Raw genomic sequence first — 57,671 nt, 5'->3', positions numbered from 1 at the left:
TGTTCAGTGATATTTATCATGAATTAGAAAAAATCCAACATGAGTTATTTGACTGTGGAGGTGATTTAGCAGTTGTTAAGGAAAAATACCCATATAAAACAACAGCTGAGATGGTTACCTTTCTGGAGGAGAGAATTGATCACTATGTAAAGGAAGCACCCGAATTAGAAAGGTTCATCTTACCTGGAGGCAGTCCGGCTGCCGCTGTCATTCATCTTGCAAGAACAGTGACACGCAGGGCGGAAAGACGTACAGTGTCTTTACAAAAGGAAATGGAGATAAATCCATTTGTTTTGCAATACTTAAACCGTTTATCAGATTATTTTTTTGCTCTAGCAAGGGTTATTAATTTTCGCTTAGGTGTAAAGGACGTTGAATACGAGAGAAGTGCACTTGTATTTAAAAGCAAACCTTTGAAAAAAGATCGTGAGTAAAGGTTAGGCTTTATTTTGATGTAATTACTGGCAATCGTTTGATCGTTTTGCAATGAACATTGTAAAAAGGATCAAACGATATTTTTTTGTGAAATTTTTATGAGAGACTTCGAGAATGATAGTAAGTATGCTAAAGTTAACATAGTTGAAGTCAAATATTACATAAATATTTCAAAATTATTTCCTTTTCAAACATATGCGCAACTTTTCCAAGTTGTTATCGACTAAATAAACGAATGGAGGGGCATTCATGGAGGATACCTTTCAGAGATTATATGAAAAATATCATCATGATTTATTTCAATTCCTATTCTATATGGTGAAAAATCGTGAGCAAGCTGAAGATTTGGTGCAGGAGGTATATATTCGTGTTTTAAAGGCCTATGATAATTTCGAAGGTCGAAGCACGGAAAAGACATGGTTGTTTTCCATTGCAAGACATGTGGCCATTGATTGGTTCCGCAAACAAAAAACGATTCGCAGGCGGATTTTAGAAAAGTTTGATTGGCAAAAACATCAGATAGAAGATCTTAAACCATTACCAGATGAGATTGCCTTAAAAAACGAAAAAATTCAGTGGATGTACCGCTCACTTGATGCCTGCTCTTTTGACCAGCGCGCTGTACTGATTTTACGATACCTTCAGGAACTATCCATTACAGAAACAGCGGAAGCACTGGGGTGGACGTCTAGTAAGGTAAAGACAACTCAGCATCGTGCGTTAAAGCAGCTGCAAAAACAAATGATGATGATTTCAAAGGAGGGGCTTTCGATTGAAAAGACAGGAGTGGAATGAAGAACAGCTCGAGAAGCTTTTGAAGCAGCTACCCTCTGTTAAGGATAAACAAACATCGGAAGATATCTATCAAACTATTCTTTCTAAGCAGCATCAGGGGAAAACAAATAGAACTTGGGTCGCACCGGCAATTGCTGTTATAGCGGCATTGTTTATATTCGCTTTGATCTCTCCACTATTCTTTCAGAGCTTACAGTTAAATGAAGAAAGTGCGATGGATATGTCTTCTAAATCTACAACAGAGAGTTCAGAAAAAACACAGCGTTCTTCCGAGAACAATAAGGAAATGGCAGAACCACAACAAGAACTAGAGAATAAGGAGCTTGCTAAAGCTTCATTACTAAATGATAAACAACAAACTTTTGTAACGGCAGCAAGTGAGGCAGAAGACGTTATTACAGTTGGTTTTACTGATTCTGAAGCTAAAAACATTCTTCCTGTAAGTCTTGAAGCAAATAAAAAGCAAGAAAAGCTTGAACAAATTGAGAAGGTAAATCCAGATGTATATAAGGAGGAGATTGGACCGATTACTTATGAATTAAGTGAAACTGAATTTTCTGAGTCAGAAAAATCTGAGGAAATTACCATCGATTATAAGGGTGTACCGAATTTGTCTTCTTCTACAAATGATGTATTATATCAAAATGCAATTATTGAAACTTTTAAATGGCTTAATTATAAAAAAGCAAATCTTTATACAAATCAAAAAGAAGGCATTGAATTCGGCCAATCAGGCCCTAAAAATGATTTAGATGTGAGCAAAGAAACGAAAAAAGCCTATTTTCTCTATCAATTTGATGAAAATACATTAAAGCTCCTCGTGCCATCACCTATTTCATATGATTCAATTGATGGAGCTCTAAAAGCGATGAAGCAAGGGATCGAGGAGAATGACTTAAAACCAACAATATTAAATACAGTTACCAACATTACTACAACACCAAAAGGTGACCAGATTGAAATTGAAATTAATCAAGATGCAGGTGTAGAGAATAGTGAAGCGTCCATAATTATGTTAGAAGCTATGTTAATGACTGCAAAGGAATTTGGATATGATACTGTTCAATTTAAAGGAATCACAACCGATAGGATTGGTGAAATGGATGTGACAAAACCGATTGAAGTACCTTTTTCGCCGAACCCGGTTAAAGCGAATTAGAGAGGCTCTATTTTAGAGTCTCTTTTTTTGATGTTAGCTCTGAAGCACAGGACGCCGCAATATAGACTGCCAGCGCCTGCCACTGAAAGTCAAGCTATTTCAGAATTAAAGGTAAAGAACGCCTTTTATTATTCTGGAACGACTTTTCCCCGAGGGATGGAAATCGCTTCCCTATTTTTAATGTATAGAAAGGAAAAAAATGTTATATACTAACTGTTGTTCTTTTCCAAGACAAGCTTACATGTAATATCCCTGTAGCTTTACACGAATTCGGAGTTCATTTAGGAGTAATATTTGTAGATGTATGGAAATTGCTTTAAAAAATGTAGGGGGAGAAAAATGCTAGTAAATGTAAAAAAAGTAAGGTTGATCAACATGTTTGGACTATTTATTGGAATTACCTTATGTATACATAATCAGGTGGAGGCACAATCTTACATAGATGAATTAGAAGAAAACTGGGTTCAGCCAGTTGACGGCGTTATTACAGATACATTTGGAACAAGGAATGGAAACCATAAAGGAATCGACATTGCCGCACCTGAAGGAGAAAAAATCGTCTCCGTATCTGCTGGAAACGTAACGAAATCGTATCATTCCGATACATATGGACATGTTGTTTTTGTTGAACATCCAGAAGGCTATGAAACGGTATATGCTCATTTAAGTAAAAGACTGGTTAGCGAAGGAGACATACTTCAAAAAGGACAAACACTTGGCATTATTGGGAATACAGGGGTTTCAACAGGAACACATTTACATTTCGAATTGCATAAAGGCGAATGGACATATGAAAAAGAACATGCATTAGACCCAATCTTTGTTTTTGACTTGCCAAATGAAACGGTTCATTCAGAAGATAAACAAAGTTCTAAGACTTCTAAGCAAAATACTGAATCAAATGTGTTTAAAGAAAAATCTGCTGAAACAGAGCTGCAGTCAACTACAATTGTAAAGCCACAAGGAAAACATGGAAAAGAGCAGGAACTGCCTAAAAAGGTGATCACAATCATGAAGGGAGACACTTTATGGAAAGTGTCTCAAATCTATAAGGTCACGATTCCTTCACTCCAGAAATGGAATAAGCTTGAAACTGATCTCATCTACCCGGGGCAAAAGCTAATAGTATATGTGAATAACGAAACCAATTATGCAACTCAATCGGGTAACGCATCAGGTCAACGCTAAATTAGTTTAGTGTTTAAGCATTTTTAGAAGGTGAAAAAAGTAAAGTGGATAACTAAAAGTAAAAATAAAAAACCCTCTGCAATATATGCGGAGGGTTTTTTAAACTATTCAAATTTTAACGCATCACCGTCAAATTTTTCATCTGCAATTTTAATTGAATCTGTTGGGCATCCTTCAAAAGCATCCATCATATCTTCTTCTAGCTCTTCTGGAACTTCGACAATGCCTTGGTTATCATCTAAGGTAACGTATGCGATACCTTCATCATCATAATCATAAATGTCTGGTGCTGCAGCGCCACATGCTCCGCAAGCGATACATGTGTCTTTGTCAACGATCGTATATTTTGCCATTAAAACGAAACCTCCTGAAAAAATTAATACCATATTATCACTATATGGTAGAACTTAAATGCTTGAGTCAATTCTTTTTTAATAAATATCAACTTCTTGCTGTTCCTATTTAGTATTGTAAATCTGTTTTTTAGACATTTCAATAAAAAACTCTGCTGATAATACTTATCACAGCGAAAACATTGGGTAAAATAAACCTATTTTGTGAACGAAGGACAAAAAATTTGTTAAAATAAAGAAGATGATCGAATATTGTCAAACGATGTTAGGTGATAAAATGAAACATGGATATTTCCATCTTGTCTTACTTTATTGTATTAAGCAATTTAATGGAGAAAGATCTCTCTCCGCTATTTATCATTTGCTTAATGGGAAAAAATCTTCACAAACAATTCAAGATGGCAAACTTTTTAATTTATCTCATATGTTTAGTCTTTTCCCAAGGCTGTCACGACAATACTTAAATGAAGCATGTGAAGAATTGCTACAGGAAGATTTGCTGGAATTATTACCTAATCAACATTATTTCGTAACAGATAAAGGTAAATTCATGTTAAATGAAAGACTTGCCAAAAGACCGTTACCTGCTAAATTAAATGGATGGGAATATGGTGATCTTGGAAGAATTTTTTGGAGAAGGCTGTCGCTTCTAGTTCAGGTTTTATCCAATTTTGTTTATGAGAGAAAGCAGTACCTCCCTTTAACTAAAAATCAAGAGGACTTACTTTGGGTAAAATCATTTTTAAATCAGATTCCTATTTCAAAATCGGATCTCGCTGAAGAACTTTATAAAGAAATTAAAGATTTTTTATTACTCCAAACAACGAACAGAGCAGCCATTTTCACCCAGAGACTGACATCAAGTCAAACAATTGGACTAACGTTTGAACAAATTGCCAGAAAACATAACGAGGATCCGACTTTTGTTTATTTATTATTTTGGGATGTTATTCATTCAATGGTAGATTTTCAGAAAACAGAAAAGCAAGACAGCATCTTTTATGCAATCATTAAAGATAAGCGGCAAAATAATTCCCTTACATCTTCATCTGCAAAAACACGCGCCTATTTATTGCAAGGAATTACATTGCAAGATATCGCTGCGATTCGAAAGTTAAAAATAAGTACAATTGAGGACCATATAGTCGAAATCACGTTACATGATCAGTCTTTTATTCCTTCTGCTTTTTTATCAACAGAAGATTTTGAAGAGATTAGCGAGGCGATAAAATCTCTTCATACACACCAATTAAAAAAAATAAAGGAGTACTTAAATCATAAGTACAGCTACTTTCAAATTAGACTTGCTTTTGCGATCAATGGGAGGAACGGATGAACAAACAAATGAAAAACATTTTAAAAACCTACTTCCAGCTTGATCACTTTCGAACAGGGCAAATAGAGATTATTGAAGCAGTTTTACAAAAACATGATGTGTTGGCAATGCTTCCGACTGGTGGGGGAAAGTCGCTTTGTTATCAGCTTCCTGCCTACATACTGGAAGCCCCTATCTTAATTATTTCCCCATTATTATCACTAATGGAGGATCAGGTGGAACAAATCAAACTCAGAGGAGAAAAAAGGGTTATTGCGTTAAACAGTACCATCTCAATAAACGAAAGAAAAAGATATTTAACATCACTAAAACATTATCGATATATTTATGCATCTCCAGAAATCCTGCAATCAGATTATGTGCTTCGAGCTTTAAAAGATGCAAAGATATCATTGTTTGTTGTGGATGAGGCACATTGTATTTCACAATGGGGTCATGATTTCAGACCGGACTATTCCAAACTAGGGTCAATTATTAAAGAATTAGACCACCCTCCGTGTTTAGCATTAACTGCCACTGCAACAAAGGAAGTGGTAGAAGATATTAAAAATACACTGCAATTCCGTTCACACAGCAAAACGTTTATTTATTCTATCAATAGACCTAATATTGCATTAGCTGTAGAAAAACATGCTTCAATTGACGAAAAAATTGGTCGGATTCTTTCTTTAGTTCGGTCATTAAAGGGGCCTGGTGTCATATATTGTTCCAGTAGGTTATGGGCTGAACGTCTCGCACAAATCCTTATTGATACTGGTTTCAATGAAGTTGGCTATTATCATGGAGGAATGGATCAGGAGCAGCGAATTTTAATTCAACAACAGTTTTTATATAATCAGCTTCAGGTTGTTTGTTGTACGAACGCATTTGGAATGGGTATTAATAAACAAAATATCCGTTTTGTCATTCATTTTCATTTCCCCTCCCAGCTAGAATCTTACATGCAGGAAATTGGCAGGGCAGGTCGTGATGGACTTCCTAGTTTAGCGATAACACTGTTAACTGAAAGTGATTATGAAGTGCCAAAGGTATTAGTTGAATCAGAATTTCCTTCATATGAAAAGCTCTACCGTACGATCTATTATATACATGGAAAACAACAATCGGTTTCTTTTAATGAGATCCAAGAGCAAAGCGGCTTAACAGACATTCAATGGCGATATCTTGAATATCATTTAAGCGCATTACGAGGCCGTTATCTAGATCCGGATACTCTAATCACCCGCATATGGACTGAGATTGAAAAAAGGATAATGGTTAAACATAAAAAATTACTTAAAATGACAGATTGGCTTAACACAGACGGATGTAAACGACAAAAGCTCCTAGCTTATTTTAATGAACAACCTCCTGTTCACACAATTGAAAATTGTTGTGATTTCTGTGGAATGGCCTATAAGGACTTTGAAGGGGAAAGTCACTACCAAACACAAACTGCAGATATAGAATGGGAGAGGGAATTATATGCAATATTTCATAAGGCGAGTGATTAGTGTTTGTTTAAAAAGCAAAATGATTTAATTAAACAACTAACAGATAAACAAATTATTCAAAATTTATATTTTACACAATTTTTACTATTGGTGATCTCAGGAATTTTAGGCTTTTTTTTATTCGATTCAGTTGAAGACTTTCTAGCTCTTTGGATGGTTACAAATCATTCATATCTCTTATATGGAATTGGAGCGGCAATGATCGTTATTTTGATTGATTTTATCATCATGAAGCTAGTTCCGAAACATTTCATTGATGATGGAGGAATTAATGAAAAGCTCTTTGCTAAAAGGAGTTTCCCACACATTGTTATTTTAACATTGATAATTGCCATTTCAGAAGAAATGTTGTTCCGCGGTGTGCTGCAAACACATTTTGGTATATGGGTTGCAAGTTTAATTTTTGCCGTTTTACATTTTCGCTATTTATCTAAATCGGTATTATTTACAATGGTCGTGGCAATCAGTTTCTTGTTAGGTATCGTATACGACTGGACAGAAACTTTATATACAACTATTATTGCTCATTTTTTAATTGATTTAGTGTTTGCAATTCAAATTAGGTTGCACTATTTAAAAGAGGTGAAAAAAGGAAATGAGTGAATTTGAAAAACGCTCTGACCAAGCGGGAAACTTACGATCTCGGATGATTGATGACTATAAAGAACGGCATGGTGATTTTCCGCCACGCTCTGAAGTCCATAAGGATAAAGAGAAAAAGAAAAAGCCAAAAATGAAATATCCGATCATTAGCATATTAGCCATATTTTTTGTCATGCTCCCGATCCTATTTTTATCCATCACCACTTATTACAGCAGCCGTCATCACCAGTCTGCCGATGGAGAAAGTCTTTCTGGGAATGAAACTGTTTTTGTGTCAACAGGAGCCCCCGAAGATGAAGAACAAGATACAGCCTCATTGGAAGCAACCGAATCTATTGAAGAAACAGAAGAAGTGGAGCCTGTTCAAACCGATGAAACGAGCAATGCTAATAAAGAGGAAACAATAATAGATGATGGGAACGAACAAAAAACGGAAGATACTGTCGAAGTAGATGCAGAAGCAAAGGAAAGTGCGGAAACGGATAGTACTAATTATCGAGAGGTGATAACCCATAAAGTAGCTGCAAATGAAACGCTCTTTAAAATTGCGATTAAGTATTATAACAGTCGCTCAGGCGAAGACATTATTCGTGAATATAACAAGTTACAGGGTGATACGGTTTATGAGGGTCAAATCTTAAAAATCCCTCTAAAATAGCTTGTTTCATACATCTTAAGGCGAATACTCATATCTATGTGGACGACTTCATACAATGTAGTAACAGTAGAAGTAGAATCGTTGAACGAGGGGAAGTGGCCATTATAGAAACGCGAATTCAACTGCTTAAAGATCATACTGACGAACCAACCAAAAAAATGCTACATCATTTAGTTGAGCGGAAAAGAAAATTGGAGAAGTATAAAAACAAATGCTTTCATGCACAGTTTTTCACCTTTGTGCTGGTAATGGGTTTTATTGTTTACCTATATGCTTTTATTATTAAACCTGCTGGTAATCAGGTAGGGGTTATTTTTCATAAGCTGTTTGATGGAACGTATCATATTCTAGTTGTATTACTAATTGTTGCAGGCTATGCAACTGCACAATTTTATAAAAAGAAAGAAGAAAAAGCTGAATCTGAATATCATAATTTAAGATGTGAAGTAATCAGAAAAAGTGCAGATTTATGGCCGCAGCCAACACAATGGAAAAATCGTCATGAAGTGTTTACAATGATGAAGAATGAATATGACATTAATTTGTTCCATGAAAGTAAATAAATGATAAAATTTCTACATTTCCCCTTCTTTTCAAATCTTTGATTAAGAAGGGATCTTTATTATGAAGTATGGTATAATTCCTTTTTACCAATAATAAACATTTCATATACTGGCTAAGTGTATTTAATTTCCAGAGGTGTTTTCCTTGCTTATCATAACTATTTTTTGTGTACTGTTTTTAATGTTAATTTTGATGATTGTCATGCTTATAAAAGCAAAGGAAAATCATTTAACAAAACATATATTACACTTTAATGAATTTCCAAAAAGCTTTGGCGCATTTACGATCTTTTTCATTTCAGATATTCATAGAAGAAAGATTTCTATTAAATTATTAGAGCAGCTCCCATCCTCAATTGATTTAGTTATTATTGGAGGAGATTTAACGGAAAAAGGTGTTCCTTTTCAAAGAGTTGAGCAAAATTTAAATATTTTAAAAAAGATTGCGCCCATTTATTTTGTTTTCGGCAATAATGACTATGAAGTCGGCAAGGATAGACTTGAACAGCTGCTTATTAAGCATGGCGTGACGATTCTTAATAATTCAACTTCAACGATATCTGCAAAAAACGGCGAAAAAATGGTTTTGCTAGGAGTAGAGGATATGAGTATGGAGAGAGATCGATTGGATTTAGCGTTAAAACACTCTCCCAAAGGCGATTTTCGCTTGTTAATAAGTCATAACCCGGAGATCTATGAACAGGTAAAAAAATCAGACAGAATATCCTTAATCATAAGCGGTCATACCCATGGCGGCCAAATACGCTTGTTTGGTTTAGGTTTGTACAAAAAGGGAAAACTTCATAAACTAACGAATGCAACATTACTAATAAGTAATGGATATGGTACATCTGGTGTACCGCTGAGGCTGGGAGCCCCTGCAGAGGCACATATTCTCCAGCTTAAGCATCCTAGTTGAAAATCATAAATATTAAGTAAAAAGGATGATAAACAGCATCATCCTTTTTTCGGGTGACTTACGGGGGATCGAAATGGCTAATCATGAAGGCAAATATAATATTAAAGCTGCTTCCAAGCTTCTAGGAATTCAGTCGGGAACTTTAAGAGCATGGGAACGAAGGTATAAAGTCATTGCGCCTAAAAGGAATGAATCCGGTCACCGACTTTATACGGAAGAACATATCCAAACATTAAAATGGTTAATTAATAAGGTAGATAACGGGTTTACAATCAGCCAAGCAATTAATCTTTTGGACAGTAACCAATCACCAGTTAACAATAATAAGGATATCGATGACACAGGTAAACCTGACCTGTCTTTTGAGTTAATGGACAAGCTACTTAATGCCCTCCGTCATTTTGATGAAAGTCTTGCAAATGATTGTTTAAATAAAGCGTTTAGTCTTTATACTGTTGATAAAGTTGTTTTTGAGCTGCTTCCTCATTTACTCTTAAAATTACAGGAGGAGGTAAAAGCGGGAAGTGTGACAGCTGCAGAGAAACAATTTATTTTTTCTTATTTTCGATCGCGAATCGGAATGATTTTGCATAGCTTACCAGTAGCTGGAATTCTTCCGAAGGCAGTGACTGTTTGTGGTCCAGAAGAATCCAATGAGCTTGGATTGCTAATCTTTTCGGTATTTTTACGAAGAAAAGGCTTTGAGGTGATTTACATAGGCGGAAGTATAGATGCTGGTAAAATAGATAGCGTTTTGGAAAAAATAAAGCCACAATTTCTTTTTTTTTCATGTGATCTAGATCCTCATAATAAGAAAACATTAGCTATGTTGGATGAACTGTCATCTAAAACAAAAGAAATTCAAATTTGTGTGATTGAAAGTGCAAAAAGTAAGGTGAAATATTCGCATTTAAATTATGAAATACTTGAATTTCAATTACAAAAATGGGAAAAATGGCTAAAGGAAAATCTGCCACAAAAAAAACAAGAGTAAGTACTTGTCTAAAATGTGCACAGAGTGTAAACTGTAAAAAATATTAGAACCATCTTATATAAAAATCATACTATGATGATATATAGAGCGTTCTGACGGCAGGAGGGTATGGGATGCGGCTAGAGCGACTGAACTATGATAAAATAAAAATTTTCTTAACAACAGATGATTTGCGAGATCGAGGCCTTACCAAGGAAGATCTCTGGAAAGATTCATTAAAAGTTCACCAATTATTTAGAGATATGATGAATGAAGCAAGTGTAGAATTGGGCTTTGAGGCGCATGGTCCGATCGCTGTCGAAGTGTATTCACTTCATGCTCAAGGGATGGTTGTCATTGTCACTAATAGTCCGGAAACAGATGAGATTGATGACGATTTTACTGATGATTATATAGAGATGCAAGTGAAACTGGATGAGAGTTTTGACGTTATTTATGAATATGATTCTTTTGAAGATATTATTCAACTCTCAAATTGTCTCTATCAATTAAATGTTACTGAAGGTATGGTCATTTTCTTTCAACAACGATATTACCTGCTTTTAAGTGACGATCAACAAATGGAAGTTGACGATTTAGTGGCGATATTGGCTGAATATGGGAATCCATCAACATTAACTGTCCATAGATTAAAAGAATATGGTAAAACCATATTAGAAGAAAATGCGATCGAAGAAATTTATCAACATTTCTGTAAGAACAAAGATGAATCGTTTTAATTGCTAAAAAGAAGATGACTCAGAAAGGTAGATGCCATAAAATGGCTGAACCAAGAGACAGCTGAGTGATCTTCTTTTTTCATTTTTCTTTTAAGTGATAACTTGAAAAAAGTAGGACAAAATACAGCTAATGAGAGGTTAGTTTTCATTCCATGTAAGGGAAAGTTCTGAATTTGAAATCGTTTACGGTAGAAAAATGAAATTATAATAAATATGTTTTTTCTTCTTTGCATAAGCATTTTTAAAGTGTATACTATGTCATGAAAGGTGGACATTCTTTCATTTACTGATAAGATTTAGGAGGTTAGCTTAAATGGTAGCCGAGAAAAGCACCGGTGATAAAAATGATAAACTTGATGTGTTGAAATCTACACAAACGGTGATACATAATGCGCTAGAAAAACTTGGATATCCCGAAGAAGTATATGAACTATTGAAGGAACCGCTCAGATTAATGACAGTTAAAATTCCTGTTCGTATGGATGATGGGTCAGTAAAGGTATTTACTGGATATCGTGCCCAACATAATGATGCAGTTGGTCCAACAAAAGGTGGAATTAGATTTCACCCAAATGTTACCGAAAAAGAAGTAAAGGCTCTTTCAATTTGGATGAGCTTGAAGTGCGGTATTGTTGACCTTCCATATGGCGGCGGTAAGGGCGGCATTGTCTGTGACCCAAGGGATATGTCTTTTAGAGAGCTAGAGCGACTAAGTAGAGGCTATGTCCGTGCAATAAGTCAAATTGTAGGGCCTACAAAGGATATACCAGCACCCGATGTTTTTACAAATTCACAAATTATGGCATGGATGATGGATGAGTACAGTCGAATTGATGAATTTAACTCCCCTGGTTTTATTACAGGAAAACCATTGGTTTTAGGCGGTTCTCATGGACGTGAATCTGCTACTGCTAAGGGAGTTACAATTTGTATTCGTGAAGCTGCTAAGAAAAAGGGCATAAAGCTTGAAGGAGCCAGAGTTGTTGTACAAGGCTTCGGAAATGCGGGTAGTTATCTGTCAAAATTCATGCATGATGCTGGTGCGAAAATTGTTGGTATTTCCGACGCATATGGCGGACTCCATGATCCTAATGGTTTAGATATTGATTATTTACTTGATCGACGTGATAGTTTCGGTACAGTTACGAAACTGTTTAATGATACAATAACAAATAAAGAATTACTTGAGCTTGATTGTGATATTCTTGTACCGGCAGCCATTGAAAATCAAATTACTGAAGAAAATGCCGCAAATATAAGAGCCAGCATTGTTGTTGAGGCAGCAAACGGACCAACTACTCTTGAAGGTACAAGGATTCTTTCTGAGCGAGGTATTTTATTAGTTCCAGACGTATTAGCAAGTGCAGGCGGTGTGACGGTTTCATATTTTGAATGGGTTCAAAATAACCAAGGTTACTATTGGACAGAAGAAGAAGTGGAAGAGAAACTTGAGAAGGTAATGGTAAAATCATTTAATAATATCTATGAAACAAGCCAAAACCGACGAGTTGACATGCGTTTAGCTGCCTACATGGTAGGGGTCCGTAAAATGGCGGAAGCTTCAAGGTTTAGAGGCTGGATTTAAGCATTTCTATTTGCAACAAATGATAAAATCTCCTATCATGATGGATAGGAGATTTTTTGTTGACGTAAAATGAACAACAGGAGTGGAGATTTCGTGATTAGGGAAGAAACAATCATTGTTGGCGGTGGACCCTGTGGTCTATCAGCTGCAATCGCAATCGAGAAAATTGGGATTAAACCTTTAGTCATTGAAAAAGGGAATATTGTCAATGCGATCTATCATTATCCAACACATCAAACATTTTTTAGTTCAAGTGAGAAACTAGAAATCGGAGAGGTCCCCTTTATAACGGAAAATCGCAAGCCATATCGCAACCAGGCTTTAGCCTATTATCGCGAAGTCGTACGAAGAAAAGACATCCGCATTCATTCATTTGAGAAAGTTGAAAAAGTCGAAAAGCAAGGCAAAATGTTTTATGTATTTACGGATAAAGAGATATATGAAGCAAAACAAGTTGTTATTGCTACAGGATACTATGATCATCCTAATTATATGGATATACCTGGAGAGGATTTACCAAAGGTTTTTCATTATTTCAAGGAAGGACATCCTTACTTTAATAAAGATGTCGTTGTGATTGGCGGGAAAAATTCGAGTGTGGATGCAGCGTTAGAGCTAGTAAAAGCAGGTGCAAGGGTAACGGTGCTTTATCGGGGGAAAGATTATTCTCCTAGTATTAAACCATGGATCTTGCCAGAGTTCGAAGCTCTTGTTCGTAATGGGCTGATTACCATGGAATTTCAAGCAAACGTTCTTAAAATTAGTGAAGAAACTGTTATCTATGAAGTAAATGGACAATCAAAAGAAATAAAAAATGACTTTGTTTTTGCCATGACAGGCTATCACCCTGATCATCAGTTCTTAACGAAAATGGGTGTAACAATTGATCCCGAAACGGGCAGGCCAACCTTTAACCCTGAAACAATGGAAACAAATGTTGAAGGAATATTTATTGCAGGGGTTATCGCAGCAGGGAATAATGCAAATGAAATATTTATTGAAAATGGACGTTTCCATGGTCAGCTTATTTATGAGGCAATTAAAGAGAGAAATACAAAGGAGAAGTGAGAGGTGGATGTATACCTCTCACTATTATCATGATCTGCTTAGGTTGAGAATATCTCTTCAAGTTTTTTTCGATCGGTTGTTGTTTCAAGGGCGATCATCAGTTTAAGTCTTGCTTTTTGGCCATTTAATCCATTACTAAAGATCATGCCTAGTTCTTTTAGATGCCTTCCACCACCTTCATAGCCATAAACATCTTGAACAATTCCATTAAAGCAGCGTGATACTAGAACGATAGGAACTCCTTTATTTAATAATTTTTTCAAACTTGGCAGCATCATTGGCGGTAAATTGCCTTGTCCTAATGCTTCAATGACTAAACCGTCAAGTTGGTGGTTGCCAATCTTTTGTAAAAGCGTATCGTCCATTCCTGCAAAGGCTTTAAGCAAGAGAACATTTTTATTAAGTGCAGCAACATGTAAAGGCTGGTTTATTACTGGTTTATGATGGAAAAAGGCACCACCTCTATTGACGATGCCGATAGGTCCATATTGTGGACTTTGAAATGTAGCAATATTGCTTGTATGGGTTTTCGTTACGTTTTTTGCAGTATGAATTTCATCATTCATTACAACAAGTACACCCATATCCTTTGCATTCGTAGAAGTGGCAACTTTAAGAGCTGATAATAAATTATACAAACCATCAGCACCAAGTTCATTGCTTGATCTCATCGCCCCTGTTATCACAATAGGGATTGGCAAGGTTAAGGTTACGTCAAGAAAGAATGCCGTTTCCTCCAATGTATCTGTACCGTGTGTAATAACAATTCCATCAAGAGTTTGTTTCTCCATCATTTCCTCAATATAAGTTTTGATTTGCAGCATTTCTTTAGGAGTAATATGTGGAGATGGTAAGTAAAATAATTCTGTTGAAATAATATTGATATCAGGAACATCTTTTATAAGATCAACAATAGGGTTTTTTTCTCCAGGCTTTACTTCACCGGTTGTTTCATCTTCCTTCATTGAAATTGTTCCGCCTGTATGAATTAATAGGATATTTTTCATCATGAGAACCTCCATGTTTGCAAGAATAATTATACGTTTATCTATGTTAAGTCATTTTCAATTTATCGATAACATGATACGATTAAAAAGGTAATACGTCTAGTGGTTATGATTATTTCTCCCTATAAATTCATTAAAGTTTAGTAAAAATAATCATTTTTACTTAGTATGTTATGGTGGTATAAAAATACTAGAAAGATTTAACGAGAATACAAGGAAAAGAGGCCTGTGAATGATTTCGATTATTTCTGCGGGCATTGCCCCAGGTCTTGCTTTATTATGTTATTTTTATTTAAAAGATCAGTATGAAACAGAGCCGATTTATATGGTCCTGCGTTCGTTTATTTTTGGGGCATTGCTTGTTTTTCCTATAATGTTTATCCAATATGTGCTGGATGTTGAGATGGTTTTCCATTCTAAAGTGCTTTATACATTTGTTGCAGTAGGATTTCTTGAAGAATTTTTTAAATGGTTTATTTTATTTTTTACTATCTATCAACATGTGCATTTTAATGAGCATTATGATGGAATTGTCTATGGTGTGTCTGTTTCGTTAGGATTTGCTACTTTAGAAAATATAGTTTATTTGTTTGCAAATGGTGTTGAATATGCTTTAGGTAGGGCGATTTTACCAGTTTCCAGCCATGCTCTATTTGGAGTCATTATGGGATATTATTTAGGAAAAGGAAAATTCTCAAGCGGTGAAAATCGGATAAAGTGGATCCTGCTTTCCTGTATCCTGCCGATAATGCTCCATTCAATTTATGACTCCATTTTATTAAGTTATTTAAATTGGCGGTACATCATGCTCCCATTTATGTTATTTCTCTGGTGGTTCGCCCTTCATAAAGCAAAAAAAGCAAGAGTGAAAATGATTGACTCAAAGCTGCCTTAGTGCAGCTTTTTTTCGTCTATTTCCTCATGCAACCGACACAATCACAAGTAGGGTTTATAATGGGATGAATTGTTTGAAATGGCTGCTTTGTCATTTAGGATGAATAAAATGCCAAAGACTACAAAAAATACGTTTAAGCATTTACATCTACATGAGGAGGCAGCAACATGAGTAATATGCGCATAATGTTGATGGTTGCAGTAGTAACTTTTACATCCGTCACATGTCAATTTTTTTCAATAAATATCTCTACAACACATGCTTTTTCAGAGCAAACCATTCAAAGAGGTGCAACGGGTAGAGATGTGATTGAATTGCAGGCAAGATTACAATATAACGGCTATTATCATGGAACAATTGATGGTGTATACGGTTGGAGCACGTATTGGGCGGTAAGAAACTTTCAACATATGTTTGGATTAGACGAAGTAGATGGACTGGTGGGACCTAAAACAAAACAAATGTTACGGGATTCTACAAAATTCTATAAGGATTTTGTTTATCGTCAAATTCATAGCGGGAAACGTTTTACCCATTATGGGGGAATTCCATTAGCGCTGCAGTCAGCACCTAGTGAGCAGCAAATTCAAAAAGCAAGGCAGATAGCTGAGCAAAGAAGACAGCAGCAAGAGCAAAGTTATAAGGCAAAGATCGCTCAACAGCAACAGCAGCAACAACAGCAACAGCAGCAACAACAGCAACAACAGCAACAACAGCAACAGCAGCAACAACAGCAGCAACAACAGCAGCAACAACAGCAACAGCAACAGCAACAGCAACAGCAACAGCAACAGCAACAGCAACAGCAGCAACAACAACAACAGCAACAGCAACAGCAGCGACAACAGCAGCAACAGCAGCGACAACAGCAGCAACAGCAGCAGCGACAACAGCAGCAACAGCAACAGCAGCGACAACAGCAGCAACAGCAACAACAACAGCAGCAGCGACAACAGCAACAGCAGCAACAGCAGCGACAACAGCAGCAACAGCAACAACAACAGCAGCAGCGACAACAGCAACAGCAGCAACAACAGCAAGAAAATGAATCAACAGCAGTTAATTTGCCTGGCGGCTATTCACAAAACGATATTCAATTAATGGCCAATGCAGTTTACGGGGAAGCAAGAGGTGAGCCTTATATTGGTCAAGTAGCGGTCGCAGCGGTCATTTTAAACCGTGTCAATAGTCCGACATTCCCAAATACGGTAGCAGGTGTTATCTTTGAACCTCGTGCATTTACAGCAGTGGCAGATGGCCAAATTTGGCTCACACCTAATGAACAAGCTAAAAAAGCTGTGATGGATGCAATTAATGGTTGGGATCCAACGGAAGGGGCCATTTATTATTTCAATCCAAATACCGCGACAAGTTCATGGATCTGGGGAAGACCACAAATAAAACGTATCGGAAAGCATATTTTCTGTGAATAGAAAGGGTGAAAAGGCATGATACGTGGAATCCTGATTGGTATTTTAACAGTTGCAGTTATTGGAACAAGTTATTGGGGGTACAAAGAACACCAGGAAAAGAATGCTGTGTTAATTCAAGCTGAAAATAACTACCAGCGCGCTTTTCATGATTTAACATATCGAATCGATCAACTACATGATCAAATAGGCGGAACATTAGCAATGAATTCCAAACAATCATTGTCTCCTGCACTTGCAGATGTATGGAGAATTACATCTGAAGCACAATCGGATGTTGGACAATTACCTTTAACATTGCTCCCTTTTAATAAAACGGAAGAATTCTTAGCAGGAATTAGTGATTTTAGTTATCGAACTGCTATAAGAGATTTAGAAAAAGAACCTCTTTCAGATGAGGAGTATAATAAGCTGAAATCATTGTATACAAAGTCAGCTGATATCCAAAATGAACTCCGTAATGTACAGCATTTAGTTATTGAGAATAACTTAAGATGGATGGATGTTGAATTAGCCCTTGCTTCTGGACAAAAGCAAATGGATAACACGATCATTGATGGCTTTAAAACAGTTGAAGAGAATGTAGAAGCATATTCTGAATCTGATTTCGGAGCAAGCTTCACTGCAATGAAGAAAAGCAAGGAGAAAGGCTTTAATCAACTTGAGGGGAAAGAAATAAATGAGGAAGAAGCGAAAAAGATTGCCAAGACATTTGTTGAAAAAAGTGTAACAGATATTAAGGTAACAGAAAATGGTGAAGGTTCGTCTTTTGGTTTTTATAGTGTTTCTATGAATGATAAAAAGAATAAGACTGAAATTAATATGGATATTACCAAAAAAGGCGGTCATCCGATTTTCCTTGTTCAAAATCGGGAAATAAAGAAGCAGGCAATCAGCTTAAACGAAGCATCCAATAATGCTCGAGACTTTTTAAAAGAGCATGGTTTTAAAGATTTAGATCTTTTTGAAAGTGCACAATATGATAATACCGGGGTCTTTTCATTCGTTTCAATATTAGATGGTGTGAGAGTTTACCCGGATACAGTCCGAATAAAAGTTGCTTTAGATGACGGTAAAGTCATAGGCTTCTCTGCTAGGGATTATTTGGCAGCACATAAGCAAAGGGAAATACCAAAGCCTAAAATTACAAAACAAGAGGCAGTAAAAAGATTAAACCCAAGTTTAGAAGTACAAGAGGACAGATTAGCCATTATCACGAATGAGCTTGGGGAAGAAATCCTTTGCTTTGAGTTTTTAGGTACAATCGATCAAGACACTTTCAGAATTTATATTAATGCAGAAACAGGAATGGAAGAGAAGATTGAAAAGTTAAAGAATCCTGAACCGATTTTTCAAGAGATTTAAAAAATATTAACAAACTTATTCTGTATTGTTTGAAGGATATCCCTGTTAATTTTCTTCATGGGATATCCTTTTTAATTGTTAAAAATTTTGTCCTCTTGCACAACCGAATGGACCATGATTTAATAAGAAGGAGAGTATTAAGAAAGAGTGATTTTGTGCTGAAAATTGGGGATGTCATACTATTAGAAACAAAAGATAAAAATGGTGAACGACTAAAATGTAAGCTGATGGAAAAAAAGAAAATCAACTTTATATTGATTATCCCATTAATACGGATACAGGACGTTTAGCCTATTTAATGATTGGCACAGAGCTTACTGCTTCTTTTATTAATAAAGAACAGCATGCATACAGTTTTCAGACAGTGGTTACAGTGCGTGTGAAAGAAAAGATTCCATTGCTTTCTATAACATATCCTGGTGACCATAAGTTAAATCGTATTCAAAGAAGAGAATATGTACGAGTTGAAACTACATTAGATGTTGCTGTCCACCCGTTAGAGAATGAATTTCTACCTTTTAAAGCCGTCACAACAGATATTAGTGCAGGGGGTGCAGCGCTTCTTATTCCGAAATCAACTATATTAAATCAGGGTCAAGAAGTTGTTGTATGGTTTTCACTGCCTTTTCATGATGAAGAGATTGATTACATAAAGGTAAGAGGAAAAATACTCCGTTTTATTCAAGTAGAAAATGAACGATTTTATAAAGTTCCCTTACAGTTTTTTAATATTGATGAACTTACTCGACAAAAATTAATCCGGTTTTGTTTCCAACAGCAAATAATAATGCGGAGAAAAGGACTTATGGCAGAATAAATTTTGGTATTTTTATGCATACTAGGAACAATGTGAAACAAAAAATACCGGAGTTGAATGTAATGAAACGGCTTGAACGTATTTTAATCAAATTAATTATCATTCAGTTTATTGTCTTACTCTGTGCGCAGCTGTTAATTCAACAATCTACTATTCAACCATACCTTTCCCGAGTTGTTCAATATGAGGGAGTTAATAAAATTACGATTTCGGAATGGCTTGAAACGTTTAGTCAAGAGAAATGCGGCAGGTGAAACAGAAAACCTGCTTCATTTGTTTGGCATGAAATCACAAAAAATTTTAGCCATCACCCAAATATGTTCTCGCTCGATTAAACTACTAGACTAAAAACCTATTTGGAGGAATTATGAAACAAAAACTTTCAATTGCAATTGATGGCCCAGCTGCTGCTGGTAAAAGCACGGTTGCAAAAATAATTGCAGAGCATTATTCATATATTTATATCGATACTGGTGCAATGTATCGCGCATTAACTTACAAAGCGCTAAAAGAAAACATTGATCTAAACGATGAAGAAATGGTTGCAGATATTTTGGCATCGATTAGTATCGAACTTCAACCGTCAGAAAATGGACAAATCGTCCTTGTAAATCAAGAAGATGTAACAGATATTATTCGCACAAATGAAGTAACAAATAATGTTTCAATTGTTGCAATGCATCCAAAAGTTAGAGAAGAAATGTTAAAACGTCAAAGGAATTTGGCTAATTCAGGTGGTGTTGTCATGGATGGACGTGACATCGGTACACATGTTTTGCCAAATGCTGAATTGAAATTCTTTTTAAAAGCTTCTGTTGAAGAAAGAGCAAAAAGGCGTCATGAGGAAAATGAAAAAAAGGGTTATGCATCAGATCTAGAGCAGCTTAAACATGAGATTGCCTATCGGGATAAGCTTGACTCTGAAAGATCGGTTGCGCCGTTAAGAAAAGCAAAGGATGCAATTGAAATTGACACTACATCTTTGTCTATACATGATGTCGTAAAAAAAATAGAAGACTATATAGAAGAAAGGCTTTGATAGATGTGTCATTATATCCATTTGCAAGATCAGTTGTAGCTGGCATTTTAAAGCCAACTTATCGAATAAAAGTTGAAGGCTTGGAAAATTTCCCAAAAGAAGGCGGTGTCCTACTATGTACGAATCATATTAGCAATTTTGACCCGCCTGTTGTCGGTATTACTGCACCAAGAAAAGTATTTTTTATGGCTAAAGCTGAACTTTTCAAAGTGCCAGTATTAAAAGATTTGTTAAAAAACTTCGGAACATTTCCGGTTAATCGGGGTGGGAGTGACCGCGAGGCATTAAGGACAGGTTTAAAGATTTTAAAAGATGGAAATGTACTGGGTTTCTTCCCGGAAGGAACACGAAGTAAAACCGGTGAATTAGGTAAAGGGCTTCCTGGTGCAGGATTCTTTGCACTCAGGTCAACTGCGGCAGTTGTACCATGTGCGATAATAGGACCATATAAACCTTTTAGTACACTAAGGGTTGTTTATGGTAAACCGATTAACATGGATGAATACCGCTCAAAAAAAGTTTCTACAGATGAAATGACAGAAATCATTATGAAGGAAATTGCAAAACTCCTTAAAAAATAAAGCTAAGATGAAGACTTACTACTTGACAAAAAGTAGCATTTATTAGAAGTTTAATAAAAGAGGAATTTTTCATTTTATTTTAAAAGAATAAAAATTGTTCTTTTATAAAATGAAATCTTACATATATTTAATCAAAAGTCGCGCTGGTTTTGACCAAGGAGGGTAATTGAGATGGCAGAAGAATTAAATAGTGTACATGTTGAGACACCAGAGGTAGGCGATATTGTGAAAGGTATCGTGACAAAGGTAGAGGAAAAACAGGTTATTGTCGAAATAGAAAACTGCAAGCATATTGGAATTATTCCAATCAGCGAGCTTTCAAGTCTTCATATCGAAAAGGCATCTGATGTAGCGAATGAACAAGATGAATTAGAACTTAAAGTTATAAAAGTGGAGGATGAAGCATTAGTTCTTTCAAAAAGAGCTGTTGATGCTGAAAAAGCATGGGATTCCTTACAACAAAAATTCGAATCAAAAGAAGTTTTTGAAGCTGAAGTAAAGGATGTTGTAAAAGGCGGGCTTGTCGTAGATTTAGGAGTTCGCGGCTTTATTCCAGCATCATTAGTGGAAGCCCACTTCGTAGAGGATTTTTCTGAATACATGGGAAAAACTTTATCATTAATCGTGGTTGAGCTGGACCGAGAGAAAAACAGAGTCATTTTATCTCACAGAGCTGTTATTGAAAAAGAACAAAATGAAAAGAAATCTGAACTATTGGATTCAATCAAAGTTGGAGCAACAATTGAAGGAACAGTTCAGCGCTTAACAGATTTCGGTGCTTTTGTTGATATTGGTGGAATTGATGGGCTTGTACATATCTCCCAGCTTTCACATTCACATATTGACAAACCATCAGATGTTGTTGAAGAGGGACAAAAAGTAACAGTTAAAGTTTTAGGAGTAGACCGTGATAACGAAAGAATTTCTTTATCAATAAAAGAAACACTTCCAGGTCCTTGGGCAAATATTTCTGAAAAAGTAAAAGTAGGCGATGTGGTTGAAGGTGTCGTAAAACGGCTTGTATCGTTCGGTGCATTCGTTGAAATTTTACCTGGTGTTGAAGGATTAGTACACATTTCACAAATCTCAAATAAACATATTGGAACACCTCATGAAGTATTAAAAGAAAATCAAACGGTTAAAGTTAAGGTTTTAGATGTGAACGAATCAGAACAACGTATTTCCTTAAGTATTCGTGAACTAGAAGAGACTTCAAAGCCTGCAGATGAGGACTTCCGTCATTATCAGGCACAGGAAGATTCATCCTCTGGTTTCCAATTAGGAGAAATGATTGGAGAACAACTAAAAAAATTAAAATAATGGTGATATAGGTGAGCAAAAGAGCACAACGAAAAATTGAACATATCCAACATGCACTTACAACAGGTCAACAACGTACAAATGGATTTAACGATATTACCTTTGTTCACCAAAGCTTACCAAACCTGTCTGTTCAAAAAATAGATTTATCAACAAAAGTTGGCGAACTTACTTTAAGTTCGCCTCTTTTTATAAATGCTATGACCGGTGGCGGCGGCGAAGAAACAGCAGTAATTAATGAAGCATTATCGAGAGCTGCAAGTGAAACAAATATTGCTGTCGCTACTGGTTCGCAAATGTCAGCTATTAAAGATGAGAGTGAGCGGCATTCATATGAAATTATGCGCAAGGTTAATAAAACAGGACTTATCTTTGGAAATTTGGGCAGCGAAGCAACCGTTGAACAAGCAAAAATAGCCGTTGATATGATTGAAGCAAATGCTCTGCAAATTCATTTAAACGTTATCCAAGAGCTTGTCATGCCTGAAGGGGATCGAGATTTTTGCGGTGCATTGAAAAGAATTGAGCAAATTGTAAAGGAAATTGAAGTTCCAGTCATTGTAAAGGAAGTAGGATTCGGAATGAATCGTGAAGCTGCGGCAAAATTAAGAGATGTAGGGGTAACGATTGTGGATGTTGGCGGCTATGGCGGAACGAATTTTTCAAAGATCGAAAATATGAGACGGCAGCAAATGCTGCAATTCTTTAATGAATGGGGAATCTCTACCACAGCTTCAATAGCTGAGGCAGCAAGTGTCGATCATATTTCTGTAATCGGCACTGGAGGAATTCAACATGCACTTGATATAGCGAAATCCATTGCATTAGGAGCGTCTGCCGCAGGAACAGCTGGATATTTACTAAAAGTGTTTGTTGAAAAAGGATATGACTCATTAGTACAGGAAATTCATCAAATGTTAGAAGAGTTAACATTTATTATGACAGCACTTGGTACAAGCAGTATTAGGGAGCTTCAGAATGCACCAATCGTGATTAGCGGAAATACGCATCATTGGTTGACTGAACGGTGCATTGATACGAGGCGCTTTAGCATGAGAAATGGAAAATAGGGCTAATTGGTTTAACCAATTAGCCCTATTTTTGTGTGATAACGAAGTGATCGTACCACACGTTATTTATTTCGTTTTCTTGCAGAATCAGGTCCCTCTAAAGTAGTAGCACCAGGGTAATTAAGTGACTGGTCACGATCAGATTCAACTCTTCCACTCTTTCTTAATTTTTTTTCTTGACGATCTTTACCCATTTTTCACTCCTCCTATCTTTGTATTATCATTTTTTACTACGTTTCTTTTATTCATTAGTGTTATTTTTTGTTAAATTTTTAGATTAAAGCTAAGAGGAAACAGACATAATGAATAAAGTAGGGAGGGGTAGATAGTGGAAGGAATCTTTTTTTACTGGTTTATGTGGCTTGCTTGGATTATTACAACCTTTTTAATGAAAAAAGGAAAGATACGATTAAAGTTAACAATTTTTATTTTAATTACCATCATTCTTAGCGAGCTGTATATTATTGTAGGGGATTTTAATGTAAGAGTCTCCCTTATATTATTTATGATTCTTGGCTATTATCTTGCTGCCAAGCAGAAGAAAAGAAAACCAGTTCTTTTTTATATGATAACATTTACATTGATGTTTGCTTATGCTGGAATTATGCTTTTTAGAATTTATGATCCTGTTTGGTTTCTTTTTGATTATCGTATCATTGTCAGTGTAGCGATCAGTGTGCTAGCGATCTATTTAGGGAAACATTCTGTTCAAATATATGCACTTTTTATCATTTCGGTATGCCAAGGTGAATGTTTATATTGGTTTATTTTAGGGGAATTTCATGATGGCTTAACAATCGGTACTGCTGCCTTTTTAGATATGTTGGTCATCGGTTGTTCAATTATTTATTTGTGGAATATGTCTCAAACTGTTATTTTAGCCATCGAACAAATGCTTCAAAAACCGGCAAAGGAGAAACAAGGCTAATATGAATGAATACACAATGCCAGTCCTTTTTGGCGTAATAGTAGGAGTCGTTACAAGGCTTCATATGCTCAGAACAGACTATAGACAATACCCTACATATCTTCATGGAAAAGTCATCCATATTGCGCTTGGATTTATTGCCGCGGGGTTAGGAACAGTTGCTGTTCCATCTTTAATGGAGGAGGATTTCACAGCAATCACCTTTCTTACATTAGCGGCCTCTCAATTCCGTGATGTTCGGAATATGGAGAGGAATACACTTACGGAATTAGATGGTTATGAACTTGTCCCCCGTGGAAAGACCTATATTGAAGGAATAGCGATTGCTTTTGAAAGCAGAAATTATCTTGTGATTTTTACCTCTTTATTAACAACCTTAGCTTATTTGGTTATAAATTTCTATGCTGCTATTGTTGTTGCTATTCTCTGTTTTATCATTTGTAAAAAATTGATGACAGGGAGTCGAATGAAGGATTTAGTTGATATCCAATATGTTGAACCACATTTTGAAGGGGCAGGTTTATATGTAGATAATATCTATATTATGAACATTGGGATACCTGATAAGCAGGAGGCGATTTTAAAATATGGAATGGGTTTTGTTCTAACACCTAAAAATTTCAATTCAATCACAACAATTGCAAATTTAGGTCAAAGACAAGCCATTCTGCATGACGTCTCTACAGCACTTGGAGTTGTTCGTGATTCAGGGGAACCTTCATTAGTGCCATTAGCCAAAAGAGACCTTAATGATGGAAGGTTAGGTGTATTTGTTCTTCCGCAAAATCGTGACATAGATAAAGCGATTCATATAATTGGTGAGGTACCTACGCTTGAAAATGCGATAAGAATGCCATCTGAAGCGAGGGCAAACCAACGAGGAGGAATAAAATGAGTAACTCCATAGAAAAATATATATTGGCTATTATTACAACAGATGAAACGAAGGCAGCAGGTGGAACAGCCATATTTATCTGTAAAACTCAAGAAGAAATGCATTTTTTTGCTAAAAACCTTGAGGCGATATTAGATGGAATCGCTCACGGAATTGGTGATGATTTATATATCGTCGTGAAACACTAAGTTGAGTATTTATGAATTGTTTGCTACTATATAAAAGTCAAGCCCTTCTTAATTAAATAGAAGGGTTTCTTTTGTAGAGGGATTAAAGATTGTACCGATAATACATTTTCAGCTTGATCTATTACATACTAAATAAAAGAATACGACGTGCTTTTAATATAAGATGTACAACCACTCACCACCTTGTTTTTTAACGAGTAGTGACTGCTTCTCTCTGATAATTAAGTTGTTTAGGATAAATAGGAAGGGTGTAAGGAAATGTCAAAACCAATTGTTGCCATTGTAGGACGGCCTAATGTAGGGAAATCTACTATATTTAATCGAATTGTAGGGGAACGGGTATCCATCGTTGAAGATATTCCGGGTGTGACGAGAGACCGTATATATAGTTCTGGAGAATGGTTGAACTATCAATTCAACATCATTGATACGGGTGGTATCGATATCGGTGATGAACCATTTATCGAACAGATTCGCCAACAAGCTGAAATCGCTATTGACGAGGCAGATGTTATAATTTTTTTAACAAATGTCCGTGAAGGTGTAACCGCAGCAGATGAAGAGGTAGCAAAAATCCTCTACCGTTCAAATAAACCTGTAGTGCTTGCGGTAAATAAAGTAGATAATCCTGAAATGCGAGCAAACATCTACGACTTCTATTCTCTAGGCTTCGGCGATCCTTTCCCAATATCAGGCTCTCATGGTCTGGGGCTTGGCGATTTGTTGGATGAAGTGGCAAAACACTTTAAAAATACAGGGATAGAAGACTATGATGATACAACGATTAAATTTTCATTAATTGGCCGGCCTAATGTAGGGAAATCATCTCTAGTTAATGCCATTTTAGGAGAAGAACGCGTTATTGTAAGCGATATTGCAGGTACAACTCGTGATGCAATCGATACTGTTTACAAATATGAAGGTCAGGAGTTTGTTATCATTGATACAGCAGGGATGCGAAAAAAAGGGAAGGTTTATGAAACGACTGAAAAATACAGTGTACTTCGTGCACTAAAAGCAATCGAGAGATCTGATGTTATTTTAGTCGTTTTAAATGGGGAAGAAGGAATCATCGAACAAGACAAGCATATTGCCGGGTATGCACATGAAGCCGGAAAGTCAGTAGTGATCGTTGTCAATAAATGGGATGCAGTTGATAAGGATGAACGAACAATGAAGGAGTTCGAAGAAAACATCCGTGATCATTTTAAGTTTCTAAATTATGCCCCAATTGTTTTTTTATCAGCAAAAACCACAAAACGTATTCACACGCTAATGCCTAAAATCATCCTTGCGAGTGAAAATCATGCACGAAGAGTTGAAACAAATGTCTTAAATGATGTTGTGATGGATGCTGTGGCAATGAATCCAACACCGACACATAAAGGTAAACGATTAAAAATATTCTATACAACCCAGGTTGCTGTTAAGCCGCCTACCTTTGTCGTTTTTGTAAATGACCCTGAGTTAATGCATTTTTCTTATGAACGTTTTTTAGAAAATCGAATCAGATCAGCTTTTGAATTTGAAGGAACACCGATTAAAATATTTTCCAGAGAAAGAAAATAATCGCCCAACAACTGTTAAAGCATTGTAACTCATTTTCGAAGAAAAGAGCGTGATCATATGGAAAAGATTACTGTTTTAGGAGCAGGTAGCTGGGGAACGGCTTTAGCTATTGTACTCGCTGATAATGGACATCAAGTTAAACTTTGGGGACACCGTCCCGAATTAATAAATGAAATTAATGAAAAAAGAAAAAATGAAAAATATCTCCCAGGAGTTGAATTGCCAGAAAACATCAAAGGGGTTTCTAATTTGAAACAAAGCCTTGAAGGGGCGCGTACTGTAGTGCTGGCTGTTCCAACGAAAGCCATTCGTGGTGTTTTAAACGACATTTCTAAGGTACTTAATGACGAAATAACCATTGTTCACGTAAGTAAAGGGATTGAGCCGGATACACTAATGCGCATTTCAGAAATTATCGAAGCTGAAATGCCCAGTCATTTATTAAAAGATGTTGTTGTTTTATCAGGGCCAAGTCATGCTGAAGAGGTTAGCCAAAGACATATTACTACTGTTACATCCTCTTCTAAAAATATGGAAGCAGCAGAATACATACAAGATTTGTTCATTAATTCAAATTTTCGAGTTTATACCAACCCCGATGTTATTGGTGTTGAAATTGGTGGTGCCTTAAAAAACATTATTGCTTTGGCTGCAGGTATATCTGATGGCCTAGGTTATGGAGATAATGCTAAAGCTGCTCTTATTACACGCGGATTGGCTGAAATTGCTCGTTTAGGAAGTATGATGGGAGGCAATCCATTAACATTCTCGGGATTGACTGGAATTGGCGATCTAATCGTTACATGTACAAGTGTTCATTCACGAAATTGGAGAGCCGGAAACTTGCTTGGTAAAGGTCAAAAGCTAGAAGAAGTTTTAGAAAATATGGGAATGGTCGTAGAAGGTGTACGTACAACAAAAGCAGCCTATCAGCTTGCTCAAAAATATGAAGTTAAAATGCCGATAACGGAGGCGCTATATAATGTCTTATTTAATGGTCAAGAGCCTAAACTTGCGGTTGATTCCTTAATGACACGAGTAAAAACGCACGAAATGGAAGACCTTGTTAACATTATGGAAAATCGCTAATATTCTATGAACCATATCGATTGCCATTTAAAGAGACTGTTGGAAGAAAAAAGGGGAATGACAAAAAAATTTTAGTCTGTTATGTGAACCCAACGGTGACAATCAAAATTTTCCAGCATATAATACCAAGAATTATGAAAAGGGAACAATATCCTATAAGGTATAAAAGCTGCGAGCAAATCCCGCGGATGACTAGCTATATGATCCCTTCCTTGGTTGCCTGAACATTAATTAAACCTAACTTGTAAAGTTTACACGGCATATCTAGGCATTAGAGGATACAAAACCATTTATATTCGCATAAAATGCAACGTAGTCAAATAAGAGTTGTTCTTATTGTTGGGTACTATTTAGTCGTTCACCTTGCTGCTGAAGTAAAGATCGTCCCCTCTTTACTTCAGTTTTTTTACTTTTTTAGATCATTACGCTTTCACTTAACAGGGACTGGCAAGCCCGGAGCAGCACCTCCTTGGTTTGGACAAGCTAATCATTGTGTATTATAATCGACCATGGATTGAATTAATAATTAAATAGAACAAGGCGCTTCCGCTTTTCTTATTGCTTAGCGTAAATTATAAAATTCTTGAACTGTGGAAAGCGCTTTGACATCCAGCTCCAGCGCCTAGCCCCGAAGCACAGGACGTGCAAGTGCAGTCAGTGCGACAGGACGTCGCGTTATTGACTGCCTCTAGGGTCTAGCCAATTTAGAATTAAAGGCAAAGAACGCCTTCTATTCTAAATCGTCTTATTTGCCCAAGGCTGAGCATGGCGCTTGCGGTTTTGTTCTAAGGAGGAATCAGTAAAAATGAGTGCAGCCCTTATGAAAATGTGGATTTCTTTTGCATCTATGGGGTTTATGTTTATTTCTATTTTGTTCATTTATTTAAGTCGCTTTAAATTAAAGGGATTTCTAAAGATTATCATTACAATTTTAGCCTATTTGTTTATGATTCTAGCAGGAATTATCATTTTATTTGTTGTATTAAGCGGACCCGTTAATGAATAAGGAAAATAAAAGGAAGTTATGGCAGATGAATTTTTTGAAAATAATGATAGGGATTTTATGTTGTATTCTTTTAGCTGGCTGTTTATATCCAGATGAAAAATTAGAAAAAAATACGATTCCTTATGAAGACCAAATTGCTGCGGTTCAAAATGCAGTCGATCGTTTTCGAGAGGAGTCCGGCGGCTTGCTTCCGATCAAGACAAGGGATATGTCAACACCTATCTATCAAAAGTATCCGATTGATTTTACCACACTTTCACCAAAATATATGGCAGAACCACCTGGTACAGCCTATGAAAATGGTGGCGTTTATTCATATGTACTTGTAGATGTGGAAGAAAATCCAACCGTCAAATTAATTGATTTGCGTATTTCTGAAGCCATACATGAGCTGGCAATCAGAATAGATGTTTATCGACAATCTAATGGCTATCCTCCGATGAAAGAGCTTATTACGAAGGATATTTATACATTAGACTATAAAAAGCTAGGTTATGATAAAGCGCCAACAATTGAAAGTCCATATTCGGGTGAACATTTACCATTAGTAATTAATAATCAAGCAGAAATATATGTAGATTATCGAATTGACTTATTTAAGGCACTTCAAGAAAAAGATCATTCATATAAACCAGGCGATGACATCCGTGACTTGTTAGTAAAGGATACATACTTCGTTCCTGCATATTCGTTGCCATATACGATTGATGATCAAGGAGAACCGGTTTTTAAAGAGGATGAGTAGCAGGTTTGGTTGTTATAGTTTAATCTCCTTCGCATGGATGTAAAAAAATCTTATAAAAAAGTCATGAACCCTTCTTCAAGAGAATACTCTCTAAAAGAAGGGGTTTCTTTTTTCACTTTTACGGATAGATGAAAAATCGATATTGGAAAAAAATTTGCTGGCGAAGTCATAAATAAATAGGACAACGTCATACATATATAGTGTCCTATTAGAAGACGGATAAGCTTTATCCCAATAATGTATGATCGGGAGGGGATCACTTGGAAAAAGTAGATATTTTCAAGGATATCGCTGAACGAACTGGTGGCGATATATATTTAGGAGTAGTTGGGGCAGTTAGAACAGGTAAATCTACTTTTATAAAGAAATTTATGGAGTTAGTTGTACTGCCTAATATTGAAAATGAATCTGATAAAGCTAGAGCTCAAGATGAATTGCCTCAAAGTGCAGCTGGTAAAACAATCATGACAACTGAACCGAAATTTGTTCCAAATCAAGCAGTGTGCATCCATGTTGATGAGGGACTTGATGTTAATATTAGATTAGTAGATTGTGTAGGTTATACTGTTCCAGGGGCAAAAGGCTATGAGGATGAAAATGGTCCTCGTATGATTAATACTCCGTGGTATGAAGAACCGATACCTTTTCATGAGGCAGCAGAAATTGGTACACGTAAGGTGATTCAAGAGCATTCTACATTAGGTTGTGTGATAACAACTGATGGTTCAATTGGTGATATTCCGCGTCAGGATTATTTAGAAGCGGAAGAAAGAGTCATTGAAGAATTAAAAGAAGTGGGTAAACCGTTTATTATGATTATTAATACGGTTCGTCCTCATCATCCTGAAACAGAAGCCCTTCGTCAACAGCTTTATGAGAAATATGATATTCCAGTGCTGGCAATGAGTGTAGAGAGCATGAGGGAGTCAGACGTTATCAATGTGTTACGAGAGTCATTATATGAATTCCCTGTGTTAGAAGTAAATGTTAACCTGCCAAGCTGGGTAATGGTATTAAGAGAGAATCATTGGCTCCGTGAGAGCTATCAGGAAGCTGTAAAAGACACAGTGAAGGATATTAAGCGGCTTCGTGATGTTGACCGCGTGGTTGGGCAGTTTAGTGAATATGATTTTATTAACAAAGCAAGCTTAGCGGGAATTGAAATGGGGCAAGGGATTGCCGAGATTGATTTATATGCTCCTGATGATTTATACGATCAGATCTTAAAAGAAGTTGTCGGAGTAGAAATTCGCGGAAAGGATCATTTGCTCCAATTAATGCAAGACTTTGCTTATGCTAAAGCGGAGTATGATCAAGTGGCAGATGCCCTGAAAATGGTCAAACAGACCGGATATGGAATCGCAGCACCAGCATTGTCTGATATGAGTCTTGATGAGCCTGAGATTATTCGCCAAGGTTCTAGGTTTGGAGTACGTTTAAAAGCTGTAGCACCTTCGATCCATATGATAAAAGTTGATGTTGAGTCCGAATTCGCACCAATTATTGGAACTGAAAAGCAATCAGAAGAATTAGTTCGTTACTTAATGCAGGATTTTGAAGATAATCCTTTATCCATTTGGAATTCTGATATTTTTGGACGCAGCCTAAGCTCAATCGTACGTGAAGGAATTCAAGCTAAGCTTTCTTTAATGCCAGAAAATGCACGATATAAGTTAAAAGAAACATTAGAGAGAATTATAAACGAAGGCTCAGGTGGATTAATTGCCATCATCCTATAACATGTTGACCTCTGTTTGAGGTCTTTTTTTATGTGTTAATTTAAGGAAATATTTAAAGTTATTATTTTAAAAAAATAATTTTTAAAATTTGAAATAAAGTTGAAAAAAGTACAGCGGTAAATGTCATATATTGAGATAGCATTTACATAAATGTAACATAATTTGATGATTTCAACACAAAAAGAGAATGTATGTTCCTGATCTGACAAAGAAACGTTGATATAATTGGATTTTTATTAGGATAAAACTTGATTCGCCAGTTTGATTGTGTTAATCTTTTTACAGAAATTATTTTCTCTTTTGGTCGATTCTTCCTAAAACACCAATATTCATGATGAAAATCATTGAATTATGTAAAAAAATCGTATAAGATAAGCGTGTTGATAGTAATTTCACGCTCTATCATGTATAGAAATGAACAAAACTGTGAAGAAATGAGACTAAAGAATTCCATCCCTTTGGGAGGAGGTGAAAGGCATGAATAAAACAGAACTTATCAACGCAGTAGCAGAAGCTAGTGAATTATCTAAAAAAGACGCAACTAAAGCAGTTGATGCTGTTTTCGATACAATTTTAGATGCACTAAAAGATGGTGATAAAGTACAACTTATCGGTTTCGGTAACTTCGAAGTTCGTGAGCGCGCGGCTCGTAAAGGTCGTAATCCACAAACTGGAGAGGAAATTGAAATTGCTGCAAGCAAGGTGCCTGCTTTCAAACCAGGTAAAGCACTTAAAGATGCTGTAGCAGGAAAATAAGTTATTACTTGTCATGTAATACACATTACATACAACCATTCTTCACAGAAGCCCCTTTTAAAGGGGCTTTTCATTTGCTTTTTGTATCATAAAGATTGTTCAACTTTTTAAAATAAAATCTTGGTGCATTCAGTTTTTCTATATATCAGGTGGTAAAGACGAAAAACATAGATAATTACTTTCTATATTTTGCTTTTATCTCCATATTTGTGCTAGAATCTGAATCAAATCCAATTGATTAGGAGGATTGAAATGGGACAAGTGGACTTTGAAAAAATAGAACTGGCTGTAAAAATGATTCTTGAAGCGATAGGAGAGAACCCTGAACGTGAGGGTTTACTAGATACTCCAAAACGAGTGGCAAAAATGTACGCTGAAGTCTTTAGCGGGTTGAATGAGGATCCTGCTGAACAATTTAAAACCATTTTCGGTGAGGATCATGAGGAACTTGTTTTAGTAAAAGACATCCCTTTTTATTCAATGTGTGAACATCATTTAGTGCCGTTTTATGGAAAGGCACATGTAGCATATATTCCTAAAGGCGGCAAGGTGACTGGTTTAAGTAAGCTTGCCCGAGCAGTAGAGGCAGTTGCAAAGAGACCCCAATTACAAGAAAGAATTACATCTACCATCGCTGATAGCATAAATAAATCTCTTGATCCACATGGAGTGATGGTTGTGGTTGAGGCAGAGCATATGTGTATGACGATGAGAGGCGTAAAAAAGCCAGGCTCCCAAACAGTAACTTCCGCCGTAAGAGGAATCTTCAGAAAAGATGAAGCTGCCAGAGCAGAAGTATTATCCCTAATAAAAGGATAAATAATGAAGAATACCAAGCCCGCTATGCTATCAAAAATAGGAATAGTATAACATTTATAAAACATTTACATACATATTTTTAATGAATTAACGGGTTTAAAAACATTAGGATAGTCTTTCTTAATTATTAAATGGTATGATAGGATATAGAATTTTTTCTATTAGCTGCAGCGTGTAAGTATTTTATGTAAAAAGATAAACTGTAACGGGCAGGTGTTAGCATGAATCAAAAAAATGACTTTGTTGTGATAAAAGCTATTGAAGATGGCGTAAATGTAATTGGTCTTACGAGAGGTTCGGATACACGATTTCATCACTCTGAAAAACTGGATAAAGGGGAAGTAATGATCGCTCAGTTTACGGAACACACCTCTGCCATTAAAATAAGAGGTAAAGCACTAATTCAAACAAGTATTGGGGAATTAGAAAGTGAGTCTAGAAAATAAGCAGGGTATCCTGCTTTTATTTGCGTTTATTAATAGTGTAATCTGCTGAATGAAGATTAAATAAGAACAAATCTAAAAGAGTGTGTTATAATTGATTGTGCTTTTATCTTTTTTTGGATCGAAATTTCATTTACATACACAATTAACTAACGAATTTTATAAATGACCAGATTATTACATAAATTAATGTGGAATATAGGTTTTGTGAACAAATGGTAGAGGAGCAGCTCCCTTTTCCACGTTAACTGCTAGGTTACAGGAACTTTGATCAATGTCTCTTTTACTTGAAATGAAACAGTATAATAATCAATAGAGAGAATGTTAAATTGGGGACAAGGGTGATATATTTGCAGGACATCTATGTAAAATTAGCGGAAATGAAAATAGCGTTAAGGGAGAAACTCGCACATCCTTATTTGGAAAAGTATGTATCTTTACCAAAACTAGATGAGGATAAACTGTTGCTATTTTATGCAATTTTTGATGAGATAGACCTTTCAGATGATATAAAAGAAAGTTATATTATAACGGTAATGCTTGTGCAAATTGCTCTTGATACTCATGACAATGTTACCGTAGAACACGATATTGATACTGCAGAATTTGTTCAAAGGCAATTAACGGTATTAGCTGGAGATTATTATAGTGGTCTATATTATTTTATGCTTTCGGAAGTGAAAGATTTTAAAATGGTTCGTGCTTTAGCAATGGCCATTAGGGAAATCAATGAACATAAAATAAGTCTTTATCACGATAACCATGCAAATATGCAATCTATTTTAGATAGTCTCTTGATCGTTGAAACAACTTTATTCAATAGGGTTGCTGATCTTTTGAAACTAAATCACTGGAAATTGCTATCAACTAATTTTTTAACCTATAAAAGACTATCTCATGAAAAATTTCATTTAGAGAATGAAGGAAAGCTACCAGAAAACCAATTTTATAAAAGTCCATTTTCCCTCACGTTTTTGAATAATGCTTGCAAAAACTATTTTGAGGAGACAATTTCTCTTTTAGAGTCAGGTTTTTTTACTCCGGAAATGAAAGATCTACTGTTTAAACGATTGCAATCCATTCATTTTCATGAAACATTACATTTAAAAAAGACAGTGGAAGAAGGGTTGTAAAAATGGATCAATCAAAAGAAGAAAGAGTCCATGGAGTATTTGAAAAAATTTATAAAAACTATGACCAAATGAATTCAGTAATCAGCTTTCAACGTCATAAAGCGTGGAGAAAAGAAACAATGAGACGGATGCAAGTTAAGCCGGGACAAAAAGCGCTTGATGTATGCTGTGGAACTGCTGATTGGAGCATTGCTCTGGCTGATGAGGTTGGTCCTAATGGACATGTTATCGGGGTTGATTTTAGTAAAAATATGCTTAAAGTCGGCAAGCAAAAAGTAGATGAGCTTGGGTTATCAAACGTTGAATTAGTACATGGAAATGCAATGAACCTTCCATTTGAGGATCAAACTTTTGATTTTGTGACCATTGGCTTTGGCTTGAGAAATGTCCCTGATTATATGCAGGTATTAAAAGAAATGAATCGTGTATTGAAACCAGGCGGCAAGGCGGTATGTTTAGAAACCTCGCAACCTACAGCACCGCTGTTTAAGCAAGGTTACTTTTTTTATTTCCGTTACATAATGCCTTTATTTGGAAAGATCTTTGCAAAGAGTTATAAGGAGTATTCATGGTTACAGGAATCTGCTCGTGAGTTTCCAGGGATGGAAGAGCTTGCTCAAATGTTTAAGGAAGCAGGCTTTGACCAAATCCAAATTAAGCCATTTACAGGTGGCGTTGCAGCTATGCATTTAGGGGTTAAGCCGAATAAATTATAGTCAGTCTCCGAATGCTTAGCGTCTTGCGCTTTTGTTCCTTCAATAAATCTGGCCTGATCTTCCTGCCGATTTTTCAAAAAAATGGTTAACATGTTAACAATAAGATGTATTTAGGTGAAGAGTATGAAATTTAAAGCATTGTATTCGTTTTTGAATACAGACCTTACAATAATTGAACAAGAGCTTGAAAAAACAGCTATTTCCCAGCATCCTTTACTTAGAGAAGCGAATTTAGAGCTTCTTCAGGCAGGAGGTAAGCGAATTAGGCCAGTTTTTGTCCTTCTTTCTTCTATGTTTGGAAACTATGATATTCAGCGGGTTAAATATGTTGCAGTTGCTCTGGAAACGATTCACATGGCATCACTTGTTCATGATGATGTTATTGATGATGCAGAGCTTCGCAGAGGGAAGCCGACTGTTAAATCGAAATGGGATAATCGTATTGCGATGTATACTGGAGATTACTTGTTAGCCAGGTCCTTAGAGGTCATCACAAATATTGATGATCCTTTAGCCCATCAGATTTTATCCCGAACCATTGTAGAAGTTTGCTTAGGCGAGATAGAACAAATTAAAGATAAATACCGATATGATCAATCATTGCGAACATACTTAAAACGAATAAAAAGAAAGACAGCTTTATTAATTGCAGTGAGCTGTCAATTAGGTGCCATTTCAACAGGCGCCTCTGAAGAAATACATAAAAAACTCTATTGGTTTGGTTATTATGTTGGGATGTCCTTTCAGATAACAGATGATATTCTTGATTTCACTTCAACTGAAAAAGAATTGGGAAAGCCGGTTGGCAGTGATCTTCTCCAAGGAAATATTACTCTCCCTGTTTTATTTGGATTGCAGGATCCATCTATGAAAGCAGAAATTGAAAAGATAACAAATGAAACCAGACCTGATGAAATACAATCGTTAATAAAAAGAATTTTAGAATCGGATGTTATAAAAAGATCTGCAAGTGTAAGTGATAAATATCTTCAAAAAGCGTTTGCGATTCTTGAGACTTTACCAAAAAATCGTGCTAGATCAACACTTTATAGCATTGCAAAGTATATTGGAAAAAGAAAATTTTAATTGTCTCAGCATTTTTCTCCATCCTTTTATTGATAATCCCTTTTATACATGTTATCATTTTCTTGGGGTTGTGAAAGCCTATACATAAAAATCAAAGGGATGGAGAATATAATATGGAAAAAACATTTTTAATGGTGAAACCTGATGGTGTTCAACGTCAGCTCATCGGTGAAATTGTTAGTAGATTTGAAAGAAAGGGTTTGCAGCTGGTTGGTGCAAAATTGATGATAATTCCAGTTGAACTAGCCGAGAAGCACTATGGAGAGCATAAGGGAAAACCTTTCTATGAAGATCTAGTAAGCTTTATTACCTCTGGACCTGTTTTTGCTATGGTTTGGCAGGGTGAGAATGCAGTTGAATTAACTCGTAAAATGATGGGTAAAACAAATCCTAAAGATGCTGAACCAGGAACAATCCGCGGTGATTACAGTATGTTTGTGAGCAAGAATATTATTCATGGGTCTGACTCTATTGAAAGCGCAGCCCGAGAAATAGCGCTGTTTTTTAATGAAAATGAGCTTGTTGAATATGACAAATTAATAAATGGTTGGATATACTAAGAGCTGGCATTTGCTAGCTTTTTTTATTGCTTAGCGAAATTAAAAAATTCTTGGACTGTGGATAGCGCTTTGACATCCATCTCCAGCGAGCGCCTAGCCCCTCCAGGGTGTTGCGCTTTTCTTATTTGAAAAATCAAGAATTTAATTTCTTTTTAAAAATTGCGCAAATTCTTGCAAAATTAAGATATACTATAAATTATTCTAGAGTGATTATCGGATTGTTATATGGTAGGAGAGTTATCAATGGTTGATCATGATTATGAACAGTTTATAGGCAAAATAAAACAAAAATCTGGAATCGATTTATCCCTCTACAAGGAAGCTCAAATGAAGAGACGGTTAATATCTTTGTATGAGAAAAAGGGCTTTACATCTTTTCGAGATTTTTATAACGGAATAAGTAAGGAGAATGAATTATATTATGAATTTTTGGACCGGATGACAATTAATGTCTCTGAGTTTTATCGGAATTTTAAACGTTGGCAAGTGCTCGAAGAAAAAATACTTCCTCGCCTGTTAGAAAAAAATAGCCGCTTAAAAATATGGAGTGCTGCTTGTTCTACAGGTGAAGAGCCTTATACCATTGCGATGATTTTGTCGAAAATCGTACCACTTTCAAGTGTGAAAATAGTAGCAACAGATATTGATAAAAATGTCCTTGCAAGAGCCAAGCTTGGAATTTACCCTGAACGGTCGCTAAATGAAGTTCCTAACGAAATGAAAAGAAAATTTTTTAAACAAGAAGGGACAAAATATAAAATTAGTGATCAAATCATAAATTCTGTCCAATTTAAAAGGCAAAATCTTTTAGCCGATTCATTTGACAAACAATTTGATTTAATTGTGTGCCGCAATGTATTAATTTATTTTACGGAAGAAGCAAAAGAAATTCTATTTAGAAAATTTAGCAATGCTTTAAAGCGTGGAGGAATTTTTTTTGTTGGCAGTACCGAGCAAATTTTTCACGCAGAGCGTTATCAACTTTCGTCTGTGGATACGTTTTTTTATCAAAAGTGTTAAAAATCTGCTATTTTTTTCATGATAGGTATGATATATTTGTACTTAAAAGCGTTAGTGCGTTGAAGGGAGAGAGAACGATATGAGGTATTTAACAGCTGGAGAATCTCACGGACCTCAATTAACGGCAATTGTTGAAGGTGTTCCGTCTGGATTAAATTTAACGGCAGAAGATATAAATAAGGATTTGGCAAGAAGACAAAAAGGATATGGCCGTGGTCGAAGAATGCAGATTGAAAAGGATCAAGTTCAACTATTAGGCGGAGTAAGACATGGTAAAGCATTAGGTTCGCCAATTGCCATGGTAGTGGAAAACAGGGATTGGAAGCATTGGACAAAAATAATGGGGGCAGAGCCGATTACTTCTGAAGAAGAGCAAGAGGTTAAGCGTCAAATTACCCGCCCTCGACCTGGACATGCTGACTTAGTAGGTGCGATGAAATATGGCCATCGTGATATGAGAAACGTACTTGAACGTTCGTCAGCACGTGAAACAACTGTTCGAGTTGCTGTTGGCTCTTTAGCAAAACAACTTTTATCTGAATTAGATATAAAAGTTGTTGGACATGTCCTGGAAATTGGAGGTGTAAGAGCAGAAAATACGGAATATCGTGATATTGACGATCTATTAGCTGTTACAGAAGAATCTCCGGTAAGATGCTATGATCGTCAAGCTGAAACAAAAATGATGGAAGCTATTGATCAGGCAAAAGCAAATGGCGACTCAATCGGAGGGATCGTTGAGGTTGTTGTCGAAGGTCTGCCTGCAGGTATCGGCAGCTATGTACATTATGACCGTAAGCTTGATAGTAAGATTGCTGGTGCAATTGTCAGTATTAATGCCTTCAAGGGGGTAGAATTTGGCATCGGTTTTGAAGCTGCCCGCAAATTTGGCAGCCAAGTGCATGATGAGATTATATGGTCAGAAGAATCAGGCTACACACGTAAAACAAATCGTTTAGGCGGCTTTGAGGGTGGTATGACAACAGGTATGCCAGTTGTTGTAAGAGGTGTAATGAAACCAATCCCAACATTGTATAAGCCATTGCAAAGTGTAGATATTGATACAAAGGAACCATTCACAGCAAGTATTGAACGTTCTGATAGTTGTGCAGTTCCTGCGGCAAGTGTTGTGGCAGAAGCCGTTGTAGCATGGGAAATTGCCAATGCCATTGTCGAGCAGTTTGGTGTTGATCGAATGGATCTAATTAAAGAAAATATCAAAAAAATGCGTGAACATACGAGGGAATTCTAATGGAATCTATTTTGATCAACACGACTGATGAAACATATCCGGTTATTGTTGGCAATGGCGCAATCAAGGAACTGCCCAATCTTTTAAGAAACCTTAATCCGTCTAAAGTTTTGATTATAACCGACACAAATGTCGATGCACTTTACGAAAATGTGCTCGAAGACCATATTGGCCGTGAATGGGCGACTTACAAGTATGTGATCAAAAGCGGTGAAGCAGCAAAATCATTTGAGATGTTTTATGAGCTTCATTCCTATGCTTTAAAACAGGAACTCGATCGAAAATCTGTGATCATCGCTTTTGGCGGAGGAGTGGTTGGCGACTTAACTGGTTTTGTTGCTGCCACTTATATGAGGGGTGTCCCTTTTATACAAGTACCAACTACACTTTTAGCTCATGATAGTGCTGTAGGTGGTAAAGTGGCGATCAATCACCCTGAAGGGAAAAATATGATCGGAGCTTTTTATCAGCCAAAAGCAGTTGTTTACGACAGCAGCTTTTTACAAAGCCTTCCAGAAAGCGAAATGAGATCTGGATTTGCTGAGGTGATCAAGCATTCCCTCATTCGAAGTGAACCGCTCTTTCATTTTTTGTTTACTGAAGTAAGGCGTTTAGATGACATTACAACCGAAAAGCTGCAAAAGATGATTCTTGAAGGCATTCAAATAAAAGCAGATGTTGTATCTAAAGATGAAAAGGAATTAGGACTTCGTGCGATTTTAAACTTTGGACACACACTTGGTCATGCTATAGAAGCTGAGGCAGGCTATGGTAAGCTTTCACATGGAGATTGTGTGGCAATCGGAATGCTGTTTGCTACGTGGTTAAGCAATAAAACCCTTGGTGCATCTCTTCCGTATGAAGAATTATCTTCATGGTTTAAAGAAATTGGTTTTCCAATAGAAGTTCCTGAATCGCAAACTACTGAGCAATTGATAAACAAAATGAAAAAAGATAAAAAGACAAAATCAAATCAATTGACAATGATCTTACTAAAGGAAATCGGTGTAACAACTTCTGAGATATTTTCTGAAGGTGAGCTGTATTCTCTGCTTAATGAGTGGAGAGAGGAAAAACGAGGTGACAAGGGTTGATTAGGGGAATTCGCGGAGCAACAACTGTAAACGAAAACGAAGAAACCGTTATGTTAAAAGCTACTGAAGAGTTAATTCACGAAATGATTCAAAAAAATAAAATCGAGCCAGAAAATGTTGCACAGGTTATTATGACGGTAACAGAGGATCTTACAGCAACATTTCCTGCAAAAGCGCTTAGATCACTTGAAGGATGGAAATACGTACCAGTCATGTGTATGCAGGAAATTCCTGTTCCTAATAGCTTACCAAAGTGTATCAGGATTATGATGACAGTTGAAACAAGTGAAAAACAAGAGAATATAAATCATGTATATTTGGAAGAAGCTGTAAAGCTTAGACCTGATCTATCAATTACTAAATAAAAAACCTCTCTGTAAGTAAAGAAAAATAACAGGCAATGAATAAGTGGGAAGATTCTGAACAATCTCACATTGAACTTGACATTTATTAGTGTACTATAATAACATAATAAGGAAGATTGTTAGTAGAAGAGTTGAGTAGTTTAGTATAGGGTAGCAGAGAATGAGTTAGTTTAGCTGAGGTTTTATTTTTCACGGCACAAGTCTACCCAAAAATCGAGCTGGTTTTTGGGTTTTTCTTTCTTCTAATCGTTTTGTCATATTTTTTATTATGAATGACCACAAAAAACGTTGATTTGATGTATAGATGGAAAGAATTGACATAGTGCTGAACATCTTCAATTTTATAACCTCCTAAATGCTCATTCTCCATATTGATTGGAGGAGTGAGTAACCTTGAAAATTTCTTCTTATTCTGCTTTCTGTGAAGATAGCAAACATTATCGAACAATCCCCATTGTAAAGCAATATATCGTTGATACATTTACACCCATCCAATTGTTTCAGCTTTTTAAGGATGAGGCTGTTTACTTGTTAGAGAGCAAGGATGCTGAATCAAGCTGGTCACGCTATTCATTTATTGGATTAAACCCGTTTTTATTTGTTGAAGAAAACCATGGAGAATTTTCAATTTTAAATGAACAGAGAAAAACGTTATCGAAATCAACATCTCTAACAAAAACATTTGAACATCTTCAAAACCATTTGGCTATTAAATTACCGGAATTAGATATTCCATTTGTCGGTGGTGCTGTAGGCTATATCGGCTATGATACGGTATCAATTTTGGAAAAGGTTGAAAAGCATGAAACTGATGACCTAAAACAGCAAAATTGTATGTTTTTTGTATGTGAAACCGTGATCGCATTTGATCATCATGAGAAGAAGCTCTATTTCATCCATTATGAGCGGGTAAATGGTGATGAAGATGAAGTACATCTCCAGGCAGCTTTTCAGCTCGCTGAAGCAAAAATGAATAAGTATATTAGCAAGCTAAAGCAGAAGGAACAGCCTGAGCATTTGCCATTACCTGTTTCAGATCAATTTGATGTAAATTTTGATGAAATCAAATCAAATTATGAGAAGAGCAAGTTTTTAGAAGATGTCGAAAAGGTGAAGGAATACATCCGTGCTGGTGACATTTTTCAAGGCGTTTTATCACAACGGTTTGAGATTCCTATTTCAACAGACGGCTTTTCTCTTTATCGGATCTTACGAATTGTGAATCCATCTCCTTATTTATTTTATATTCGCTTTAACGATACAGAGCTAGTCGGCAGCTCGCCTGAACGGTTAATTTATATTCAAAATAAACATCTTGAAATTCATCCAATAGCAGGGACACGAAGACGCGGCAAAACATTTGAAGAAGATCAATATTTTGAAGAGGAATTAAAAAATGATGAAAAAGAAAAAGCGGAACATTATATGCTGGTTGACCTTGCTCGTAATGACCTTGGAAGAGTCGCAGAATACGGTTCGGTAACGACACCAACATTAATGGAAGTTGGACGCTTTTCCCATGTCATGCACCTAATATCAAAAGTAACAGCAACATTAAGAGATGATGTTCACCCAATAGATGCATTGCTTTCTTCTTTCCCGGCAGGTACTGTTTCAGGTGCTCCAAAAATTCGGGCAATGCAAATTATTCAGGAATTGGAACCTACTGCAAGAGGAAGCTATGCAGGCTGTGTTGCCTACGTTGGTTTTGATGGGAATATTGATTCCTGTATAACAATACGAACGATAACTGTAAAAAATAACACTGCTTATGTACAAGCTGGAGCAGGAATAGTTGTTGACAGTGTTCCTGAGCTTGAATGGAAGGAAACTTGTAATAAAGCAAGTGCTATGTTAAAAGCAATCCAATTAGCTGAAAAGGTGTTTAATGAGGAGGTCATGCATGATGAGAGAGCTGCTAGCAAAATGTATTGAAGGAAAAACATTGTCGGAAACACAGGCTGAAGAAGTAATGAATTCAATCATGGCAGGTGATGCTACACCAAGTCAAATTGCCAGCCTCGTTTCCATTTTGAGACTTAGAGGTGAGACTGTCGATGAAATCGTCGGGTTTACAAAATCGATGAAAAACCATATGACATCGATCTACTATGACAATGATGTGATAGATACATGTGGTACTGGTGGAGACGGCGCCTCAACATTTAATATTTCAACAGCTGCAGCAATCGTTGTCTCAGCTTTAAAAGTAAAGGTTGCGAAACATGGAAACCGCGCATTTTCGTCTAAGAGCGGTAGTGCGGATGTTCTTGAAACATTGGGAATTAATATCCAAACATCTCATGAAGAAGCCATTAAAAGCCTAAATGATCAAAACATGAGCTTCTTATTTGCACCAATGTTCCACTCTTCGATGAAACATGCTGTGAATCCAAGAAAAGAAATCGGATTTAGAACAGTCTTTAACTTGCTAGGACCGTTAGCTAATCCTGCTAATGCTAAAAGGCAGGTAATTGGTGTATTTTCTACGGAATATGCTGAGAAAATGGCTGAAGCATTAAAGCGTCTAGGTTCTGAGCATGTCTTACTTGTGACTGGACGTGATGGACTTGACGAAATCTCTATTTCAGCTGAAACAGATGTTGTAGAACTTAAGAACGGTGAAATCACTAGATATGTTTTACACCCAAATGATGTTGGGTTATTTATTGGAGATATAGAAGAATTAAAGGTGAATAATGCTAAGGAAAGTGCGGAGCTGATCGAAGCGATTTTTAGGGGCACCGGACCAAAAAGTGCCGAGAATATTGTGGCGGTCAATGCAGCTGCTGCTTTATATGTAGCAAACTATGTACCATCAATAGCCGATGGGGTCATTTTTGCAAAGGAAGCGATTCGGGGCGGTCTTGCACTTCAGCAATTAAAAACATTGCGCCATCAAAGGGAGGAACATTATGCTTGATAAAATCATTGAAACCAAAAAGGAAGAAATCAAAAATCTTATCTTACCAGATGATGAGAAGCTGCCTCATCGTTCATTTTATCAAGCGCTAAAGAACCCTAAACGGGAACTAGCTCTTATAGCTGAAGTAAAGAAGGCATCACCTTCAAAAGGATTAATAAAGGAGAATTTTCACCCGGTTGAGATTGCTTTGGCCTATGAAAAAGGTGGGGCAGACTGTTTATCCGTTTTAACAGATGCTCCCTACTTTCAAGGAGCACGAGAATATTTAACAGCGGTAAAAAAAGCTGTAAACCTGCCAATATTAAGAAAAGACTTTATCATTGATTCTATTCAGGTGGATGAAGCAAAACGGATTGGTGCTGATGCAGTTTTATTGATTGGTGAAGCACTTGAACCGTCATTATTAAAAGAGCTTTATCAATATGCGTCAGAACTACAATTAGATATACTTGTAGAGGTTCACGACAGTCAAACGCTTGAGCAAGTATTAAGTGTTATCACTCCGAAAATCTTAGGCGTCAATAATCGTAATTTAAAAACGTTCGAAACGAATATTGACCAGTTGGAACATATGGTATCAATCATTCCTAAAGATACATTGCTTGTTAGTGAGAGCGGCATTTATACTAAAGATGATATTGATCTTGTTAAGCAATTTGGGGCAAAGGCATTGTTAGTTGGAGAATCGCTTATGAGAAAAGATGATCAGACATTAGCGATTAAAGAATTATTTGGAGAAGAAATCAATGTCTAAACCGTTATTGAAATTTTGCGGAGTGCGTTCTTTAAAGGATTTAAAACTTGTTTCCCAATCAAAAGCTGATTATATTGGATTTATTTTTGCTGAGAGCAAACGAAAAGTAGATCCTAAAGCAGTAAAGGCCTGGATTAGTGAAATGAATCTTTCAGGGAAAAAACTAGTTGCGGTATTTGTAAATCCATCTGAAGCAGAAATCAATCAAGTACTCACAGAAGTTCCGATTGATGTTATTCAATTTCATGGTAATGAGTCAGTTGAAGAGATTAAGAAAGTAAGAGATACATTTAAAGGTACAGTGTGGAAGGCGCTTCATCATCATCCAAAAACCTTGGAGGAGATGAAGGAATATCAAGACATTGTTGATGGATTTATTATTGATTCCAGGTTGAAAGGTCAGTGGGGTGGTACTGGTGTAAGCTTTGACTGGTCAGCAGTTCCACACTATATAACGTTCACTAAGACTAATAACAAGCTTTGTTTTATTGCCGGCGGAGTCAATGAGAATAATATAGAAAAGCTATTAACCTATAACCCACAAGGGATAGATCTATCTAGCGGTATTGAAGTTGATGAACAAAAAAGCAAGGATAAGATCAAGCAAGTTGAAGAAAGGGTGTTAAAGTATGTCAATTTATCCAGATAAAAATGGAAGATACGGTGATTTTGGCGGGCGATTCGTACCTGAAACATTAATGAGCCCATTAGCTGAAATAGAGCAAGCCCATATTGAAGCAATGAGAGATCCGGCATTTTTAGAGGAGTATCATTATTTATTAAAGGAATACTCTGGCAGACCGACAACCGTTACGTATGCAAGGAATGTGACAGAAAAACTTGGCGGTGCAAAAATCTATCTTAAAAGAGAGGATTTAAATCATACAGGTGCACATAAAATTAATAACGCAATTGGTCAAGCACTGCTCGCAAAAAGAATGGGCAAAACAAAGGTTATTGCTGAAACAGGTGCAGGACAGCATGGAGTTGCAACGGCAACGGTGGCAGCAAAGTTCGGGATGGAATGTAAAGTGTTTATGGGAGAAGAAGATGTGAAACGTCAACAATTAAATGTTTTCCGCATGCAGCTGCTCGGAGCAGAAGTTATTCCTGTTACTAGTGGTAATAAGACATTAAAGGATGCGACAAATGAGGCAATGCGGTATTGGGTTCAACATTGTGAAGACCATTTTTATATTATTGGCTCTGTCGTTGGTCCGCATCCATACCCTTACATTGTACGAGAGTTTCAGCGTGTTATCGGTGACGAAGCGAAACAGCAATTTCTCGATTTAGAAGGTGAGCATCCATCAAAAGTAGTGGCATGTGTTGGCGGTGGAAGTAATGCAATCGGGATGTTTGCTGCTTTCTTAGATGAAAAGGTTGAACTTGTCGCAGCAGAAGCAGCCGGCATGGGAGTTGAAACTGACATGCATGCTGCAACCATTACGAAAGGTACGAAGGGTGTTCTACACGGATCGTTAACTTATTTATTACAAGACGAATATGGACAAGTTATCGAACCTTATTCAATTTCAGCAGGTTTAGATTATCCTGGTATCGGACCTGAGCATGCTCATCTTGCAAGCACGGGTAGAGTGAAATATGAAAGTATAACAGACAAAGAGGCATTACAAGCTCTTGAATTACTGGCAAAAGAAGAAGGCATCCTTGCAGCGATTGAATCGGCACACGCCCTATCATCTGCTTTTAAACATGCAAAACAAATGGCACCTCATGAAAGCATTCTTATTTGTCTATCAGGCAGAGGAGATAAAGATGTCCACACCTTAATGAATCATTATAAGGAGGAGAAAAAGCATGAAAACACTCTTCAAGCAGCCACTGCAAAATAAACTATTTATTCCGTTTATTACTGCTGGTGACCCTCATAGTGAAGCGACAATTGATTTAGCCGTTGCACTGCAAGAAGCAGGAGCGGCAGCAATTGAGTTGGGAATCCCTTATTCGGATCCGGTTGCTGATGGTCCAGTTATTCAGAAGGCTTCTACAAGAGCATTAAAGAACGGGATGAATATCGTAAAAGCAATTAAGCTTGTTCCTGAAATGAGAAAAAAGGGAGTAAATATTCCGATTATTCTATTTACGTATTACAATCCTGTGTTACAATTAGAACAGGAATCCTTTTTCGCTTTACTGCGAGAAAATACCATTGATGGTTTACTCGTACCTGATATACCTTTTGAAGAAAGTGAAGAACTTCGCCAAAAATGTAAAGAGCATTCTATTTCATTTATTCAACTTGTTGCTCCAACCTCATCAAGCAGAATAAAAATGATAACGGAAAATGCAGAAGGCTTTATTTATTGCGTATCTTCTTTAGGTGTTACAGGGGTCAGAAACAACTTTGATCGTGCGATAACGTCATTCTTAGAAGAAGTAAAACAATACAGCCATGTGCCTGTTGTTGTAGGTTTCGGAGTTTCCACAAGAGAACAGGTAAAGGAACTGGCAACTATTTGTGATGGTGTTGTCGTAGGAAGTGCATTAGTGAGAGAGATCGAACGATTGCAGCAGGAATTAACAGACGACACAACTCGAAGTAAGGCAATTGATGAATTCAGAGAATACGCTAAAATATTCGCATCATAAAACGAAAGAAATGAAAATTCAAAAAGTCTATTTTTATGATTTTATTGCATTATCCAAAGTTTCTCATTAAGATAAGAATCAGCATGGTCAGAGGGAGTTAACCCCTCTGATCTCAAGTTTCATGTAAAGTAGGAGAGGTGTTAGGCATTGCAAGTAAAAAAGCAGTTACTAAGTTTAAAACCATATCAACCAGGAAAACCGATTGAGGAAGTAAAAAAGGAGTTCAATTTAACAAAGGTAGTAAAACTAGCATCTAATGAAAATCCGTACGGATGCTCACAGAAGGCAAAACAAGCGATACTCGATGAACTTGATCAGTTAGCGATTTATCCTGACGGATACAGTGCCCTTCTACGTACAAAGGTAGCTAATCATTTAGGCGTTAATGAGGATGAATTAATTTTTGGGAATGGGTCAGATGAAGTTGTGCAAATTATTTGTCGAGCTTTATTAAGCCCAGAAACGAATACGGTTATGGCAACACCGACATTTCCTCAATATAAGCATAATGCCATAATCGAGGGAACAGAAATTCGTGAAGTTCCACTGGTAGATGGTGATCATGACCTTGATGCAATGCTTAATCATATTGACGAAAACACTACAGTGACATGGGTATGTACGCCAAATAACCCGACTGGTACATATGTAAAAAAACAAGCTCTGCTTGAATTTTTAGATAAGGTACCAAAACATGTGCTGGTTGTCGTTGATGAGGCTTACTATGAGTATGTAGCTGCTGAAGATTATCCGGAAACTGTGCCATTGTTAAAGGATTATTCAAATGTAATGATTTTGCGCACATTTTCAAAAGCATATGGATTAGCTGCATTACGTATCGGTTATGGAATTGGCAATGCTGACTTGATTCGAAAAATAGAACCGGCAAGAGAACCATTTAATACAAGCCGTGTTGCACAAGCTGCTGCAATTGCCGCACTAGATGATTTTGATTTTATTTCTAAATGTAAGGAAAAAAACAAAAAAGGGCTGCAACAGTTCTACAAATTTTGTGAAGAACAGGACCTTGATTATTATCCATCGGAAGGGAATTTTATCCTGATTGACTTTAAACGTGATTCGGATGAAGTGTTTGGCGCACTGCTTAAAAAAGGATATATAGTTCGGTCCGGTAATGCATTAGGATTTCCAACCCATTTACGCATAACTGTGGGATCTGAAGAGCAAAATGCAGAAATCATTGAGATTTTAAAGGAATTTGTTCTTAATTAATTTCCTATTGTTCATTTTAAGGGGCTGTCTCAATCCAGGGTCAGACCCCAAAACTTTTTAACCCGTACTTATTCGATGAATAGCCTCTTAGATTGATAGGCAAAAAAGGTGATTTTGATGGTGAAAAAAATTTATTTAATAGGACTTGGTTTAATAGGAGGGTCTATTGCATTAGCTATTAAACGAAAAAACCCTGCTATTCATATCATTGGGTTTGATATAAATGAAGACCAAGCTTCACTTGCCAAAAAAATTGGAGCAATTGACGAAATTTCAGCTGCGCTTATTCCGGATTTAACGGATGTTGATATCATTTTTATTTCTACACCGGTTGAGCAAACGATCAAAATCATTGAGCAGCTGCATTCCGCTGAATTGAAGCAAGGCGTAATTATTACCGATGTTGGCAGTACAAAAGCTCAGATCGTAGAATGTGCAAACAAGTATCTAAATGGTAGAATTAAATTCATCGGCGGCCATCCAATGGCTGGTTCACATAAGTCGGGAATTTTAGCCGCAAAACCCCATTTGTTTGAAAATGCTTTTTACATATTAACTCCGTCTGAATATGTAACTCCGCAAGACCTCGCTCGTTTAACCGATGTTCTTGAGGGGACAAAAGCAAATTTCATAGAAATGACTCCTGAAGAACATGATAAGGTAACAGGGATAATCAGCCATTTTCCGCATATTGTTGCCGCAAGCTTGGTATGCCAAGCAGAATACCATGAAGAAGAATTTCCTCTAGTAAAAAGACTAGCAGCTGGCGGATTCCGTGATATAACGAGAATAGCTTCTAGTAACCCAGCAATGTGGCGAGACATCTTATTACAAAACAAAAGGCCATTGTTAGAACTTTTTGATGAGTGGATTGCCGAGATGAACCGTGTAAAAAGTCTTGTTGCAAATGAAGAAGCGGATCAACTGTATTCATATTTTGAACATGCAAAGCAATATCGTGACGGTTTGCCGGAAAAACAAAAAGGTGCTATCCCGTCGTTTTATGATTTATTTGTTGATGTACCTGACTATCCGGGTATTATTTCTGAAATTACTGGATATTTAGCGAAGGAAGAGATTAGTTTAACCAATATACGAATCATTGAAACGCGAGAAGAGATATATGGTGTATTAAGGCTCAGCTTCCAAACAGAACGTGATCGAGAACGGGCAATAGACTGCATTAATAAATATTCAAATTATGATACATTTATCATTTGAATTTGCGGTCTTAGTTGATATGTAATAAATAGAGGTGGAGTAAATGACAGATGTATTAAAGTTATCAAAGGTTACTAGCTTAGCAGGTACGATTGAAGTACCAGGAGATAAATCAATCTCACACCGAGCTGTCATGTTTGGTGCTATGGCAAATGGAAAAACCGAAATTACAAATTTCTTAATGGGCGCTGATTGTCTCAGCACTGTCTCATGTTTCCGTAAAATGGGTGTATCAATCGACATTCAGGAAGGACTTGTAACAGTAGAAGGGAAAGGCTTGGAAGGATTAAAAGAACCTTCTGAGATTTTAGACGTAGGAAACTCAGGTACCACTACCCGATTAATGATGGGGATTTTGGCAGGGACAAATTTCCATTCATGCATTATTGGGGATGAGTCTATAGCGAGAAGACCTATGTCACGTGTAACAAAACCATTAAGAATGATGGGTGCAAAAATTGATGGGAGAGAAGATGGCCAATATACGCCTTTAGCAATCCGCGGTACGAGTTTAAAGGGTATTCATTATGAATCACCTGTTGCAAGTGCACAGGTTAAGTCAGCAGTCCTTTTGGCAGGCTTACAGACAAACCTAGAAGAAACAACGGTAACAGAGCCACACAAATCACGAGACCATACAGAGCGTATGCTTAGAGCGTTTGGTGTAGAAGTTAATGAAGATGAAAGATCAGCAACAGTAAAGGGAGGACAAAGCTTAAAAGCGACTAATATCTTTGTCCCTGGTGATATTTCATCTGCTGCTTTTTTCCTTGTGGCAGGGGCAATCGTACCAAATAGTGAAATTCTCCTAAAAAATGTTGGAATTAATCCTACAAGAACAGGAATACTTGATGTATTAAAAATGATGGGTGCAACCATTGAAATTATTCCGCAACAAGATCAGACGTTTGAACCAATTGCAGATATTTTGATAAAAACGTCCACTTTAAAGGGAACAACGATCAGCGGTGATTTAATTCCTAAATTAATTGATGAGATCCCGGTCATTGCCTTACTAGCTACACAAGCAGAAGGTGAGACGATCATTAAGGACGCAAGTGAGTTAAAAGTGAAGGAAACGAATCGAATCGATACTGTAGTCGGTGAATTATCAAAAATAGGAGCAACGATTAAAGCAACGGATGATGGTATGGTGATAACCGGTAAAACCAAATTAACAGGTAATGCAGCTGTTTCTAGTCATGGTGACCATCGAATAGGTATGATGCTTGCGATTGCTTCATGTATTACTGATGAACCAATTGAATTACATGATGCTAATGCGATTGGTGTATCATATCCATCGTTTTTTGAGCATCTATCCTTGTTAACAAAATAATCGTACATTCTTTTTTACTTACAAAGAAAGAGAATAGCTTTATTTATTTTATGAATCGTTATGATTTTCAAATAGATAAGCTGTCTCTTTCTTTATAACACTTCCCTTACTTCTTATAAAAAAATCTCCAATGATTGTAATAAATATGCCCCTTTTTTCATAGCTTGTCTTAAGAGGATGGAAGGTGGGGTGTCTGATGAGGTATATTATAGACAACGCAACAATTGTAAAGGCAAATGGATTAGAAAAAACCTCTATATTAATTAATAAAAACAAAATTGAGTTTATGCGGCAGTCAATGGATAATATTCGATTTATGCGAATGGATATGAGTTCATATTTATTAACCCCAGGATATGTCATGCTTGATTTTTCTCTTCACTCATTACTTCATTTTCAACAATTCAAACAGAATTTGATTCATCACTACATGAAAAAAGGTTGTACATCACTTTTAACAGTTGTAGATATTCATTTTGAGCACGAATTAGGTGCAACATTAAAACAAAAGAGACATCAAATGATTAATTCTCCAATTGATTATTATATCGGTATTAAAATTCCATTAAAATTACTTTCTCCTTCAATGATTAGAAAATGCAAGCAACAACAAATAGCAGTGGTTTTTGTTGAAATTGATGAGACTGACAAGCTATCCTCAAAATCATGGGGATGGATTAGAGATGCAATGTTTTCAAACCCGATTACACTTATTCCTTTTCTTAAGGAAAAGAATGAATTCGTTAATAAAAAGCCAAAACAACTTCTTCATTGGGAACGAATCATGAAAGAGCATCGCCTTTCTTCAATTGTATCTCCTTTAGAAGAAGGAGTACCATTGTCAAAAGATGTGTTGATGAGGTTAGGCATTTATCCTGAAAAAGGTGATATTCGCGTTGGCGGCCAAGTAAACTATAATTTGTACAAACTAGGTGAAATAAGGTATCATACCGATGGTAAACCAGTTATTAATGCTATAGAACAACATCCTACGATAACTGTACATCAAGGAAGAATAATGAATGTAGATGGAGAAACTTCTTTTATTCCTGGAATAGGGGTAGAATGTTTTATTCCGATTTCAGGTCGTTTCATACCACAATCAGTATCCTTTTGATGTATGATAAAGATATACATTATACAATATAGATTTTAAAGATAACAACCATGTATTTACCATTGTTCAGAAGAAAGGAAGAACTATGTTTAATCAAGTACTAAACGAAGCAATAAATCTTGTAAATAAAGGTGAAACTGAAGAAGGATTAAATTTATTGGCAAATATTTTGCCGACATTGCATGACGAAGAAAAACTCCAACTTGCTGATCAGTATTTTCAATGGGGAATCATTGATAAAGCACATGACATTATCGAAGAACTTCATTTTCTTTATCCTGAGGAAACCCAAATTACGTTGTTTTTAGCAGAGCTATATTTAGATCTAGAAAAGGAAGAGCAAGCGATTGAATTATTAAATCAAATTCCAATAGAAGATGAGGCATATCCTCAAGCACTGTTATTATTGGCTGATTTATACCAAATGCAAGGTCTGGCAGAAGTAAGTGAGCAAAAATTGCAGGAGGTAAAATTGTTATTACCTGATGAGCCAGTCATTGATTTTGCATTAGGAGAGTTTTACTTTCACCAGGGACAATATAAACACGCAATTCCTTATTATGAAACGATCATTATGGTGAGTAATTCCTTTTCAGGCGTTTTTATTGATCAACGGTTAGCGGAGTGTTTGAGTTCAATTGGGGAATTTGAAGAGGCATTAGATTATTACAAACAAGCAGCAGACAAACATGAAGATCTTACTACATTATTTGGATATGCATTTACGGCTTACCAAGGGGGATTTTCAAAAACAGCGATTCAACAATTTCTTAAGCTAAAAGAAGCAGATCCCCACTATTCATCACTATATTTATATTTAGCAAAGGCTTATGAACAGGAAGGCCTATTACAAGAGAGTATTAAAACCGTTCAAGAGGGTATTAAGTTTGATGAATACAACAAGGAATTATACCTGTATGGCGCGAAGGTGGCGATTAAATCGGGGTATATGAATGATGCTAAACAATTGTTAAGGGAATCACTTGCGATAGATCCTGGTCATATAGAGGCTGCACTTACATTAACTAATATCTTTCTTCAGGAAGAGGAATTTGATGATGTGATTGATGTCATAAGTGAATGTAAAAAATATGGAGAAGAAGATCCTCAATTTGAATGGAATTTAGCCCGAGCATATCACCAAAAAGAAGAGTATACACAGGCATTAAACCATTATCAACTAGCATATAATTCTTTCAAGGATCAACGAGATTTTCTATATGAATATGGGTACTTTTTAATGGAGGAAAGTCGCAGAAAGGAAGCAAAGGAAGTTTTTGGACGAATTTTAAGGCAGGATCCTTCTAATGTCGAAATTGGTGAGATATTGCTACAATTAGAAGATGAGTTTTAAGTGAGAAAAGAAGGATTTTATTTTTATTTTGTGGAATTATCAAAGTAAGAATAAACTGTACTGCAGAGGAGGGAATTCTATGGTGGCCCCTGTATCTGTCCACGAAAAGAAAGATTTTATCAGGTGGTTTTTAAACCATTATCAACTGAAAAGAAGAGAATGTGTCTGGATTTTAAATTATTTAATGAGTCATGATACCCTAATGGAAAAAGTTCACTTTGTGGAACAAGCACAATACTGCCCGCGGGGAATAATCATGTCAACGCATTGTGTTGAAGAAGTTCCTTTTCGCTTTTATAAAGAAAATGTGATGACAACAGATGCGGAAAAATCTTTCCATGATATACGTTTAAATAAAGACGAAGAGCTTTTTATTCAACTTAATTTTAGATCTGCTTATCAATCACCGCACTACGCAGCTGTTTTAGAATCAAATCCGTTTATGCCGGAACACCTCCATGGAAATGAGAAGGATCGGGAAGTTGCTGAACAGGTGCTTGAACACTCATTGCAAACATTCCAAAAAGAAAAGCTTTTGCAATTAATTGATGAAGCACTTGACCGTCAGGACAAAGACGAATTCCAAAGATTAACCCAGCGATTATTAGAACTAAAAAAATAATACTGTTTCGTGAAAGGGGCTGATGAAGATTATCAGCTCCTTTCATTTTTAAGTTTAACAATTTGTAGAACAAGCATTATAATAGATCTATTGTTAATTAAAGATAGGAGTGGAAAACATGAAGTGGGTTTTAAATGATGTTGATGTGTACAATCAATCAAAAGAGTATGTAGATACGGCAATCATTCCTTTAATTCCTGTCGCCTTAGAATCTGAATTTAAAGGAACTGTTTCAAAAGGTGAGTTTATCACGTATGTTTGCAATGAACTTGAGAGACAATTAAAAGGAAGAGTTTTCTTGTTTCCTTCATTTTCTTATTTAAAAAATTCAACAAATGTGATTGAAAATGTACTAGAATGGAAAACTGAAATAAAGCAGGAATTTAAACATGTTTTTTTCTTGACTAGTGATGAAGTGTTAAAAAACGCAAGCAGTGAACCGCTAAAGGAAAATCTTATTTGGTTGCCGGCAGTCCCGTTTGAACATATGGATGAAAAACTGATGAGAAAGCTTTTACAAGATCAAATCGAACAAATTTTGAACATTTTATTACAATCTTGGAATAATTGATAAAAACCTTTTCATTTCCAAGATTACAACTCAGGATTTTATTGACCTCATGGAAAGATTGATATATCATGAGTATGTCCTAGTTTTATATGTCATTTCCGTATGTCCTAAACGGACTTTAGCTTAAGATAGAGGGGGGAAAATGATGAGCGAGAAAAAACATCGAGTTTCTAGACGTCAATTCTTAAACTATACGCTTACTGGTGTAGGCGGTTTCATGGCTGCAGGTATGCTTATGCCAATGGTTCGCTTCGCACTTGACCCTGTGCTCCGACCAGCAGAAGAGACAGATTTAGTACAAGTTGTAAAAGTTGACGAAATAACGGAAGAACCTCAACGCTTTGACTTTAAAATCAAGCAAAAAGATGCTTGGTATGAATCTGAAGAAACGAGATCAGCTTGGGTTTTTAAAGAGGGTGAAAAAATTACCGCTTTATCACCTATCTGTAAACATTTAGGCTGTACAGTTGGTTGGAATAACGATCCGGCTAACCCGAACCAATTTTTCTGTCCATGTCATTATGGCCGATATGAAAAAGATGGTACAAATGTTCCGGGAACACCGCCAATTGCTCCGCTTGATGTTTATGAAAGCGCAGTTAAGGACGGCTATTTATTCTTAGGTAAAGCAAAACCACGAGGGGAGGCGTAATGATTGCTTAACAAAATTTATGATTGGGTTGACGAACGTCTAGATATTACGCCGATGTGGCGCGATATTGCTGACCATGAAGTTCCTGAACACGTAAACCCAGCACACCATTTTTCTGCCTTTGTATATTGCTTTGGCGGATTGACATTCTTTGTAACCGTTATTCAAGTTCTTTCTGGTATGTTCTTAACAATGTATTATGTACCAGATATTAAGAATGCTTGGGAATCAGTTTTTTATTTACAAAATGAAGTTGCTTTTGGTCAAATTGTACGTGGTATGCACCACTGGGGAGCTAGCCTCGTTATTGTTATGATGTTCCTACATACATTGCGCGTATTTTTCCAAGGTGCTTATAAAAAACCGAGAGAGTTAAACTGGATCGTAGGCGTACTTATTTTCTTTGTAATGCTTGGTCTTGGTTTAACTGGTTATTTATTGCCATGGGATATGAAAGCGTTGTTTGCAACAAAGGTTACTTTGCAAATTGCTGAATCCGTGCCTTTAATTGGACCAACTGTTAAAACATTATTATCTGGCCATCCAGAAATCGTAGGTGCTCAAACACTAACACGTTTCTTTGCAATCCATGTATTCTTTTTACCTGCTGCACTTTTCGGATTAATGGCCGCTCACTTTATAATGATTCGTAAACAAGGTATTTCTGGTCCACTATAAGAACTAGTTTCATAAAGAAATTTACTAACGATACAAACATTTGATATCGGATACCACCTTAGTAAGGAGGGGAAATCATGCATCGCGGAAAAGGTATGAAATTTGTAGGTGATTCTCGTATTCCTGCAGAGAAGAAGCCTAATATTCCGAAGGACTACTCGGAATATCCAGGGAAAACAGAAGCATTCTGGCCAAACTTTCTATTAAAGGAATGGCTTGTAGGTGCTGTTTTCTTAATTGGATTTTTATGTTTAACAGTAGCTCATCCATCGCCGCTTGAGCGTGTGGCTGACCCTACTGATGCTGGTTATATTCCACTGCCAGACTGGTACTTCTTATTCTTATACCAATTGTTAAAATATTCTTATGCATCTGGTCCATATACGGTTATCGGAGCAATTGTTATTCCTGGTCTAGCTTTTGGTGCTTTAATGCTTGCCCCATTCCTAGATCGCGGACCGCACCGTCGTCCTGCTAAACGCCCAATTGCTGTCGGTATGATGCTTCTAGGAATTGCTGCTACATTTTACTTAACTTGGGAATCTGTTGCTACCCATGACTGGGAAGCTGCTGCTGAACAAGGTAAGATTAAAGCTGAAGCAGATATCGATAAAGAATCAGAAGGTTATAAACTTTATCAGGAGCAAGGCTGTATATCATGTCATGGTGACAATTTAGAAGGCGGAGCTGCTGGTAAAGCACTTGTTGATAATGGATTAGAACCTGATAAAATTGCAGATATCGCTAAAAATGGTCAAGGTGCCATGCCAGCTGGTGTCTTTAAAGGGACAGATGAAGAGTTAAAAGTATTATCAGAGTTTATCTCTAGTGTTAAGTCAAAATAAAAAGCTGACATTTGTCAGCTTTTTTTATACGTAAAGATCTGCAATATAAATAGGATAAGGAGGATGTTTTCTTTATCCTGAGTCTCTTATTGCAGGAACCCCTTATTAGTAAGTTATAAAAATCTTTAGGACTGGTATATAAAAAATGAAAATGATACAGCATATATTAGGGCAAAAATCTATTCTTTCTATCATGTTTTTAATTAACTTTTTAGGAACAGTATATGGGTATTATTGGTATAGGTTTCAATTAGCTGATACCCCTGCACAATTTTATATTTTTGTTCCAGATAGCCCGACAGCAAGCCTTTTCTTTGTTATTGTTTTACTAGGATTCTTACTGAGAACTAATTTTCCCCTTATTGAGGCACTGGCCATTGTCACTCTTTTTAAATATGGCATATGGGCTGTTATAATGAACATTCTCGTTTTGATAAGTAATGGGAGTTTACCTTGGGAAGGTTACATGCTCATAGCATCACATTTTGGAATGGCTGTGCAAGGGTTGCTATATTCACCGTATTATCGCTTTAAAACTTGGCATATAATTGTTGTGGCTGTTTGGACATTACATAATGATGTGATAGATTATGTTTTTGGAATGATGCCTAGGTACAGTGACTTAATGGATTATATGACTCAAATTGGTTACTTTACATTTTGGTTGAGTATTATTTCATTATTTATTGCTTATTTTTTAGTAATAAAAAAAGATTCTTATAAATTATCGTTGCCACAGTCTAGCTCTTAATTGCTAGGCTTTTTTGGATTTGAAAAAAACTTCACTCGCATTCATTATTTTGGTCTATCCTTGTCCATTTCGACATAGGTTTTTTAGTAGAAGTTGGTAGTGTCAAAAGTTCTATGAAAAAACAACGTTTTAGTTTTAATTAACACCGAAGTGAACTTGTTGACCGCCGCAATCGCTCTTGACAAACACACCAATGGTTT

Annotated in this window: 62 protein-coding genes and 1 pseudogene (1 of these 63 running past the window's edge); 60 read left to right on the top strand and 3 right to left on the bottom strand. The window is 36.4% G+C overall.

The window, feature by feature from the left end:
* From Q1B07_RS08335 to Q1B07_RS08320, 4 genes are all read left to right on the top strand, one after another.
* Positions 1-434 carry the 3' portion of a cob(I)yrinic acid a,c-diamide adenosyltransferase gene (locus Q1B07_RS08335; RefSeq protein ID WP_299088272.1) on the top strand. The gene continues 151 nt to the left of window position 1, outside the view, so the window shows 434 of its 585 coding nt (coding positions 152-585); its start codon lies off the left edge, out of view; the stop codon is at positions 432-434.
* 250 nt (positions 435-684) lie between these two features.
* Positions 685-1,230 (top strand): RNA polymerase sigma factor SigX, encoded by a 546-nt coding sequence (sigX, locus tag Q1B07_RS08330; protein ID WP_299088274.1) that lies wholly within the window; start codon positions 685-687, stop codon positions 1,228-1,230.
* Complete coding sequence (locus tag Q1B07_RS08325) at positions 1,208-2,389, top strand: hypothetical protein (RefSeq protein ID WP_299088276.1); 1,182 nt, start codon at positions 1,208-1,210, stop codon at positions 2,387-2,389. Before sigX ends, Q1B07_RS08325 begins: the two co-directional genes overlap by 23 nt.
* A 339-nt stretch (positions 2,390-2,728) precedes the next feature.
* Positions 2,729-3,577: a peptidoglycan DD-metalloendopeptidase family protein gene (locus Q1B07_RS08320; RefSeq protein ID WP_299088278.1), complete on the top strand. Its 849-nt coding sequence runs from the start codon at positions 2,729-2,731 to the stop codon at positions 3,575-3,577.
* A 104-nt stretch (positions 3,578-3,681) separates the two neighbouring features.
* Here Q1B07_RS08320 and Q1B07_RS08315 read toward each other — a convergent pair whose 3' ends face one another.
* The gene (locus Q1B07_RS08315) at positions 3,682-3,930 is read right to left on the bottom strand and encodes a ferredoxin (RefSeq protein WP_299088280.1); all 249 of its coding nucleotides are present in this window, start codon (positions 3,928-3,930) and stop codon (positions 3,682-3,684) included.
* A gap of 277 nt (positions 3,931-4,207) precedes the next feature.
* Here Q1B07_RS08315 and Q1B07_RS08310 point away from each other — a divergent pair, with 277 nt between their 5' ends.
* The 10 genes from Q1B07_RS08310 to Q1B07_RS08265 all read left to right on the top strand — a co-directional run bounded on the left by Q1B07_RS08310 (position 4,208) and on the right by Q1B07_RS08265 (position 13,868).
* Positions 4,208-5,266, top strand: coding sequence for a helix-turn-helix domain-containing protein (locus Q1B07_RS08310; RefSeq protein ID WP_299088282.1), 1,059 nt, complete (start codon positions 4,208-4,210; stop codon positions 5,264-5,266).
* A complete protein-coding gene (locus tag Q1B07_RS08305; RefSeq protein ID WP_299088285.1) occupies positions 5,263-6,759 on the top strand; it encodes an ATP-dependent DNA helicase RecQ in 1,497 nt (498 codons plus the stop codon). Before Q1B07_RS08310 ends, Q1B07_RS08305 begins: the two co-directional genes overlap by 4 nt.
* 3 nt (positions 6,760-6,762) lie before the next feature.
* Positions 6,763-7,362: a CPBP family intramembrane glutamic endopeptidase gene (locus tag Q1B07_RS08300; protein ID WP_299088286.1), complete on the top strand. Its 600-nt coding sequence runs from the start codon at positions 6,763-6,765 to the stop codon at positions 7,360-7,362.
* On the top strand, positions 7,355-8,020 hold the full coding sequence (locus tag Q1B07_RS08295; protein ID WP_299088287.1) for a LysM peptidoglycan-binding domain-containing protein: 666 nt from the start codon (positions 7,355-7,357) through the stop codon (positions 8,018-8,020). Before Q1B07_RS08300 ends, Q1B07_RS08295 begins: the two co-directional genes overlap by 8 nt.
* 95 nt (positions 8,021-8,115) lie before the next feature.
* Entirely contained in the window at positions 8,116-8,583 is a 468-nt protein-coding gene (locus Q1B07_RS08290) for a DUF2663 family protein (RefSeq protein ID WP_299088288.1), read from the top strand.
* Between the two features lie 181 nt (positions 8,584-8,764).
* Entirely contained in the window at positions 8,765-9,502 is a 738-nt protein-coding gene (locus tag Q1B07_RS08285; RefSeq protein WP_299088289.1) for a metallophosphoesterase, read from the top strand.
* Between the two features lie 73 nt (positions 9,503-9,575).
* On the top strand, positions 9,576-10,496 hold the full coding sequence (locus Q1B07_RS08280) for a MerR family transcriptional regulator (protein WP_299088290.1): 921 nt from the start codon (positions 9,576-9,578) through the stop codon (positions 10,494-10,496).
* A 113-nt stretch (positions 10,497-10,609) separates the two neighbouring features.
* Positions 10,610-11,215, top strand: coding sequence for a genetic competence negative regulator (locus tag Q1B07_RS08275; protein WP_299088293.1), 606 nt, complete (start codon positions 10,610-10,612; stop codon positions 11,213-11,215).
* A gap of 313 nt (positions 11,216-11,528) precedes the next feature.
* On the top strand, positions 11,529-12,800 hold the full coding sequence (locus Q1B07_RS08270; protein WP_299088295.1) for a Glu/Leu/Phe/Val dehydrogenase: 1,272 nt from the start codon (positions 11,529-11,531) through the stop codon (positions 12,798-12,800).
* Positions 12,801-12,893: 93 nt separating this feature from the next.
* Entirely contained in the window at positions 12,894-13,868 is a 975-nt protein-coding gene (locus Q1B07_RS08265; protein WP_299088297.1) for a YpdA family putative bacillithiol disulfide reductase, read from the top strand.
* Positions 13,869-13,906: 38 nt separating this feature from the next.
* Here Q1B07_RS08265 and Q1B07_RS08260 read toward each other — a convergent pair whose 3' ends face one another.
* The gene (locus tag Q1B07_RS08260; RefSeq protein WP_299088298.1) at positions 13,907-14,875 is read right to left on the bottom strand and encodes an asparaginase; all 969 of its coding nucleotides are present in this window, start codon (positions 14,873-14,875) and stop codon (positions 13,907-13,909) included.
* Between the two features lie 232 nt (positions 14,876-15,107).
* On the opposite strand from Q1B07_RS08260, the gene prsW reads away from it, so the two are divergent.
* From prsW to fni, 10 genes and pseudogenes are all read left to right on the top strand, one after another.
* Complete coding sequence (prsW, locus tag Q1B07_RS08255) at positions 15,108-15,770, top strand: glutamic-type intramembrane protease PrsW (protein ID WP_299088299.1); 663 nt, start codon at positions 15,108-15,110, stop codon at positions 15,768-15,770.
* Between the two features lie 191 nt (positions 15,771-15,961).
* Positions 15,962-17,203: a spore cortex-lytic enzyme gene (gene sleB, locus Q1B07_RS08250; RefSeq protein WP_299088371.1), complete on the top strand. Its 1,242-nt coding sequence runs from the start codon at positions 15,962-15,964 to the stop codon at positions 17,201-17,203.
* Positions 17,204-17,218: 15 nt separating this feature from the next.
* Entirely contained in the window at positions 17,219-18,565 is a 1,347-nt protein-coding gene (gene ypeB, locus Q1B07_RS08245) for a germination protein YpeB (protein ID WP_299088301.1), read from the top strand.
* A 244-nt stretch (positions 18,566-18,809) separates the two neighbouring features.
* A pseudogene (locus Q1B07_RS08240) lies at positions 18,810-18,971 on the top strand (flagellar brake protein); the annotation flags it as partial.
* Entirely contained in the window at positions 18,945-19,382 is a 438-nt protein-coding gene (locus tag Q1B07_RS08235; RefSeq protein WP_299088372.1) for a PilZ domain-containing protein, read from the top strand. The pseudogene Q1B07_RS08240 and the gene Q1B07_RS08235, both read left to right, overlap by 27 nt.
* 62 nt (positions 19,383-19,444) lie before the next feature.
* On the top strand, positions 19,445-19,636 hold the full coding sequence (locus tag Q1B07_RS08230; protein ID WP_299088302.1) for a YpfB family protein: 192 nt from the start codon (positions 19,445-19,447) through the stop codon (positions 19,634-19,636).
* Positions 19,637-19,749: 113 nt separating this feature from the next.
* The gene (gene cmk / locus Q1B07_RS08225) at positions 19,750-20,421 is read left to right on the top strand and encodes a (d)CMP kinase (protein WP_299088303.1); all 672 of its coding nucleotides are present in this window, start codon (positions 19,750-19,752) and stop codon (positions 20,419-20,421) included.
* A 5-nt stretch (positions 20,422-20,426) separates the two neighbouring features.
* Positions 20,427-21,002, top strand: a complete 576-nt coding sequence (locus Q1B07_RS08220) for a 1-acyl-sn-glycerol-3-phosphate acyltransferase (RefSeq protein ID WP_299088374.1) — start codon at positions 20,427-20,429, stop codon at positions 21,000-21,002.
* A 171-nt stretch (positions 21,003-21,173) separates the two neighbouring features.
* On the top strand, positions 21,174-22,322 hold the full coding sequence (gene rpsA / locus Q1B07_RS08215) for a 30S ribosomal protein S1 (protein WP_299088305.1): 1,149 nt from the start codon (positions 21,174-21,176) through the stop codon (positions 22,320-22,322).
* An 11-nt stretch (positions 22,323-22,333) separates the two neighbouring features.
* Positions 22,334-23,392 carry a type 2 isopentenyl-diphosphate Delta-isomerase gene (gene fni, locus Q1B07_RS08210; RefSeq protein WP_299088307.1) on the top strand — a complete coding sequence of 353 codons (1,059 nt, stop codon included), beginning with the start codon at positions 22,334-22,336 and terminating at the stop codon, positions 23,390-23,392.
* Positions 23,393-23,454: 62 nt separating this feature from the next.
* Here the strand turns inward: fni and Q1B07_RS08205 are convergent, their stop codons facing one another.
* Complete coding sequence (locus Q1B07_RS08205) at positions 23,455-23,586, bottom strand: YpzI family protein (protein WP_299088308.1); 132 nt, start codon at positions 23,584-23,586, stop codon at positions 23,455-23,457.
* Between the two features lie 134 nt (positions 23,587-23,720).
* Between Q1B07_RS08205 and Q1B07_RS08200 the strand changes: the two genes are divergently transcribed.
* The 36 genes from Q1B07_RS08200 (at position 23,721) to Q1B07_RS08025 (ending at position 57,471) form a co-directional block, all read left to right on the top strand.
* Complete coding sequence (locus tag Q1B07_RS08200) at positions 23,721-24,320, top strand: hypothetical protein (protein WP_299088309.1); 600 nt, start codon at positions 23,721-23,723, stop codon at positions 24,318-24,320.
* A gap of 1 nt (position 24,321) precedes the next feature.
* A complete protein-coding gene (locus Q1B07_RS08195; RefSeq protein WP_299088310.1) occupies positions 24,322-25,215 on the top strand; it encodes a YIEGIA family protein in 894 nt (297 codons plus the stop codon).
* On the top strand, positions 25,212-25,403 hold the full coding sequence (locus Q1B07_RS08190; protein ID WP_299088312.1) for a hypothetical protein: 192 nt from the start codon (positions 25,212-25,214) through the stop codon (positions 25,401-25,403). The genes Q1B07_RS08195 and Q1B07_RS08190 overlap by 4 nt, the downstream gene beginning before the upstream one ends.
* Positions 25,404-25,661: 258 nt before the next feature.
* The gene (gene der, locus Q1B07_RS08185; RefSeq protein ID WP_299088314.1) at positions 25,662-26,972 is read left to right on the top strand and encodes a ribosome biogenesis GTPase Der; all 1,311 of its coding nucleotides are present in this window, start codon (positions 25,662-25,664) and stop codon (positions 26,970-26,972) included.
* 57 nt (positions 26,973-27,029) lie between these two features.
* The gene (locus tag Q1B07_RS08180; protein ID WP_299088315.1) at positions 27,030-28,061 is read left to right on the top strand and encodes an NAD(P)H-dependent glycerol-3-phosphate dehydrogenase; all 1,032 of its coding nucleotides are present in this window, start codon (positions 27,030-27,032) and stop codon (positions 28,059-28,061) included.
* 805 nt (positions 28,062-28,866) lie between these two features.
* The gene (locus tag Q1B07_RS08175) at positions 28,867-29,067 is read left to right on the top strand and encodes a DUF2768 domain-containing protein (protein WP_299088317.1); all 201 of its coding nucleotides are present in this window, start codon (positions 28,867-28,869) and stop codon (positions 29,065-29,067) included.
* A gap of 25 nt (positions 29,068-29,092) precedes the next feature.
* Positions 29,093-29,812, top strand: coding sequence for a hypothetical protein (locus Q1B07_RS08170; protein ID WP_299088318.1), 720 nt, complete (start codon positions 29,093-29,095; stop codon positions 29,810-29,812).
* 260 nt (positions 29,813-30,072) lie between these two features.
* Positions 30,073-31,551 carry a stage IV sporulation protein A gene (spoIVA, locus tag Q1B07_RS08165; protein WP_299088320.1) on the top strand — a complete coding sequence of 493 codons (1,479 nt, stop codon included), beginning with the start codon at positions 30,073-30,075 and terminating at the stop codon, positions 31,549-31,551.
* 477 nt (positions 31,552-32,028) lie between these two features.
* Complete coding sequence (gene hbs, locus Q1B07_RS08160) at positions 32,029-32,307, top strand: non-specific DNA-binding protein Hbs (protein WP_034332307.1); 279 nt, start codon at positions 32,029-32,031, stop codon at positions 32,305-32,307.
* A gap of 252 nt (positions 32,308-32,559) precedes the next feature.
* The gene (gene folE / locus Q1B07_RS08155) at positions 32,560-33,126 is read left to right on the top strand and encodes a GTP cyclohydrolase I FolE (protein ID WP_299088328.1); all 567 of its coding nucleotides are present in this window, start codon (positions 32,560-32,562) and stop codon (positions 33,124-33,126) included.
* A 221-nt stretch (positions 33,127-33,347) separates the two neighbouring features.
* Positions 33,348-33,572, top strand: a complete 225-nt coding sequence (gene mtrB, locus Q1B07_RS08150; RefSeq protein ID WP_299088329.1) for a trp RNA-binding attenuation protein MtrB — start codon at positions 33,348-33,350, stop codon at positions 33,570-33,572.
* Positions 33,573-33,949: 377 nt separating this feature from the next.
* Positions 33,950-34,702 carry a heptaprenyl diphosphate synthase component 1 gene (locus Q1B07_RS08145; protein WP_299088331.1) on the top strand — a complete coding sequence of 251 codons (753 nt, stop codon included), beginning with the start codon at positions 33,950-33,952 and terminating at the stop codon, positions 34,700-34,702.
* A 2-nt stretch (positions 34,703-34,704) separates the two neighbouring features.
* The gene (locus Q1B07_RS08140; protein WP_299088334.1) at positions 34,705-35,418 is read left to right on the top strand and encodes a demethylmenaquinone methyltransferase; all 714 of its coding nucleotides are present in this window, start codon (positions 34,705-34,707) and stop codon (positions 35,416-35,418) included.
* Between the two features lie 123 nt (positions 35,419-35,541).
* Entirely contained in the window at positions 35,542-36,504 is a 963-nt protein-coding gene (hepT, locus tag Q1B07_RS08135) for a heptaprenyl diphosphate synthase component II (protein WP_299088335.1), read from the top strand.
* A gap of 113 nt (positions 36,505-36,617) precedes the next feature.
* Positions 36,618-37,064 carry a nucleoside-diphosphate kinase gene (gene ndk, locus Q1B07_RS08130; RefSeq protein WP_299088336.1) on the top strand — a complete coding sequence of 149 codons (447 nt, stop codon included), beginning with the start codon at positions 36,618-36,620 and terminating at the stop codon, positions 37,062-37,064.
* A 243-nt stretch (positions 37,065-37,307) separates the two neighbouring features.
* On the top strand, positions 37,308-38,084 hold the full coding sequence (locus Q1B07_RS08125; RefSeq protein ID WP_299088338.1) for a protein-glutamate O-methyltransferase CheR: 777 nt from the start codon (positions 37,308-37,310) through the stop codon (positions 38,082-38,084).
* Positions 38,085-38,163: 79 nt separating this feature from the next.
* A complete protein-coding gene (gene aroC, locus Q1B07_RS08120; protein WP_299088339.1) occupies positions 38,164-39,336 on the top strand; it encodes a chorismate synthase in 1,173 nt (390 codons plus the stop codon).
* Complete coding sequence (gene aroB / locus Q1B07_RS08115; RefSeq protein ID WP_299088341.1) at positions 39,336-40,430, top strand: 3-dehydroquinate synthase; 1,095 nt, start codon at positions 39,336-39,338, stop codon at positions 40,428-40,430. Before aroC ends, aroB begins: the two co-directional genes overlap by 1 nt.
* Positions 40,427-40,795, top strand: coding sequence for a chorismate mutase (aroH, locus tag Q1B07_RS08110; protein ID WP_299088343.1), 369 nt, complete (start codon positions 40,427-40,429; stop codon positions 40,793-40,795). The genes aroB and aroH overlap by 4 nt, the downstream gene beginning before the upstream one ends.
* 393 nt (positions 40,796-41,188) lie before the next feature.
* A complete protein-coding gene (gene trpE / locus Q1B07_RS08105; protein ID WP_299088346.1) occupies positions 41,189-42,730 on the top strand; it encodes an anthranilate synthase component I in 1,542 nt (513 codons plus the stop codon).
* Entirely contained in the window at positions 42,699-43,718 is a 1,020-nt protein-coding gene (trpD, locus tag Q1B07_RS08100; protein ID WP_299088347.1) for an anthranilate phosphoribosyltransferase, read from the top strand. Before trpE ends, trpD begins: the two co-directional genes overlap by 32 nt.
* Complete coding sequence (gene trpC, locus Q1B07_RS08095; RefSeq protein ID WP_299088349.1) at positions 43,711-44,475, top strand: indole-3-glycerol phosphate synthase TrpC; 765 nt, start codon at positions 43,711-43,713, stop codon at positions 44,473-44,475. The genes trpD and trpC overlap by 8 nt, the downstream gene beginning before the upstream one ends.
* Positions 44,468-45,124 carry a phosphoribosylanthranilate isomerase gene (locus tag Q1B07_RS08090; RefSeq protein ID WP_299088352.1) on the top strand — a complete coding sequence of 219 codons (657 nt, stop codon included), beginning with the start codon at positions 44,468-44,470 and terminating at the stop codon, positions 45,122-45,124. The genes trpC and Q1B07_RS08090 overlap by 8 nt, the downstream gene beginning before the upstream one ends.
* Complete coding sequence (gene trpB / locus Q1B07_RS08085; protein WP_299088354.1) at positions 45,105-46,331, top strand: tryptophan synthase subunit beta; 1,227 nt, start codon at positions 45,105-45,107, stop codon at positions 46,329-46,331. Before Q1B07_RS08090 ends, trpB begins: the two co-directional genes overlap by 20 nt.
* Positions 46,297-47,088 (top strand): tryptophan synthase subunit alpha, encoded by a 792-nt coding sequence (gene trpA / locus Q1B07_RS08080; protein ID WP_299088356.1) that lies wholly within the window; start codon positions 46,297-46,299, stop codon positions 47,086-47,088. Before trpB ends, trpA begins: the two co-directional genes overlap by 35 nt.
* 147 nt (positions 47,089-47,235) lie before the next feature.
* Positions 47,236-48,321 carry a histidinol-phosphate transaminase gene (gene hisC / locus Q1B07_RS08075; protein ID WP_299088358.1) on the top strand — a complete coding sequence of 362 codons (1,086 nt, stop codon included), beginning with the start codon at positions 47,236-47,238 and terminating at the stop codon, positions 48,319-48,321.
* Positions 48,322-48,438: 117 nt separating this feature from the next.
* Positions 48,439-49,542, top strand: coding sequence for a prephenate dehydrogenase (locus tag Q1B07_RS08070; protein WP_299088359.1), 1,104 nt, complete (start codon positions 48,439-48,441; stop codon positions 49,540-49,542).
* A gap of 43 nt (positions 49,543-49,585) precedes the next feature.
* Positions 49,586-50,881: a 3-phosphoshikimate 1-carboxyvinyltransferase gene (gene aroA / locus Q1B07_RS08065; protein ID WP_299088360.1), complete on the top strand. Its 1,296-nt coding sequence runs from the start codon at positions 49,586-49,588 to the stop codon at positions 50,879-50,881.
* A gap of 196 nt (positions 50,882-51,077) precedes the next feature.
* Positions 51,078-51,998: a hypothetical protein gene (locus Q1B07_RS08060; protein WP_299088361.1), complete on the top strand. Its 921-nt coding sequence runs from the start codon at positions 51,078-51,080 to the stop codon at positions 51,996-51,998.
* Between the two features lie 85 nt (positions 51,999-52,083).
* Positions 52,084-53,352, top strand: a complete 1,269-nt coding sequence (locus Q1B07_RS08055; protein WP_299088363.1) for a tetratricopeptide repeat protein — start codon at positions 52,084-52,086, stop codon at positions 53,350-53,352.
* A gap of 79 nt (positions 53,353-53,431) precedes the next feature.
* Positions 53,432-53,974 (top strand): ReoY family proteolytic degradation factor, encoded by a 543-nt coding sequence (locus Q1B07_RS08050; protein ID WP_299088364.1) that lies wholly within the window; start codon positions 53,432-53,434, stop codon positions 53,972-53,974.
* Positions 53,975-54,092: 118 nt separating this feature from the next.
* The gene (locus Q1B07_RS08045) at positions 54,093-54,545 is read left to right on the top strand and encodes a YpiF family protein (RefSeq protein WP_299088366.1); all 453 of its coding nucleotides are present in this window, start codon (positions 54,093-54,095) and stop codon (positions 54,543-54,545) included.
* A gap of 145 nt (positions 54,546-54,690) precedes the next feature.
* Complete coding sequence (locus Q1B07_RS08040; protein ID WP_299095699.1) at positions 54,691-55,197, top strand: ubiquinol-cytochrome c reductase iron-sulfur subunit; 507 nt, start codon at positions 54,691-54,693, stop codon at positions 55,195-55,197.
* 3 nt (positions 55,198-55,200) lie between these two features.
* Positions 55,201-55,875: a menaquinol-cytochrome c reductase cytochrome b subunit gene (gene qcrB, locus Q1B07_RS08035; RefSeq protein ID WP_299095701.1), complete on the top strand. Its 675-nt coding sequence runs from the start codon at positions 55,201-55,203 to the stop codon at positions 55,873-55,875.
* A gap of 77 nt (positions 55,876-55,952) precedes the next feature.
* A complete protein-coding gene (locus Q1B07_RS08030) occupies positions 55,953-56,720 on the top strand; it encodes a menaquinol-cytochrome c reductase cytochrome b/c subunit (protein WP_299095704.1) in 768 nt (255 codons plus the stop codon).
* Between the two features lie 145 nt (positions 56,721-56,865).
* Positions 56,866-57,471 (top strand): DUF1405 domain-containing protein, encoded by a 606-nt coding sequence (locus Q1B07_RS08025; RefSeq protein WP_299095706.1) that lies wholly within the window; start codon positions 56,866-56,868, stop codon positions 57,469-57,471.
* The last annotated feature ends 200 nt before the right edge of the window (positions 57,472-57,671 follow it).

It is taken from the genome of uncultured Metabacillus sp. (assembly GCF_947503125.1).
Lineage (GTDB): Bacteria > Bacillota > Bacilli > Bacillales > Bacillaceae > Metabacillus.
Note: the sequence above shows the minus strand (reverse complement) of the source record. Positions and strands in the feature narration are given on the sequence as shown.

What these genes read in the sequence shown, in the direction of transcription:
- sigX (WP_299088274.1), top strand. Translation starts at nt 685, where the DNA reads ATGGAGGATACCTTTCAGAGATTATATGAAAAATATCATCATGATTTA.
- Q1B07_RS08320 (WP_299088278.1), top strand. Translation starts at nt 2,729, where the DNA reads ATGCTAGTAAATGTAAAAAAAGTAAGGTTGATCAACATGTTTGGACTA.
- Q1B07_RS08315 (WP_299088280.1), bottom strand. Translation starts at nt 3,930, where the DNA reads ATGGCAAAATATACGATCGTTGACAAAGACACATGTATCGCTTGCGGA.
- Q1B07_RS08310 (WP_299088282.1), top strand. Translation starts at nt 4,208, where the DNA reads ATGAAACATGGATATTTCCATCTTGTCTTACTTTATTGTATTAAGCAA.
- Q1B07_RS08305 (WP_299088285.1), top strand. Translation starts at nt 5,263, where the DNA reads ATGAACAAACAAATGAAAAACATTTTAAAAACCTACTTCCAGCTTGAT.
- Q1B07_RS08295 (WP_299088287.1), top strand. Translation starts at nt 7,355, where the DNA reads ATGAGTGAATTTGAAAAACGCTCTGACCAAGCGGGAAACTTACGATCT.
- Q1B07_RS08285 (WP_299088289.1), top strand. Translation starts at nt 8,765, where the DNA reads ATGTTAATTTTGATGATTGTCATGCTTATAAAAGCAAAGGAAAATCAT.
- Q1B07_RS08280 (WP_299088290.1), top strand. Translation starts at nt 9,576, where the DNA reads ATGGCTAATCATGAAGGCAAATATAATATTAAAGCTGCTTCCAAGCTT.
- Q1B07_RS08275 (WP_299088293.1), top strand. Translation starts at nt 10,610, where the DNA reads ATGCGGCTAGAGCGACTGAACTATGATAAAATAAAAATTTTCTTAACA.
- Q1B07_RS08270 (WP_299088295.1), top strand. Translation starts at nt 11,529, where the DNA reads ATGGTAGCCGAGAAAAGCACCGGTGATAAAAATGATAAACTTGATGTG.
- Q1B07_RS08260 (WP_299088298.1), bottom strand. Translation starts at nt 14,875, where the DNA reads ATGAAAAATATCCTATTAATTCATACAGGCGGAACAATTTCAATGAAG.
- prsW (WP_299088299.1), top strand. Translation starts at nt 15,108, where the DNA reads ATGATTTCGATTATTTCTGCGGGCATTGCCCCAGGTCTTGCTTTATTA.
- sleB (WP_299088371.1), top strand. Translation starts at nt 15,962, where the DNA reads ATGGTTGCAGTAGTAACTTTTACATCCGTCACATGTCAATTTTTTTCA.
- ypeB (WP_299088301.1), top strand. Translation starts at nt 17,219, where the DNA reads ATGATACGTGGAATCCTGATTGGTATTTTAACAGTTGCAGTTATTGGA.
- Q1B07_RS08230 (WP_299088302.1), top strand. Translation starts at nt 19,445, where the DNA reads ATGAAACGGCTTGAACGTATTTTAATCAAATTAATTATCATTCAGTTT.
- cmk (WP_299088303.1), top strand. Translation starts at nt 19,750, where the DNA reads ATGAAACAAAAACTTTCAATTGCAATTGATGGCCCAGCTGCTGCTGGT.
- rpsA (WP_299088305.1), top strand. Translation starts at nt 21,174, where the DNA reads ATGGCAGAAGAATTAAATAGTGTACATGTTGAGACACCAGAGGTAGGC.
- Q1B07_RS08205 (WP_299088308.1), bottom strand. Translation starts at nt 23,586, where the DNA reads ATGGGTAAAGATCGTCAAGAAAAAAAATTAAGAAAGAGTGGAAGAGTT.
- Q1B07_RS08195 (WP_299088310.1), top strand. Translation starts at nt 24,322, where the DNA reads ATGAATGAATACACAATGCCAGTCCTTTTTGGCGTAATAGTAGGAGTC.
- Q1B07_RS08190 (WP_299088312.1), top strand. Translation starts at nt 25,212, where the DNA reads ATGAGTAACTCCATAGAAAAATATATATTGGCTATTATTACAACAGAT.
- der (WP_299088314.1), top strand. Translation starts at nt 25,662, where the DNA reads ATGTCAAAACCAATTGTTGCCATTGTAGGACGGCCTAATGTAGGGAAA.
- Q1B07_RS08180 (WP_299088315.1), top strand. Translation starts at nt 27,030, where the DNA reads ATGGAAAAGATTACTGTTTTAGGAGCAGGTAGCTGGGGAACGGCTTTA.
- Q1B07_RS08175 (WP_299088317.1), top strand. Translation starts at nt 28,867, where the DNA reads ATGAGTGCAGCCCTTATGAAAATGTGGATTTCTTTTGCATCTATGGGG.
- Q1B07_RS08170 (WP_299088318.1), top strand. Translation starts at nt 29,093, where the DNA reads ATGAATTTTTTGAAAATAATGATAGGGATTTTATGTTGTATTCTTTTA.
- hbs (WP_034332307.1), top strand. Translation starts at nt 32,029, where the DNA reads ATGAATAAAACAGAACTTATCAACGCAGTAGCAGAAGCTAGTGAATTA.
- folE (WP_299088328.1), top strand. Translation starts at nt 32,560, where the DNA reads ATGGGACAAGTGGACTTTGAAAAAATAGAACTGGCTGTAAAAATGATT.
- mtrB (WP_299088329.1), top strand. Translation starts at nt 33,348, where the DNA reads ATGAATCAAAAAAATGACTTTGTTGTGATAAAAGCTATTGAAGATGGC.
- Q1B07_RS08145 (WP_299088331.1), top strand. Translation starts at nt 33,950, where the DNA reads ATGAAAATAGCGTTAAGGGAGAAACTCGCACATCCTTATTTGGAAAAG.
- Q1B07_RS08140 (WP_299088334.1), top strand. Translation starts at nt 34,705, where the DNA reads ATGGATCAATCAAAAGAAGAAAGAGTCCATGGAGTATTTGAAAAAATT.
- hepT (WP_299088335.1), top strand. Translation starts at nt 35,542, where the DNA reads ATGAAATTTAAAGCATTGTATTCGTTTTTGAATACAGACCTTACAATA.
- ndk (WP_299088336.1), top strand. Translation starts at nt 36,618, where the DNA reads ATGGAAAAAACATTTTTAATGGTGAAACCTGATGGTGTTCAACGTCAG.
- Q1B07_RS08125 (WP_299088338.1), top strand. Translation starts at nt 37,308, where the DNA reads ATGGTTGATCATGATTATGAACAGTTTATAGGCAAAATAAAACAAAAA.
- aroC (WP_299088339.1), top strand. Translation starts at nt 38,164, where the DNA reads ATGAGGTATTTAACAGCTGGAGAATCTCACGGACCTCAATTAACGGCA.
- aroB (WP_299088341.1), top strand. Translation starts at nt 39,336, where the DNA reads ATGGAATCTATTTTGATCAACACGACTGATGAAACATATCCGGTTATT.
- trpD (WP_299088347.1), top strand. Translation starts at nt 42,699, where the DNA reads ATGATGAGAGAGCTGCTAGCAAAATGTATTGAAGGAAAAACATTGTCG.
- trpC (WP_299088349.1), top strand. Translation starts at nt 43,711, where the DNA reads ATGCTTGATAAAATCATTGAAACCAAAAAGGAAGAAATCAAAAATCTT.
- Q1B07_RS08090 (WP_299088352.1), top strand. Translation starts at nt 44,468, where the DNA reads ATGTCTAAACCGTTATTGAAATTTTGCGGAGTGCGTTCTTTAAAGGAT.
- trpB (WP_299088354.1), top strand. Translation starts at nt 45,105, where the DNA reads ATGTCAATTTATCCAGATAAAAATGGAAGATACGGTGATTTTGGCGGG.
- trpA (WP_299088356.1), top strand. Translation starts at nt 46,297, where the DNA reads ATGAAAACACTCTTCAAGCAGCCACTGCAAAATAAACTATTTATTCCG.
- Q1B07_RS08070 (WP_299088359.1), top strand. Translation starts at nt 48,439, where the DNA reads ATGGTGAAAAAAATTTATTTAATAGGACTTGGTTTAATAGGAGGGTCT.
- aroA (WP_299088360.1), top strand. Translation starts at nt 49,586, where the DNA reads ATGACAGATGTATTAAAGTTATCAAAGGTTACTAGCTTAGCAGGTACG.
- Q1B07_RS08060 (WP_299088361.1), top strand. Translation starts at nt 51,078, where the DNA reads ATGAGGTATATTATAGACAACGCAACAATTGTAAAGGCAAATGGATTA.
- Q1B07_RS08055 (WP_299088363.1), top strand. Translation starts at nt 52,084, where the DNA reads ATGTTTAATCAAGTACTAAACGAAGCAATAAATCTTGTAAATAAAGGT.
- Q1B07_RS08050 (WP_299088364.1), top strand. Translation starts at nt 53,432, where the DNA reads ATGGTGGCCCCTGTATCTGTCCACGAAAAGAAAGATTTTATCAGGTGG.
- Q1B07_RS08045 (WP_299088366.1), top strand. Translation starts at nt 54,093, where the DNA reads ATGAAGTGGGTTTTAAATGATGTTGATGTGTACAATCAATCAAAAGAG.
- Q1B07_RS08040 (WP_299095699.1), top strand. Translation starts at nt 54,691, where the DNA reads ATGAGCGAGAAAAAACATCGAGTTTCTAGACGTCAATTCTTAAACTAT.
- Q1B07_RS08030 (WP_299095704.1), top strand. Translation starts at nt 55,953, where the DNA reads ATGCATCGCGGAAAAGGTATGAAATTTGTAGGTGATTCTCGTATTCCT.
- Q1B07_RS08025 (WP_299095706.1), top strand. Translation starts at nt 56,866, where the DNA reads ATGAAAATGATACAGCATATATTAGGGCAAAAATCTATTCTTTCTATC.